The organism is Chloracidobacterium validum (assembly GCF_018304825.1).
GTDB classification, from domain to species: domain Bacteria; phylum Acidobacteriota; class Blastocatellia; order Chloracidobacteriales; family Chloracidobacteriaceae; genus Chloracidobacterium; species Chloracidobacterium validum.
In genome coordinates, this window is record NZ_CP072648.1 from 57,672 (window position 1) to 102,500 (window position 44,829).

Annotated in this window: 35 protein-coding genes (2 of these 35 running past the window's edge); 22 read left to right on the plus strand and 13 right to left on the minus strand. The window is 59.5% G+C overall.

From position 1 onward, the window contains the following. The 7 genes from J8C06_RS00220 to J8C06_RS00250 form a co-directional block, all read left to right on the plus strand. Positions 1 to 819, plus strand: the 3' portion of a protein-coding gene (locus J8C06_RS00220; RefSeq protein WP_211428803.1) for a hypothetical protein. Its footprint begins 132 nt before the window's first position; only the last 819 of its 951 coding nucleotides appear in the window; its start codon lies off the left edge, out of view; the stop codon is at positions 817 to 819. A 49-nt stretch (positions 820 to 868) separates the two neighbouring features. Continuing rightward, positions 869 to 1,999, plus strand: a complete 1,131-nt coding sequence (gene alr, locus J8C06_RS00225) for an alanine racemase (RefSeq protein WP_211428804.1) — start codon at positions 869 to 871, stop codon at positions 1,997 to 1,999. A 113-nt stretch (positions 2,000 to 2,112) separates the two neighbouring features. After that, the gene (locus J8C06_RS00230; protein WP_211428805.1) at positions 2,113 to 5,031 is read left to right on the plus strand and encodes a POTRA domain-containing protein; all 2,919 of its coding nucleotides are present in this window, start codon (positions 2,113 to 2,115) and stop codon (positions 5,029 to 5,031) included. 504 nt (positions 5,032 to 5,535) lie between these two features. Next, positions 5,536 to 6,018: a hypothetical protein gene (locus J8C06_RS00235; RefSeq protein WP_211428806.1), complete on the plus strand. Its 483-nt coding sequence runs from the start codon at positions 5,536 to 5,538 to the stop codon at positions 6,016 to 6,018. Positions 6,019 to 6,149: 131 nt separating this feature from the next. After that, positions 6,150 to 7,271 (plus strand): gluconeogenesis factor YvcK family protein, encoded by a 1,122-nt coding sequence (locus J8C06_RS00240; RefSeq protein ID WP_211428807.1) that lies wholly within the window; start codon positions 6,150 to 6,152, stop codon positions 7,269 to 7,271. Positions 7,272 to 7,313: 42 nt separating this feature from the next. Continuing rightward, complete coding sequence (locus J8C06_RS00245; RefSeq protein ID WP_211428808.1) at positions 7,314 to 8,549, plus strand: dipeptidase; 1,236 nt, start codon at positions 7,314 to 7,316, stop codon at positions 8,547 to 8,549. A gap of 36 nt (positions 8,550 to 8,585) precedes the next feature. After that, positions 8,586 to 8,999 (plus strand): cobalamin B12-binding domain-containing protein, encoded by a 414-nt coding sequence (locus J8C06_RS00250; protein ID WP_211428809.1) that lies wholly within the window; start codon positions 8,586 to 8,588, stop codon positions 8,997 to 8,999. A gap of 67 nt (positions 9,000 to 9,066) precedes the next feature. On the opposite strand, the gene aroB is transcribed toward J8C06_RS00250, so the two are convergent. Genes aroB through J8C06_RS00265 form a run of 3 tightly spaced genes read right to left on the minus strand, consistent with a single transcriptional unit; the run spans position 9,067 to position 13,131 of the window. Continuing rightward, positions 9,067 to 10,200, minus strand: a complete 1,134-nt coding sequence (aroB, locus tag J8C06_RS00255; protein ID WP_211428810.1) for a 3-dehydroquinate synthase — start codon at positions 10,198 to 10,200, stop codon at positions 9,067 to 9,069. Continuing rightward, complete coding sequence (locus tag J8C06_RS00260; protein ID WP_211428811.1) at positions 10,200 to 11,057, minus strand: hypothetical protein; 858 nt, start codon at positions 11,055 to 11,057, stop codon at positions 10,200 to 10,202. Before J8C06_RS00260 ends, aroB begins: the two co-directional genes overlap by 1 nt. A gap of 22 nt (positions 11,058 to 11,079) precedes the next feature. Continuing rightward, positions 11,080 to 13,131 (minus strand): alpha/beta hydrolase family protein, encoded by a 2,052-nt coding sequence (locus J8C06_RS00265; RefSeq protein ID WP_211428812.1) that lies wholly within the window; start codon positions 13,129 to 13,131, stop codon positions 11,080 to 11,082. A gap of 416 nt (positions 13,132 to 13,547) precedes the next feature. Here J8C06_RS00265 and J8C06_RS00270 point away from each other — a divergent pair, with 416 nt between their 5' ends. Beyond that, on the plus strand, positions 13,548 to 13,970 hold the full coding sequence (locus J8C06_RS00270) for an Imm70 family immunity protein (RefSeq protein ID WP_211428813.1): 423 nt from the start codon (positions 13,548 to 13,550) through the stop codon (positions 13,968 to 13,970). A 181-nt stretch (positions 13,971 to 14,151) separates the two neighbouring features. Here J8C06_RS00270 and J8C06_RS00275 read toward each other — a convergent pair whose 3' ends face one another. After that, positions 14,152 to 15,879, minus strand: coding sequence for a hypothetical protein (locus J8C06_RS00275; RefSeq protein WP_211428814.1), 1,728 nt, complete (start codon positions 15,877 to 15,879; stop codon positions 14,152 to 14,154). A gap of 621 nt (positions 15,880 to 16,500) precedes the next feature. On the opposite strand from J8C06_RS00275, the gene panB reads away from it, so the two are divergent. From panB to cls, 3 genes are read left to right on the plus strand one after another with little or no spacing between them, the layout of a single operon-like run. Further along, the gene (gene panB, locus J8C06_RS00280) at positions 16,501 to 17,373 is read left to right on the plus strand and encodes a 3-methyl-2-oxobutanoate hydroxymethyltransferase (RefSeq protein ID WP_211428815.1); all 873 of its coding nucleotides are present in this window, start codon (positions 16,501 to 16,503) and stop codon (positions 17,371 to 17,373) included. Between the two features lie 42 nt (positions 17,374 to 17,415). Continuing rightward, the gene (locus tag J8C06_RS00285; RefSeq protein WP_211428816.1) at positions 17,416 to 18,837 is read left to right on the plus strand and encodes a phosphoglucomutase/phosphomannomutase family protein; all 1,422 of its coding nucleotides are present in this window, start codon (positions 17,416 to 17,418) and stop codon (positions 18,835 to 18,837) included. 55 nt (positions 18,838 to 18,892) lie between these two features. Continuing rightward, entirely contained in the window at positions 18,893 to 20,320 is a 1,428-nt protein-coding gene (gene cls, locus J8C06_RS00290; protein WP_211428817.1) for a cardiolipin synthase, read from the plus strand. Here cls and J8C06_RS00295 read toward each other — a convergent pair whose 3' ends face one another. The 3 genes from J8C06_RS00295 to J8C06_RS00305 form a co-directional block, all read right to left on the minus strand. Next, positions 20,321 to 21,589, minus strand: a complete 1,269-nt coding sequence (locus tag J8C06_RS00295) for an AmpG family muropeptide MFS transporter (RefSeq protein ID WP_211428818.1) — start codon at positions 21,587 to 21,589, stop codon at positions 20,321 to 20,323. A gap of 139 nt (positions 21,590 to 21,728) precedes the next feature. Continuing rightward, complete coding sequence (locus J8C06_RS00300) at positions 21,729 to 24,119, minus strand: transglycosylase SLT domain-containing protein (RefSeq protein WP_211428819.1); 2,391 nt, start codon at positions 24,117 to 24,119, stop codon at positions 21,729 to 21,731. Positions 24,120 to 24,518: 399 nt separating this feature from the next. Next, positions 24,519 to 24,779, minus strand: a complete 261-nt coding sequence (locus J8C06_RS00305; protein ID WP_211428820.1) for a hypothetical protein — start codon at positions 24,777 to 24,779, stop codon at positions 24,519 to 24,521. 77 nt (positions 24,780 to 24,856) lie between these two features. Between J8C06_RS00305 and mqnB the strand changes: the two genes are divergently transcribed. Further along, positions 24,857 to 25,588: a futalosine hydrolase gene (mqnB, locus tag J8C06_RS00310; protein ID WP_211428821.1), complete on the plus strand. Its 732-nt coding sequence runs from the start codon at positions 24,857 to 24,859 to the stop codon at positions 25,586 to 25,588. Here mqnB and J8C06_RS00315 read toward each other — a convergent pair. After that, a complete protein-coding gene (locus J8C06_RS00315) occupies positions 25,542 to 26,492 on the minus strand; it encodes a glycerophosphodiester phosphodiesterase family protein (RefSeq protein WP_211428822.1) in 951 nt (316 codons plus the stop codon). The genes mqnB and J8C06_RS00315 overlap by 47 nt on opposite strands. 249 nt (positions 26,493 to 26,741) lie before the next feature. Here J8C06_RS00315 and phoU point away from each other — a divergent pair, with 249 nt between their 5' ends. The 3 genes from phoU to J8C06_RS00330 are packed head-to-tail and all read left to right on the plus strand — an operon-like array spanning position 26,742 to position 29,299. Then, entirely contained in the window at positions 26,742 to 27,419 is a 678-nt protein-coding gene (gene phoU / locus J8C06_RS00320) for a phosphate signaling complex protein PhoU (protein WP_211428823.1), read from the plus strand. A 31-nt stretch (positions 27,420 to 27,450) separates the two neighbouring features. Beyond that, positions 27,451 to 28,188 carry a response regulator transcription factor gene (locus J8C06_RS00325; protein ID WP_211428824.1) on the plus strand — a complete coding sequence of 246 codons (738 nt, stop codon included), beginning with the start codon at positions 27,451 to 27,453 and terminating at the stop codon, positions 28,186 to 28,188. Positions 28,189 to 28,198: 10 nt separating this feature from the next. Continuing rightward, positions 28,199 to 29,299 carry a sensor histidine kinase gene (locus tag J8C06_RS00330; protein ID WP_211428825.1) on the plus strand — a complete coding sequence of 367 codons (1,101 nt, stop codon included), beginning with the start codon at positions 28,199 to 28,201 and terminating at the stop codon, positions 29,297 to 29,299. 19 nt (positions 29,300 to 29,318) lie between these two features. Here J8C06_RS00330 and J8C06_RS00335 read toward each other — a convergent pair whose 3' ends face one another. The 4 genes from J8C06_RS00335 to pyrR all read right to left on the minus strand — a co-directional run bounded on the left by J8C06_RS00335 (position 29,319) and on the right by pyrR (position 33,193). After that, positions 29,319 to 30,509 (minus strand): type IV pilus twitching motility protein PilT, encoded by a 1,191-nt coding sequence (locus J8C06_RS00335; RefSeq protein ID WP_211428826.1) that lies wholly within the window; start codon positions 30,507 to 30,509, stop codon positions 29,319 to 29,321. A gap of 32 nt (positions 30,510 to 30,541) precedes the next feature. Next, complete coding sequence (locus tag J8C06_RS00340; RefSeq protein ID WP_211428827.1) at positions 30,542 to 31,465, minus strand: PfkB family carbohydrate kinase; 924 nt, start codon at positions 31,463 to 31,465, stop codon at positions 30,542 to 30,544. 214 nt (positions 31,466 to 31,679) lie between these two features. Then, the gene (locus tag J8C06_RS00345; RefSeq protein ID WP_211428828.1) at positions 31,680 to 32,609 is read right to left on the minus strand and encodes an aspartate carbamoyltransferase catalytic subunit; all 930 of its coding nucleotides are present in this window, start codon (positions 32,607 to 32,609) and stop codon (positions 31,680 to 31,682) included. An 11-nt stretch (positions 32,610 to 32,620) separates the two neighbouring features. Then, positions 32,621 to 33,193 (minus strand): bifunctional pyr operon transcriptional regulator/uracil phosphoribosyltransferase PyrR, encoded by a 573-nt coding sequence (pyrR, locus tag J8C06_RS00350; RefSeq protein WP_211428829.1) that lies wholly within the window; start codon positions 33,191 to 33,193, stop codon positions 32,621 to 32,623. Between the two features lie 149 nt (positions 33,194 to 33,342). On the opposite strand from pyrR, the gene hisS reads away from it, so the two are divergent. The 7 genes from hisS (at position 33,343) to J8C06_RS00385 (ending at position 43,910) form a co-directional block, all read left to right on the plus strand. Beyond that, entirely contained in the window at positions 33,343 to 34,647 is a 1,305-nt protein-coding gene (gene hisS, locus J8C06_RS00355; protein ID WP_211428830.1) for a histidine--tRNA ligase, read from the plus strand. A gap of 18 nt (positions 34,648 to 34,665) precedes the next feature. Next, the gene (locus J8C06_RS00360; RefSeq protein ID WP_211428831.1) at positions 34,666 to 36,678 is read left to right on the plus strand and encodes a monovalent cation:proton antiporter family protein; all 2,013 of its coding nucleotides are present in this window, start codon (positions 34,666 to 34,668) and stop codon (positions 36,676 to 36,678) included. Beyond that, positions 36,675 to 37,286, plus strand: coding sequence for a CDP-alcohol phosphatidyltransferase family protein (locus J8C06_RS00365; protein WP_211428832.1), 612 nt, complete (start codon positions 36,675 to 36,677; stop codon positions 37,284 to 37,286). The genes J8C06_RS00360 and J8C06_RS00365 overlap by 4 nt, the downstream gene beginning before the upstream one ends. After that, on the plus strand, positions 37,283 to 38,581 hold the full coding sequence (locus J8C06_RS00370; RefSeq protein WP_211428833.1) for an AI-2E family transporter: 1,299 nt from the start codon (positions 37,283 to 37,285) through the stop codon (positions 38,579 to 38,581). The genes J8C06_RS00365 and J8C06_RS00370 overlap by 4 nt, the downstream gene beginning before the upstream one ends. A gap of 8 nt (positions 38,582 to 38,589) precedes the next feature. Then, positions 38,590 to 39,195: a DUF4149 domain-containing protein gene (locus J8C06_RS00375; RefSeq protein ID WP_281423829.1), complete on the plus strand. Its 606-nt coding sequence runs from the start codon at positions 38,590 to 38,592 to the stop codon at positions 39,193 to 39,195. 63 nt (positions 39,196 to 39,258) lie between these two features. Continuing rightward, positions 39,259 to 42,291, plus strand: a complete 3,033-nt coding sequence (locus J8C06_RS00380; protein ID WP_211428835.1) for an FHA domain-containing protein — start codon at positions 39,259 to 39,261, stop codon at positions 42,289 to 42,291. Beyond that, the gene (locus tag J8C06_RS00385; protein ID WP_211428836.1) at positions 42,288 to 43,910 is read left to right on the plus strand and encodes a hypothetical protein; all 1,623 of its coding nucleotides are present in this window, start codon (positions 42,288 to 42,290) and stop codon (positions 43,908 to 43,910) included. Before J8C06_RS00380 ends, J8C06_RS00385 begins: the two co-directional genes overlap by 4 nt. Here the strand turns inward: J8C06_RS00385 and bshC are convergent. Then, on the minus strand, positions 43,877 to 44,829 hold the 3' portion of the coding sequence (gene bshC, locus J8C06_RS00390) for a bacillithiol biosynthesis cysteine-adding enzyme BshC (protein WP_211428837.1). Its footprint extends 604 nt past the window's final position; 953 of the gene's 1,557 nt are visible here — the last part of the coding sequence; its start codon lies off the right edge, out of view — the gene reads right to left on this strand; the stop codon is at positions 43,877 to 43,879. The two genes, J8C06_RS00385 and bshC, sit on opposite strands and share 34 nt — an antisense overlap.

Genomic DNA, 44,829 nt, shown 5'->3' on the forward strand with positions numbered 1-44,829 from the left:
TCAGAGGCAATGCGCGTATGCGCTGGTTACATTGGCGCGGAAGTTCCTGAGGACCTGCAAATCGTTGGAAGCGAGAAAGAAGCCTATGTGCGCGAATTCTCGCAGGGCGACTTGGTGTATATCAATCGTGGACGCGATGCCAACCTGCAAACCGGGGCGGAGTACCAAATTATTCGTAACATTGGTCCGGTGCGGGATTTGCAGGACCGCCAGCGCGTTTTGGGCACGCTCGTGCAGGAATTAGGCGTGTTGCGTATCACAGAGGTGCGTGACACCTCATCCACGGGTGAGATTACGCTGATTTGCACCGGCACGGTCAACTTGGGTGACGTGCTCATTCCTTATGAGCGGCGTCCGATTCCAAAGGTGCGCACCTATCGGCCCCTCTCGGTTGTTGGCGCTCCGACGGGCCGGGCAACCGGGCAAATCCTGGCTTCACAAATGTCTCGTGAGCAGCTCGTGCGAAATGATGTCGTTTACGTCAACATCGGCGCCGACAACGGCATCAAGGTTGGCGACTATCTGACCGTCTATCGCCCCTTGGCCAGTGACCCCGTTTCCCGTTTTCGGGATGACCGGGTTGGACAACGACGCAGCAATGGCTTTCCTAGCGACCGCTTTCGGACACGCGACAACTCGTCCATTGCTTCTTCTAACAAAGGCTATCCGCAAGTGGCTGAGCGTACGCCACGCAGTGAGTTGCCCCGCACGCTCGTTGGGGAAATCATTATCATTCGCACGGAAGCCAACACGGCAGTTGGGGTGTTGACCCGTACGACTCGTGAAGCCGTGATTGGGGACCGGGTCGAACTACAGTGATGGCGAATGACAGTGATGACTTGGGGGCGCGTCCCAAGTCGGCCCGGCCATGACCGCTGACCTTGCCGCTTGGGCGGAGGTTGATCTCCAGCGGCTCGAGCGCAACTACCGGTGGCTTCGGCAACGGGCTGGTGTTCCGGTCATGGCGATGGTCAAAGCCAATGCCTATGGCCATGGGCTGCTCCCGGTTGCGACATACCTGCAAAATGTGGCCGATGCCGATTGGTTTGGCGTTGCCACGCCGGCTGAGGGCGCTGCGTTGCGTGATGGCGGCATCACACGTCCGATCCTGGTTATCGGTGGATTTTGGTTTGGGCAAGAAGCCGAAGTTGTTCACGGCGATTTAGCTACAACCCTGCCTGACCCCAGTTACGTCGCCGCCCTGGAACGCGCCGCTGCCGCACACGATCGCGTTGTGTCGGTTCACCTTGAGGTTGACACCGGAATTGGTCGCTTAGGGCTTTCTGAGGAGCAACTGCTGGACACGCTCGCTATCCTCAAAACATGTCGCCACATCCGCCTCGATGGCCTCATGACCCACTTTGCTTCAGCCGATGCACCGGAGCATGCCGAGTTCACCCACGACCAGATGCGTCGCTATGCCCGCGCACTCCAGCAAGTGCAAGCGGCCGGATTCACCCCCCGCTATACGCATCTGGCAAACAGCGCGGGCTTGCACGCCTTTCTACCGGACGCGGCCGGCAACTTGGTTCGGATTGGGGGACTCCTTTACGGCATTGCGGGTGATGCGCTCTCACCGGCGTTTCCGCCGCCGCCGGTTCAGCCGGTGCTGTCATTGCATGCGCGGATTCTCGGTTTGAAGACCGTACCGGCCGGCACCCCGTTGGGCTATGGTTGCACGTTCATCACCGCGCGGCGCACGCGCGTGGCAACGGTGCCACTGGGTTATGGCGATGGGTTGCACCGGATACAGTCCAACCGCGGATGGGCGCTGGTGCGCGGGTGCAAAGTCCCGATGCTTGGGCGCGTGAGCATGGATGTCACCATGCTGGATGTGACCGACGTGCCGGACGTCGCGCTCGGCGACATCGCCACCTTCATTGGCGCACAGGGCGAGGCTTCGATTTCGGCTGAGGACTATGCGGCCATCATGGACACCATCGCGCTGGAAGCCACGACCGCGCTCACGGCCCGGGTGCCCCGCCGCTACCGATCTTGACCGGACAGACCGTATCGGGCAGGCTGGCTCGCGAACGGATGGGGGTGGAAAGTTTGTCTCAAGTTGAGTGACAATCACTGCCCTATGTCAGCTCAGGAATTGACGACGACAAGATGCAACATCTGGCTTGGCTACAACCGCCGTGTTACAGCCACTGGCGTCGCCTGGTTCTATTGATGCTCGCGGGCGTTGTCCTAGCGCTGGTTTCTAAAGCAAGTTGGGCGCAGAACGTACTGCCGGCGGCACAGGGGGCTGGGGTACTCGACGAACCGCGTCCGCCGGTCGGCCGGCTGGATGGTCGGACAATCTCGCGACTCACCATTGAGGTACAAGATGGGTTGGCTCAGGACCCGTCGCTGGCGGAAGCCATTGGCCTACAGGTTGGCGATCCGTTGACTGCCGTGCGGCTGCGGGCGGCGCTCGTCCGTCTCCATCGTTCGGAGCGGGTGGCCAATGCGGAAGTTTTTACCAGTCCAGATGGGGCAGATGGCGTTTGGGTTCGGTTTGTCGTGACCCGCCAGCTTCGCGTGGCCGAGGTGGTGTTTGATGGCGACATTATTTTTCCGGCTGAGGAACTGCGCCCGCGCCTGGCTACGCTCGAACGTGGCAACAAAATCACCACCCGGGCGTTGGTCGAAGGCGAACAAACACTGAGGGATTTTTACCGCGAGCGGGGGTATTTTCGAGCTTCGGTCAGTACGCGGGTTTCTGCCCCAAACGATGCGGCCCGGTCACGGGTGACATTCGTCATTATCCCAGGGCCACAAGCCCTGATTGGCGAGTGGCAAATTACCGGCGAGCTGAAAATCCCCCGCGCTGACTTCGATGCCAAGGTCATTCTGCATCCGGCTGGCACGCCCTACGCGATTGATTTCGTTCAGTCGGATGTCCAGCGTATTCGGGCCTTGCATGTGGCGCGGGGCTACCTCGATCCGCGCATCAGCGAGCCACACGTCACGTATGACCCAGGCACAAACCGGGTGTCCGTGGTGGTGAACGTGATTTCCGGGCCCCTGGTCACCGTCAACATCACGGGCTTTGAGTTGCGGCGCGAGGAACAGCGCCGAGTGTTGCCTGTGCTACGCGATGGCGGCCTCGACGACTTCACGCTGGAAGACGGGGCCCGCCGGTTGCAGACGGCGCTCCAGCAGCGCGGTTATTTCTTCGCCGCGGTTGAATGGTCGCGGCAGCGGTTGGTGGATGAGGACCGCGTTGTGGTGACGTACACCGTTGACCCTAACCGGCGCTACCGGGTGCAGGCGGTGCGTATCGTTGGCACGGACCTCCTGCGCTACCAGGATGTCGCGGCTGATTTCAAGACGCGCCCATCTTCGCTGATTCCGCCCTCGCGCGGGCTTGTTACTGAAGATACGCTGGCGCGGGATGCTGAAGTCATCGTGCGTGATTTGCGCAATGATGGTTACTTGCAAGCCCAGGTGACCGAGCGCCGCATCGGCACTGGACTCGATGATGAATCGTTGGTTGTGCTGTTTCAGGTCGAAGCCGGCCCACGGGCGCAGGTGGCAGAGGTACGGCTGGAGGGCAACCAGTTGCTGGCGACCGACCAGCTCAGACGAGTACTCAAACTTGAAGCTGGTGATTTCATCACGCAGGCACAGGTTCGTGCCGACTTGGATCGGCTGACCTCACTGTACCTGAGTGAAGGCTTTGCTGAGGCACGCATTCGGCAGGAACTGGATGAAAGCCCTAACGATCCGGCGCAGGTCAGTCTAGTCTATGAGATTGAGGAAGGGCGGCGCTTTACCGTCAATCGAGTGATCGTCAGTTCGCGGGGGCGAACTTCCGAACGCACCCTCCGGCGTTTTCTGGCCCTGCGGCCGGGAGACAGATTGCGCCGCGACAAACTGACCCAGGCCGAGCAGTCGCTGTACGCCACCGGGGCTTTCCGGCAAGTGCTGATTCAAACGCCCTATGTCCAGGCGACGAGTCCGACCGACGCGCTGGCCGATGTCACCTTGGACGTGATTGAGTCCAAGCCTTACACCCTGGCCTACGGATTTGGTTATCAAACCAACGACGGTCCACGTGGGTCGTTTGAGCTATCCAACGCCAACATGTTTGGACGGTTGGAAGTCGGGAGCCTCATCTTGCGTCTGAGTCGGCGGGAGCAGTTGGCGCAGGTGTCGTACCAATTTCCCCGTTTCAATTTGCCGCGCGTGACCACGCTGACCGATGGGGTAACGGCGCCCGTTCTCGTCTCGGTGCTCTTTCAACGCCAGGCGCGGGTCAGCTTTACGGCGCAGCGGTTGGCCGCGCTAATTCAATCGGAAGTCCGCTTCGATGCCCAAAGCGCCCTGATCTTTCGCTATCGGTTGCAAAACGTGCGGGTGCTCGACTTGCGAGTGACCAATCCACCCCTTCAGCGGGTGGATGAGCCGCTCAACCTAGGAACCGTTTCGGCCACCTACGTACGGGACACACGCGATGTGCCGCTGGATGCGACCCGTGGTTCCTTTGTATCGGCAGATATGACGGTGGCCACGCCGCGGATTGGCGGTTCAGAGCGGTTCATTCGCTTTTTGTGCCAGGCGCAGGGCTATCGTCGCGTAACCGAACGGTCGCCGGTGGTGCTGGCTGGGCGGCTGCAACTTGGTTTAGCCCGCCCGTATGGCAACACTCAGACGCTCCCCATCAGTGAGCGCTTTTTCTCTGGCGGGCCAACCACGCTCCGCGGACTGGGCTTTGAGCAGGCCGGCCCCCGCGACCCAGTTACCGATGCGCCGATTGGTGGCAATGCGCTTGTGGCGATTACGGGCGAAGTTCGCTTCCCGTTGCTGCAAAACATAGAAGGCGCTGCCTTTTATGACCTAGGGAACGTGTTTGCGCGCGTGTCAGATATTGGATTCGGTCGGTTTACCAATAGCTTGGGCGGGGGCTTTCGCATCAAGACGCCACTGGGTCCCTTGCGCGTGGATGCCGCCTACCTGCTTGACCCCCCGTTTTATGTGGCGACGCCCAACCGCCGACTGACGAACCTCCAGGTTCACATTACGTTCGGGCAAGCCTTTTGAAGCAGCCAGGGTGTGTTTGAAGCAGCCAGGGCGTGGACGCTGGCGTGGTGTGTTACTTGGTATGTAAGTTGACAAAAAGCACTTAGATAAGCTAGCATAGCCGGATAAAAGTTTACCTTACCAGAGCGCTATCATTGACAATTTTTTAGGTTATGGGAGGTTTTGCGAATGGCCTTGTCTGTTTCCGGCTCCAAATCTTCGCGCAAGATCACATCCAGTTCCCAGCTCCCAGTTCAGCCTGCCCCGCCTGCTTCCTCCCCACGGATGCCATCCGCCCGCGCCAAGTCGAAAGGTCTCGCTTCTGAATCACCCCCTGAAGCCTCCAAGCTATCTCCTGCCAAAGCTGACCAAGCTGCCAACGTAGCGCGTCCCGTGACCCGTTCGAAGCTGTCTGTAAAATCCAGTCCAGGACCTGATTTGGTTGCTGACGCCGCTCCAGCAAGGACGCGAAAGACAAAGTCCCAAACGCCAGCCGAAACCACGCGCAAAACCGTCGAAGCCGTGGTGAAAGCGGTTCAGAGTGTGGCCTCCAAGGCGTCTGCCCGGAGCCAGTCCGCCCCACCGTCCCGCAAGGTGGTTCACCCAGCTTCGGAGTCAAAAGCGGCCGCGCCGGCGCGTGCGCTGGCGTCCGGTGCTCCAAAGGCTGAGAAGAAAGCCAAGGCCTCACCGCCAACGCCATCCGTACCGGCCGTGGAGACGCCTGCCAGCGAAGCTTCATCGAAGAAGAAGTCCAAGAAATTCCTGGCGTCGGCTGCGCCCGTCAGCGAAGCAACCCCGCCGATGTCTTCAGCGCGGCGAAACCGTGAGCGGGAGGCACTGAATCTCTACACAACCGCCATGGAGTCGTTCAAACAAATGGATTACGACCGGGCGCGCGATGTGCTGCTCCTCTTGCTCAACGACTTTGTCCTGGAAAGCGAGATTGCTGACCGGGCGCGGGTGTTTCTGAAGATTTGCGAGCAAAAATTGCATCCGGCTATGCTATGAACCGAGTGTGGAGCGATCCGAAGTTGGCTTGACGGGGCAAGGTAGTGGTGCTTGTTTTTCCGTCACGCCGCTGCAAAAAGACAGCTTTAGGATTGGCTCCAGTTTTTTAGCGCACTTGGTTCCCGGCAACTATGGTTTCTCGTTCCACTGCATCCAATCAGTTTCCGTCACCCATCAAATGTGTTGCGATTGGTGGCGGAACTGGTTTAGCAACGCTGCTCCGTGGCCTGAAACGGCGCGTCATCGAGGATGGCGATCCGCTTCCAGGGCAATGTATCGAGAGTCTAACGGCCGTTGTGACCGTGACGGATGACGGGGGCAGTTCAGGCCGTCTCCGCGAGGAGTTTCAAATGCTCCCGCCGGGTGACATTCGCAACTGCCTGGTCGCCCTTTCAGAAGACGAACGGCTCTTTTCCCGCCTGTTTCAATACCGCTTCCCGGGCCAGGGGAGCGTGCGCGGTCACAGTTTTGGCAATCTGTTTTTAGCCGCGCTGACGGGCATCACGGGCGATTTTGTCGAAGCTATCCGGCTGTGCAGTGAGGTGCTGGCCATCAAGGGTAAAATCGTTCCGTCAACCACGAGCGATGTCACCTTGGTCGCCGAACTGGACGATGGTTTCGTCGTGCGCGGCGAATCCAAAATCAGCGCGGCCGGTGGACGCATCCAAAGTATTGCGCTTGATCCGCCCGATTGCGCCCCGCTGCCAGAAACCCTGACCTCAATTGCCGAAGCCGACCTTATCACGCTGGGTCCCGGCTCGCTGTTCACGAGTGTCATCCCAAATCTGCTGGTTGCCGGCGTGGCGGACGCGATTGCTGCCTCAACCGCCCTCAAGGTGTATATCTGCAACCTGATGACCCAGCCTGGCGAGACGACGGATTTTTCCATCGCGGATCATGTCGCCACGCTCCTCGATGCCTTGTCACCGGCCGGCCTGGATGCCGTCGTGGTCAACCACGGTAGAATTTCAGCGGCGGCGCGGGCACGTTATCGGCTCGAAGGCTCGCGTCCGCTGACGGGACGTTCATCCATCCGACGCCTGAATGGACTGCCTCCCACGGCGCGGGTTGCCACGGATAAGTTTCTCATGTTTGACCGCCACCGGATTCCAGTCGTGACTGCTAACTTGGTGGAGGAAACCGAGGTTGTGCGCCATGCGCCGGAAAGGCTGGCCCAGGTCGTGCTGGATGTGTATGCCCGACGTTTGCCCGCGACCCAACGCAAGCCAAATCTCCGACTCGTCGCGCGGTGACAGACCTGACGACGTAGCGCTTCCACAGCCCAACCTCCTGCCATGACGACGGTGGCTTCCAACATTCCTTCTCGTAACATTCCTTCTCGTAACATTCCTTCTCGCTGGCACATCTGGCGGCGGCGGCTGGTTTTCATCGGCCTGGGTTTTTGTCTGCTCGTTGGGGCAGCGCTGATCTGGCTGCCTGAAATGGTTGAGCGGGAGGTGAATGGGATTGCCGCGACGACGCGCAAGCCTCCGTCGTCCCGCGCCTTGGCGCTGCATGCCCGGTTGTTCGTGGCCGATCTACATGCCGATACTCTGCTGTGGAACCGTGACCTTCTGGCGCGCAGTACGCGCGGCCATGTGGACCTGCCGCGCTTACAGGAAGGGAATGTGGCGCTGCAAGCCTTTACCATCGTCACAAAAGCGCCGCGCGGCATGAACAACGAGCGGACCGATGGCGACCGCTTCAACTTGGTGGCCGCCCTGAACGTGGCCCAGTTGTGGCCGCCCAAAACCTGGACGAGCTTCACGGAGCGCGCGCTCTATCAATGTCAGCGGCTGGAAGCCGCCGCGGCGCGCTCGGGTGGCCAACTGACCCTCATTCGCAACCAGGCGGAACTGCGTGATTTTCTGGCTCGTCGCGCTGCCAATCCAAAGCTGGTCGGGGCGCTGCTTGGCGTCGAAGGCGCGCACGCCCTTGACGGCGACCTCACCAATCTGGATCGGCTGTACGCGGCCGGTGTCCGCATGATGGCACCGACGCACTTCTTCGACAATGAGTGGGGTGGTTCGGCGCACGGTCTAGCCAAAGGCGGACTCACCGACCTGGGGCGTGAACTCATCCGCCGCATGGAGCAAAAGTCCATGGTCGTTGACCTCGCGCATGCTTCGCCGGCTGTGATTGACGACGTGTTGGCCATGGCCACGCGCCCGGTGGTGATTTCGCACACCGGGGTGCGCGGCACCTGTGGCGGGTTGCGCAACATCACGGACGACCAGTTGCGCGGTATCGCGCGCACCGGCGGGGTGGTTGGCATCGGGTATTTCTTTGCGGCCGTCTGCGGCCAGGATGCCCGCTCGATTGCCCGCGCCATGCGCTATGCGGCCAATGTGGCCGGCGTTGAGCATGTCGCCCTGGGTTCGGACTATGATGGCGCGGTGAGTGTGCCTTTCGACACGGCGCACCTGGCCGAAATCACCGACGCTTTGCTTGAAGAAGGATTTTCTGAGCAAGAGATTGCCCTTATGATGGGAGGCAACGTCCAGCGGGTCTGGCTGGCCGCATTGCCCTAACCGTCGCCAAGCGACCGGTTGAAAGAAGCGACATCAATGACCGAACGACGCCTTCGTATTCTCATTGCCAAGCCCGGACTTGACGGCCATGACCGTGGCGCGAAAGTGATCGCGCGCGCGCTGCGCGACGCTGGCATGGAAGTCATCTACACTGGCTTGCGTCAAACACCAGAGCAAATCGTTGCCGCCGCCGTGCAGGAAGACGTGGATGCCATTGGGGTTTCCATTCTGTCCGGCGCGCACATGACGTTGTTCCCGCGCATTTTGGAACTGATGCGCGAGCAGGGGATTGACGACATTCCACTGTTCGGGGGGGGCATCATTCCTGACGAAGACATCCCGAAGCTCAAGGCGGCCGGGGTGGATGAAATCTTCACGCCAGGCGCGACGATGGATGCCATCATTGCCTACATTCAAAACCGCGTCGGGACGGCCGCGGCCAACGCCTGACGCCAGCAACGGCGCAGGGCGCGGCCGGCATTCGCGCGCTTTTGTCTGCGAAGCGTCAAGCTGCCCACTACGGATGACCTTCTGACAACAGGCGCTGAAGCGTGCGCCGAATAAGCGCTGGCGTGGGAGCTGATGTTTCCTGGACCACGCCAATCCGTGAAGGCAGGATGAACCGCGCCTGGCCGCCAACAACCTTTTTGTCGTAAGCCAGAGCCGCCAGGACGGCATCCACCGCAATACCGGACGTTGCAGGCATTCGCCCGACGCGCCGCACCAACGCTTGCACCCGCTCCGCTTCGGCCGCCGCCATCCAGCCTAGTTCAGCGGCGATCTGACAGGCGGCGATCATGCCGAGTCCGACGGCTTCGCCATGGCGAAAGCGCCGGTACTTGGTCACAGCTTCCAACGCATGGCCAATTGTGTGGCCGAAGTTGAGGATTTTACGTTCGCCGGTTTCGCGCTCGTCCCGCGCCACGATGTCCGCCTTGATGCGGCAGCAATCCGCAATCACCTCGCCCAGCCAGTCCCAGGGCGCGTCCCGCCGCAGTGAAAGCGGCAACCGGGCTTCGAGCCGCGCAAACAGATCAGCATCGCGGATCACACCGTACTTGATGGCCTCATGCCAACCGGCATGCCATTCACGGCGGGGCAGGGTTTGGAGCGTTTCTAAGTCGGCGACAACCAGCGCCGGTTGATGAAAGGCGCCGATCAGGTTTTTACCTTCGCGCCAGTTGAAGCCAGTTTTACCGCCAACACTGCTATCAATCATCGCCAGCAGCGTAGTCGGAACTTGAACAAAGGCCACGCCGCGCAGGTACGTCGCCGCTGCAAACCCAACGAGGTCACCGACGACCCCACCCCCTAGGGCGACCAGCACATCGCGGCGCTCAAGTCGCTGCGCCAGGCAGAAGTCCCAGATGCGTTCCACCGTGCGCAGGTGCTTGAAGCGCTCACCATCGGGAATGACGCAGAGCTGAACGGCGAAGCCGGCCGCTTCTAAACTCGCCGTGGTGGCAGCCGCGTAGTGCCGGGCAACCTTCGGGTTGGTCACGATGGCGACCGACCGTGGGGCGTCACCAAACGTTTGGTGCAGGTGATGCCCTAAAGCGCGACATAGCCCTACGCCAATGTGGATGTCATACCGCCCGCTCGCATGCGTGACCGGAACGGTGGCGGTCGGATGAGCCTGAAGCCTGTTCATCACCCTGTGCCGCTAGGTTTTTTCTTCATCTGTTGCAGGACGAGGTTGCGCACCTGAACCGGCACCGTCGGGTCCGTGCTGAGTTCCTTGAGTTGGGAGGGCGTCAGCGTTCCGACCAGGGTAACGGCACGTCCCAGCGGGAGCATGCGGTTTCGGAGCAGCGCCATTTTGACATAGTTGCGATTGGCCCACCGCGCGGTATCCGCAATCAGGATGACGACATGCTGGTGGGTCGCTTTCCACACCGCGGTCGAAACCACGCTCTCCGTCAAAAAGGGGTTATTGAGCACGGCCCGGATGACCTCGCTGTTGGCATCGTTGAGCATCTGCGGAAGCAGTCGTCCGCCGTTGCCACGGCGCGCCAGCGTGATTTTTTGCCCCAGCGGAAGGTTTTGGTACTGCTGCAAAATGGCGTTTTCGGCCGCAGTTTTGATTTCCAGCGGAAGCGCTGGCGTGATGAGCACCGTGACCAGATCGAAGAGAAACAGATTCGGCACGAGGCGCAGTCCCGCCGAGGCCGGAAGCTTTGGATTGAGCACGAGCATGCGCCGTAGGCGGTGGCTTTCCTGCACGCGCCGGTCGCCGGCCATGCGCCGCAGGACTTCATGCGAAACATCACGCCGCCGGGCAATGATGGTCAGTTCTTCCTCGCCGGTGGCTTCGTTATCAAGCAGGGCGTTGAGGACTTCATCGGTTGCATCGAAAGCGAGTTCAAGCCGCTCTTCGGGCGTTCCACTTCGGGCGCGCTGAACCCGCCGCAGCAAATCGAGCTGTCCTAGAGCCGCTTGTTTGGCGGCAGCTTCCGCCGCGCTGATTTCCGGCGGCGCTGCCAAGTCATCTTCTTGCTCATCAGGCATAACGTTTTCTTCACCGCGTCCTTCACTGTGGCAGATCGGGCTTGAGGTACGTGGCAAACCATTCGTGGACGGTTTTGTACCAGAGTTCGCTATTTTGCGGCTTCAAAATCCAGTGTCCTTCGTCTGGGAAGTAGAGCAGCCGCGATGGCACGCCCCGCCGTTGTAGGGCCGTAAACAGTTGCAGTCCCTCACCAATCGGCACGCGGTAGTCGAGTTCGCCGTGGATGACCAGCGTCGGCGTCGCAAAGTTTTTGGCGAACCGATGCGGGGACCAGCGTTCATACAGCTCAGGATTATCCCAGGGATTGCCCTTGAATTCCCACTCCGTAAACCATAGCTCCTCGGTCGCGCCGTACATGCTCGTCAGGTTATAGACCCCGGCGTGCGAGACAAAGGCCTTGAACCGTCGGTCCTGGTTGTGTCCGAGCATCCAGTTGACCATGTAGCCACCGTAGCTCCCGCCGGCCGCGCCAATGCGGTCGGCATCCACAAAGCCCATCCCAATGATGTGATCAACGCCCTTGAGCAAATCAACATAGACTTTACCGCCCCAGTCGCCGCTGATTTCGTCGGTGAAGCGCTGTCCGTAGCCGGTCGAGCCGCGTGGGTTGATCATGGCGACGACATAGCCGGGCGCGGCAAAGAGCTGGGCGTTCCAGCGGAAGCTCCACCCGTTCGACCATGCCCCCTGCGGGCCGCCGTGAATAAGCACAATCATCGGATACTTTTTCCCCGCGGTAAACTGCGGTGGCTTGACGACGAAGGCATGGACGCGCGTTTCATCGGCACCCGTAAACCAGGTTTCTTCGACCTTGCCGAAGGCAATGTCTGCCAGAAACGCTTCGTTGACGCGCGTCAGTGGCTTCGGTTTGCCGCCGCTGGTCGCTACCGAGAAGACTTCATTGGGGCGCGTCAGGGTGGACTGCGTAAAGTAGAGCGTCTTGCCGTCGGGCGCGACCGAGAGGTTGCCGTTTTGTCCCTGCGCGACGAGCGTCTGAACGTTATCGCCAGCCAGCTTCAAGGTGAAAATCGGAACTTGCCCACGTTGGTCGCCGGTCAGAAACAGGGTTTGGCTATCGGGCGACCACACGAGTTCGTCGAAGGCAATATCCACCTTTTCGCTCAGCCGGCGCAGCTTGCCGGTGGCGCGTTCATACAGGATGACCTGCTTTTTGTCCGACTCGAACATGGCGCGATCCTGCGACAGCCAAGCCAGGTACTTGCCATCCGGTGAGTAACGCGGATGGACATCCGAGCCGGGACTGGTGGAAATTCGCTTGGGTTCGCCGCCGGTGAGCGGGACGAGAAAGATGTCGTTGTTGGTGCTGATGGCTTCGTCGCGGTCGGTATTGCGCGCAAAAGCTAGTTCCTTCCCGTCAGGTGAGAGATCGTAATCACGTCCACCCAGGCTAAACGGCGGCGCGTCATAGTCGCCAGGCGTCAGGTCTTTGGCGTCTCCGCCCGCGACCGAAACGACAAACAGATGGGTTCGTCGTCCTTCCTTGAAGCTGTCCCAGTGGCGATAGAGCAGGCGGTCGGCAAGCTGCGCCTTGACCTTGCTGGCTTCGGCAGCGGCGTACTTGCGTCGGTTGCAGTCGGCATCCGGGCATTCCGGATAGACTTCGGCAACGAAAACCAGATGGCGGCCATCGGCCGCCCACAGCACACCCGAAACATTGGTAAAAAAGTCGGTCACTTTCCGGGGTTCGCCCCCCTCGACGCTGACCGTCCAGATTTGCGCCTTGCCGTCGCGGTTGGAAACAAACGCAATGGTCTTCCCGTCGGGTGACCAGCACGGGTCCGTTGCCGACCGCGCGCCGGAGGTGAGTTGGCGCGCTTGGCCCCCATTCGCCGGCATCACCCAGATGTCGTACTGGACGCGGTTGGCGGCCTGGTCCGTAACGCCTTGCACGTAGGCGAGGTGTTTTCCGTCCGGTGACACCACGGCCGTGGCAATTCGGCGAAACTTCATTTGGTCATCGAAGGTCATCGGACGTGGCGCGGCAAGCGCCGCACTCCAAACGCAGAGCATCCACACCAACCCAGAGGTCACAACCCGCCGTAGCCTGAGCATCCAAAACTCCTATCTCGATGAAAGGTAAACACTAACCTTGCGCTCCAGAGTGTAGGCCGGCGACGCCAACCTTGTCATGACTTGTCATGGAGGACAGCGCCGTGGGTTTTGGATGAGGCGTTGAGTCCACCCTCATCCCAACTCGCCGCCGGGTGGGGACTGGGCTTCCTGTGAGGATAGGCGGCCGGAAGCGCGCCGAGGTTGTTTGGGCTGCCCCGATCCAACCCGGGCCGGCCTCGCATCAACCTGAGCGCTTTGCGCTGTCAACTACGGCATGCAGGCGACGCGCAAGCGTGGCAATATGGTGCCTGCCGCGCATCGGCGGCGTCTCTGGAAAGCCAGTTGGAAAGCGCCATTTGCTTCACGTCCCCAGTGCTTGGCCGGCGACAGCTTTTTGCATCCAGGCAAGTGAGACCATGCTTCGCATTTTTCTCTGGGTAGATACGAAACGCTACGAAATCGGCTCGCCGGCATTCTTTCACTGTTTCTTTTCGACGATTGCCTATCGCTTGGAACAGGATGCCTGGGGGAGCGTCTATCCGTGCATCATGCTGGAATTCTACAAAGGACGGCTTGACTACCCGAACGCCGCGCAGGCGCTCAGCGAACTCGACGCCATTCAGCTTGGCTTGGAAGTCCTGCCGCCGACTGACATCGTGTGGGATTACGACGATCTCAGCCGGCAGCCGCCGTGGGCCGACGGGGTGCTGGAGACGTTAAGCTGCGCGGCGGAATGTTTTTTCACGCCGAGCGAGGAGCATTTATTCACCGTCTTGCGCCAGGCCTTTACGCGAAGCGCCGAAGTTCGGCATGACGTGCGCATCCGCCGTATGGCATGACCCACGTTCTGATTCCATCCGTAGGCAAGAGATAGCACCACCATGGCTCAACGTTGGGCTGGATGCCAGGTACACATCTACCTGCCGGGCTGTTCCTGCTGATGCCGATGCTCGTTCCACAGAACGATATTTTATGCAGCCTGGCGTGCTTACCAGCAGCCTGGCTGGATGGCTCGCGCCGTTAGTACTGGAACGTTTTATCGAAGCCGTCAAACTGGAAGATGTTGTACTCCCAAGCACATTCGCACAGGGGCACTTCTTCGCCGCCTGTAATGAAGCCCACAAGCTTTTTCACTTGCTTTACCGGAGGGCATGGGTGGTAGAAGCCCACTTTGAGATAGACGCGCCCTTTTAGTCCCGACAGGTTGTTGCTGAAGTGTAAGACGGGTTTGTTGACGGCGCTGAAATTCATCAGCATGTCGTTCCTGACAAGTGGATTGACCTCGGACTGGAGAGTGACATAGGCAATTACGGCGTCCACCCCACCAGAGGCGTCGAAGCGGGTATTTAGAAAAGGGTTGATGGTGCCGCTAAGCTCGTTGTTGACCAAGTTGGCCTGGCCGTAGAGCTTGAAGCCGACGCTGCCACCCAAGGTGGCGGTAACGCGGACAGGCACAGGTCCGATGAAAAACCGCACGTCGGCCAAGGGCCAGGACAAACTCTGATAAATGTCGTAATTGAGAGCGATGGTTTTGGCACCTGGGGTTTCAGGCTCAAACTTGATTTCGTCGGCGGCTATGCCTAAGACAATGAGTTTGAGGCGTATGCCGTTGGGTTCGTTGTTGCCTGTAAGTCCGGTGCCTGTGCCCAAGATGGCGGAAAAGTCGCCGCGCAGCACTTCCAGTTCCTTACTGAGAGGTTCACTGCTGTTGACAATGCTCAAAAAGTTGTAGTACCGCAGCCCAAGCAAGGCATTGGCTGTGACTTTGTAGCCCAGGGTTGTGACCTTGTTCTTGCTTTGTTGCCAACTTCGAGTGCTTTGTAACCCATTCCCTCGAATAAACATGCTAAACGGCACCTTGTCGCCTTCGGGGAAAGCAAACTGGAACGTCGGCACAGAGTTTCTTTCCGTCAAGACCAAATTAAGTTCTTTGTCGACTGAGCCGTATGCCGCCAGCGCGTTGTTGCTTTGTGCCATTGGCGCTCCGTCAAGGCCATAGCACACCACACGGATGTAGTAGGGCTTTATCTGATTGACCGGTTCGGGCTCGATCGTGCTTAGGTCAACCTGAAAGTACTCGTACACCTTGCCCTTGTAGTCAAGCGGGGCGATACCCCGGACACTGGTTCCCCATTTCAATGGTGACTCCTGGCCGGAGCGCAGTACATCTTTGGGCTTGTAATTGATGGCGGTCTCGTCGAATGGTTTGTTGGACACTTGCCACTCCACCTTGCTGATCAGAGCCTCTACGCCTTTGGGTACCTCCAGCAGCAGGGGGAAAACCTTGCGCCCCTTAGAAGCCAACGACACCTTGACCCAGGTTACCGGAAACTCTACGGTGCCTTCGTCAGAACCGGTCTCGCCGATGTACAGGTTGGGCTGCCAGTTAGCAACAGCTAGCGTTTGCGTGTTGATGCCTCCCGACACATTGGGTAGGCTGGTGGTGGGCACTTGCCAGATGGTAGTGGCAGATTTTTGGTTGGCCTGGTACCGGCTCAACGAAATGGCCTTAAAGTTAGGCGGCAGGGCGGGGGAGGGTTGGTACAACGCAACATTGAAGTTGGGTTTCAGTCCTTCAAAGGCATTGGGCTGGCGCAGTGAGCGACCGCGCGCGGCCAGTGCTTGCTCCAGGGCATTCAGCTCGTCGAAGTATTGTTTCACCGTGGTGACGCGCCCTTTGCCGTCAGGTGTGGGCAGGGTGATCTGGGCATTGGGGTTGAGGGCCTTGCCCGTCGTGGGGTTTACCATCTGGAAAGGTTCGTACTTGACGGGAGCTCGCCTGTAGGAAGGTTCGTCCAACAGGTTTTGTGTCTGGGTCAACATTCGAGAGGTAGTCTTGAGCTCCGGAAACTCAATGATTTTCCGCCCAGGATTGCGGGGGTCATTGCGGATTTGGTACTGCCTTTGGGCGATCGATAGGGCAGGTGACAGGCACAGGCACAAGCACGGCACAACTGCCCGGAGAAACAGTTTGCTGGCAGGCTTCATAGGCATGGGCACGAAATAAATACATGTTGCGGTTACAAAGACAATTCTGAAGGTTTAAGAGATAAAGAGTCAACCCAATAAATAGCGCAATAACTGGTCACACTTGTTTCGCCGGATTGGGGCTTCAAGTGAGGTTCTGGGGCATGGAATGGCCGAGACCAGGCCAGACGGGCAACTGTTTTCTTGGTTTCAGAAGCTTGCAGAAAAGGAGAGAGGGTACGAAGGGACGCCATAGCCACCCTCGCAAGCACTTCCCATCAGGCAATGATGCACATAGCATGGCTGCCAACAGCAGGGCCTGGCATGTTCGTGCTGATGTCCTGCTTGATGAGGGGTTTACCTTAGATAACCGCCAACGGCAGTCCTAATATGTGAGTAGCCATGCGTCAATTGCGTGTTACACCAGATGACTTACGTACCATGAAAGCCGACGGTCAGCGCATCGTCGCCTTAACCGCCTACGACCGCCCGACGGCTGAAGTCTGCGAAGCAGCCGGCGTAGATGTCGTGCTCGTCGGCGACTCGCTCGGCAACGTCCTCCTTGGCTACGAAACGACCATTCCCGTCACGATGGAGGAAATGCTCCATCACGTCAAAGCCGTTGCGCGCAGTGTGCGGCGGGCGCTTGTCGTGGCGGACATGCCGTTTTTGTCCTACCAAGCTGACCTAACCGAAGCCCTGCGCAATGCTGGGCGTTTCCTCAAGGAAGGCGGCGCGCAGGCCGTCAAGCTGGAAGGGGGCGACCGCAGCGCCGAGACGGTCGAACGCCTGGTCACGGCCGGCATTCCCGTCATGGGACACCTGGGCTACACCCCTCAGTCGGCGCATGTTTTCGGCCGGAATGTCGTGCAGGGACGTGATTTCGACGCCGCCATGACGCTGGTCAACGAGGCCCTGGCGCTCGAAGAAGCCGGTTGCTTTGCCATCGTTCTCGAATGCGTTCCGCGGGAGGTCGCGCGCGCCCTGTCAGAACGGCTTACCATTCCGACGATCGGTATCGGCGCTGGCAACGGCTGTGATGGGCAAATTCTGGTCTTCCACGATGCCGTTGGTTGGGGGCCGGGCGCGGCGCTGAAGTTTGTCAAGCCATACGCCAATGTCGGTGACGTGCTGCGCCAGGCCGTGAGCGATTATGCCCGCGAGGTCCGCGAAGGGACGTTTCCGACCGCCGCACACGCCTTTTCAATGCCGGCGGAGGCGCTGGTGCTGTTCGAGCAAGAACTGGCTGAACTAGACGCCGGTTGCCATGAATGATTGGTCGAGCGGTTTGGTTTTTTGGAGAACACCTAACAACGTATGACGGTTATCAAGTTTGGAACGGATGGCTGGCGTGGGCGCATTGCCCGCGAGTTTACCTTTGCCAACCTCGACCGCGTTGCGCAGGCAACCGCCGAGCAATTTCTGGCCGAGGCTGATGGCACGAACCCGCTGGTGTACGTCGGTCATGACCGGCGTTTTCTCGGTGAAGACTTCGCGGCGCGCGTCGCCGAAATCATGGCCGGCAACGGCTTTCAGGTGCGTGTTTATGATCAGTTCGTGCCGACGCCGATGGTGTCTTACGACTGCTATGCCGAGCGCGCGCGTGGCGGCATCGTGATTACGGCCAGCCACAACCCACCCCAGTTTTCCGGCTTCAAAATCAAGCTGCCCTTTGGCGGTTCGGCCCCGCCGGAATACACCGTTCAGGTCGAAGCCCGCCTGGACGCCAACCAGCCCCGAGCAATGCCCCTGCGCGAAGCGCTGGCCGCAGGACAGGTGCAGTACGTGCCGCCATCGGAAACCTATCTGGCGCGCTTGGGCGAACTGGTTGACCTGGACCGCCTGCGCGCCTTCGATGGTGAAGTGCTCGTAGATTCAATGTACGGCGCTGGCGGACGCTACATCGAGCGGTTGCTTCAGGGCGGACGGCTGCGCGTCACGACGCTGCGGGCCGAACGCGATCCCTACTTTGGCGGCATTCACCCCGAACCGATGATGCCGCAGCTCCAACCCCTGTGCGATGCGGTCGCGCAGCGGGGCGCACTCCTGGGGCTGGCAACTGATGGCGATGCCGACCGCGTCGGCGCGGTGGATGACACCGGGGCGTACCTGAATACGCACCGCCTGCTGGCCATGCTGGCGCTGTACCTGATCCGCAAGCGCGGGCTGACCGGCGGCATCGCCCGAACGGTTTCCCAAAGCGTTGTTGTCAAACGTATTGCCGAACGGCACGGGCTGCCGACCTATGAGACGCCGGTTGGCTTCAAGCACATTGCGGCGCTGATGCGTACGCAGGACATTCTATGCGGTGGCGAAGAATCCAACGGACTGGGCTGCAAGCTGCACATTCCCGAACGGGATGGCATTTTCAGTGGCTTGCTCGTGTTGGAAGCCGTCCTGGCCTTTGGCAAAAAGCCCTCCGAACTAGTTGCCGACATCGCAGCCGAGTTTGGCCACTTTGCCTATGACCGGCGCGATCTGACGCTTGACCACATCGAGCAGGGCATTGCCTTCATCGAGCGCCTGACGGCCGATCCGCCGGCCAGGATTGCCGGAGATACGGTCTGCGCGGTTGGGACGCTCGACGGCGTGAAGTTGCACTTCGCCGACGAAAGCTGGCTGCTGTTTCGCGCCTCGGGCACCGAACCGCTGGTGCGTGTCTATAGCGAGGCCACGACGACCGAAAAAATGCAAGCTTTGCTCGACTTTGGCGAACAGCTCGTGCGCCAATCACTGTGAGGCTGGACGCGGCTCACGGCGGCCGCGCACCGGTCGCCCTGGAAAGCCTGGTTCAATGGATACGGCTTGGTTTGAGTGGGTAGCGCTCCTGCTGACCGGAGCGACCAGCCTGATTGTTTCTGGTCATGCGCTACTGTACAAGCGGGAAGCCCGTTCGGCGCTCCTGTGGCTTCTGGTGACTTGGTTTTTGCCGGTTCTCGGGCCGGTGCTCTACTTACTCATTGGGATCAACCGCTTGCAGCGCCGCGCCCAGCGACTGCGCGCTGCCGTAGCGCTGCCGACGCTGCCACCGGCGGCCGGCGAGGATCAAACCGAGGCGCTGGCCGATGATGACCTTGGCGGGCTGGCGCGGCTGGTTCGGGAAGTGACCGGGCAACCGCTACTGGCTGGAAACCACATCGAACCGCTGCTCAATGGCGAGCAGACGTACCCAGCCATGCTGGACGCCATCGCGCAGGCACAACACAGCATTGCGCTGGCGACCTACATTTTCGACCGCGAGGGCATTGGCGAACTGTTCGTGGAAGCGCTGCTTGCCGCGCAACGGCGCGGCGTAAGCATTCGCATCCTCATTGACGATGTGTACGTCCGGCTAGTGCGCGGCTCCGCCTTCAAATTTCTCAAAGCCGCTGGGCTGCCGGTGGTGTCGTTCAACCCACCGGTCCTGCCGGCCCGGCTCCACGCGGCAAATCTGCGCAATCACCGAAAACTGCTCATCGTTGACGGCCAGGTTGGCTTCACCGGCGGCATGAATATCCACCGACCGTACTGGAAACCCGAGCAACCGGCGCAGGCCTTTCGGGAACTGCACTTTCGTGTGGAGGGGCCGGTCGTCCGTCACATGATCGAAGCGTTCACCGACGACTGGTACTTCACGACTCAGGAGCGGCTCGACACCGGCTTCTGGGGAACGAACTCGCTCGTTCCGGTCGGTGCGGCGCTGGCGCGTGGCATCGAAGCCGGACCAGATGAAATGCTCGAACGCCTGCGCTGGGTCTTTCTCGGAGCGTTGAGCGTGGCGCGGCAGACAGTACGGATTTGGACGCCCTACTTTGTTCCGGATCAGTCGCTCCTGTCGGCGTTGAGCGCCGCCGCACTGCGGGGCGTCACGGTGGACATTCTCACCCCAGTTGAGAACAACCATCCGTTGGTGCAGTGGGCCGGGCGGGCGCACTACTGGCAGGTACTTGAACACGGCGCGCGGATTTGGGAACGGCCGGGTCCGTTTGACCACAGCAAGCTGATGGTCGTAGATGGTCGCTGGCTGTGCCTTGGTTCCGCCAACTGGGATCCACGCAGTTTGCGGCTCAACTTCGAGTTCAATCTGGAAGTCTATGACACCGAGCTGGCGCAGCGCATGGATGCACTGTTTTGCGCGGTTTGCCAGGCGTCCATTCCCGTCACGGCCGAAGCGTTGCAGGCGCGTCCGCTGGCGGTTCGGCTGCGGGATGGGGCGGCGCGTCTGCTGTCGCCCATGCTGTAGTCACCGGGCAGTGCCGCCGGACTCAGGATGGGGACGTTGAGCGCGCCCCAGCCACAGAATGACCAGTGCCAGTCCGACGGCCGGGATGCCGAGCAGGGCCGTTCCGACGAAAAACTTGGTGTAGCCAAGTGTCGCCACGGCTTTTCCGGCAAAACCCGCCGCCCACTTTGGCAGCAGGAGCATCAGGGAACTCAGCAAAGCGTATTGCGTCGCGGAGTAGCCAAGATTGGTCAGTGACGACAAGTAGGCCACAAAGGCCGCGGCCGCCAAGCCGGTCGCAAGGTATTCGGCAGAGATGACCAGCGCCAGGGCCGGGAGATGTGGTCCAACGAGGCTCAATGCGGCAAAGAGCAGGTTTGTGCCGGCGCTCAACACCGCGCCGAGCAGCAGCACGCGCTCCAGTCCCCAGCGGGCCACCAACGCGCCTCCGAGAAACGTGCCGGTCAGCGTCATGCCGGTGCCGTAGGTATAACTGACCAGCGCGATGTGCGCTTTGCGATAACCGGCATCCACGTAAAAGGGATTGACCATGACGGCCACGACCGTATCGCTCAGGCGATAAGTCGCAATGAGGGTCAGGGTAAGGAGGGCTTGCCACCGATAGCGATGCCAAAAATCGGTAAAGGGAGCGACAAGGGCCTGACGCAGCCAGGGGATGAGGCGCTGTGCCGCTGGCGGGCGGCTGATCGCCGGTTCGCGCGACCAAAGCACCGTCACAACGCCCACCAGCATCGAGGCGGCCATGGTCAAGTATGCTACGCGCCAACCAGCGGGGCTGTAGCCATCCGGGCTACCGTAGCGGGCCGCCATCCAGAGTGCCCCGGCGCTCCCCCAGAGCATGGCCAGGCGGTAGCCGGTTTGGTAGGTCGCGGCCAGGATGCCCTGGCGATTGGCTTCGGCCGATTCGATTCGGTAGGCATCGAGCGCAATATCCTGCGTAGCGGAAGCAAAGGCGACGAGCAAGGCCAGCCACACGACCCGGCCCAGCGCTTGACGCGGGTCGGTTAGGGCTAGTCCGACCAGTCCCCCGGCCACGAGCAATTGTGCCAGCAGGAGCCAGCCGCGGCGTTGTCCAAGCGTGGTGGTCAGTCCGGGCAGCGGCAGTCGGTCAACCAGCGGCGACCAGCTCCACTTGAAGCCATAGACCAGGCCTACCCAACTGGCGTACCCAATCGCATCAAGTTCAATGCCGGCCTCACGCAGCCGAAACCCCAACGTGCTAAGGGCCAGCAACAGCGGCAATCCGGCAGCAAAGCCCAAGAGCAGCATGCGCAGGCTGGGGCCTTCCAGATAGAGGCGTACCACCGTGCGCCAAGGGGCTGGGGCAGGGGAAGTCGTTTGGTCTGACAATGCCAGTTCTCAAAACGCTAGGGTGACGAGCCGGTAGCGTTCACCTCAAACGATTGGTTTAAGCGCGCCGTGGACGCAGGTCTTCGTCAAACAACTGCCGGTAGGCGCGGTAGTTGGTCATGACCTTGAAAACATAGTCTTTCGTTTCGGCGTAGCCAACCTCGGCCGCGAAGCGTGCCTGGTCATTGCCGGCGCGCGCGCGCCAGCGTGCCGTCGCCGTCTCGCCGCCATTGTAGGCGGCCGCAACGGCGGCCGGGTGAGCTGGGAACAACGCGAACAGCTCCGCCACGTACTGCGCGGCAAGCTGAATGGCAAAGCGCGGTTCGTAGAGATCGGTTCGGGTGACATCGGTGAGGTTGAGTTTCTGGGCGGTTCGGTCGGCCGTGGTGTCAATGAACTGGAACATGCCACGCGCTCCGACCGGCGATTTCACGCCGGGATTGAAGCGCGACTCCTGCCGGGCAATCGCCAAAAGCAGGCGCGGGTCCACGTTGCGCCGGCGCGCCTGTTCGACCAGCACATCCCGGTAGGGGGCTGGGTAGAGCAGTTCGGCAACCATCCGCGGCATGACCTCCAGCCGAAAATCCTCTGGCAATGTCCCCAGGGTTGGCTCGCCATAGGCCAGGGCCTTCCAGGCCTGGTCGCCGCGGCCGGCATAGGCCGCCTGCGCAAAGGCCTCGCTGATGTCCACGAAGGGCAGGGCGTCATCGTAGAGGCGAAGAAAACAAAACTCTTCCACGGGCTTGCGAGTGGCCGGGGCAGCTTCCGCCGTGAGGATGACCTGGCGTCCAAGCTCCGGCGCGCTGTATGTCCAGGCGCGGGCGTAAGCTGGTCGTTGCTGGTAGAGGGTTTCGAGCCGGTTGAACAGCTTCTGCCGTTCGAGCGGGTCGGCCGTCAGGCGAAGCGCCTGGTGGAGGGCGTCTTTGTCTTGCCGTTGGGTCAAGGTTGCCAGGCGTTGGGCGGTGACGGCGCGCGCCTTGGTGTCAGCAACCAGCGCGAGCAGCCGCTCCGTGGCCAGTTGCCCGTAGTAGCTGGTGCGGGTGTCAGGTAAGGCCAGGTAGGCGTCAACGGCCTCGCCAAGCCGTCCCATCCGTTCCAGACAGAGCGCGCGCAGGAAAGCGACTTCGGCTGCATTGGTCGAACCCGGCCCGCGCCGGTTCAGCGGCGTCTGCTGAAGCGTTTCGAGCACGCCGAGCGCCGCACCGAACTCCGACTGTGAAAGCAAAATCTTGACCCGTTGAAAACGGGCGGTCACACCGGCCAGCTCGCGCGGAAAGCGTTTTTCTGTCCGGTCGCACCAGTCCAGTGCGGCCTTGGTGTCACCGGCCATGCGCAGGGTATCAATCGCGTTGAGATGCGCGCCGCCTAGAAACTCGCTGTTGGGATATTCGGCAATGAAGGCTGCGTACCGCGCCACGGCTTCGCGGTAACGTCCCGCGTTTTGCAGCGCATGGCCGGTTTGGTAGTAACCCTTTTCTCCGTCCGGCGACGTGGGGTATTCCTCGTGCGCCCGGTCGAACCAGCGAATTGCTTCATCCCAATTCTCTTCGATGAAAAAGGCACGTCCGACGCTCCACAGCGCCTCGGGGCGGCTGGGAACAGGGGGAAGCTGTTCAATCAGGACGCGGAAGTGCCGTTTCGCGCCTTCCGTGTGGCGATTGACCAGGTACAGCCGCGCGCGCGCCAGGCGCTGGGCCGGGGACAGGTCGGTATCGCCTTGTGCGTCGAGCTGTTCGGCCGCCAGGAGCGCGGCGTCGTCCTTGCCGGTGGCAAGCAGGCGGCGAAAGATGGCTTGCGCTTCGGCTTCGTTGCCGGCACGGCGCAGCAGCAGACCCAGCCGGGCTTCGTACTCGCGGCTCTGCGGCGCGAGTTGGCGATACAGTGGGATGGCACGGTCGAGTTGCCCGTCGGCAGCGTAACTTTCGGCCAGCCGGAGCCGGGCGTTACGGGCAGCCGGATGGCTACCAAAGTCACGAACCAGTTGCGTCAGGTGCCGTTGCTCGGCGGCACGGGTGGGTGACTTGCCTTCCTGCGCCTCGCGGCGCGCAATCTCGGCCAGGTATTTGAGGCAGTACGGCGTGAACATTTGCCCGCCGGGGCGCTGCATGACGTTTTCGTACTGGGCTTTGGCGCGGGGCAACTCACCGGTTTGGTGCAGCAGCCGCGCTTGCAAGTAGTCGTAGTTGTTGACCGTATAAAGCTGCGGCGCCGCCTCGGCAAACTGGGCTAAATCGCGTAACGCGCCGGCATAGCGCCGCTCTTCGACGGCCCTTTGGATGCGCTGCGCTGTCACGCGGGCTTCAAAGGGTGTCCGCGGTGACCGCTCACTGGTCGTGGCATCGGTTGCCGCCTGAACCGCCGGGGGCGTCCGCAGATCGGTGGTCAGCGTTGCCGCAAAGACAAAGAGGCTGGCTACGAAACGTTGGATTTCAAGGATAGCAATGGGCATAGGCGTAGGGATGCAACCGGCGCAGTCCGTGATGTATCCCCAGTGTAGCGGGATGGTTGCCCAAGGCGAAGTCGGGAAGCGCGCGAAGCCAAGCCGCGAAACGTCAAGCCTTGTGCCACCAAGCCGCCGGCGCGAGCCAAAACGCCTGACCCCAACGCTTCACCCCGCTTGCCATCCGCTCGGCCAACATCCGCATCGAGCCTTGGACTGGCATCAGAGACCTAAGCTCTGATGCCAACTTTCCATCAACCTGCTGCGAGTGGGCCGCTCATTGCGCGTGGCTGACGCTTGGTCGTTGTTCCGCTGCGGTGGTCACATCCCGGCCCTCACGGCGGATTGGCCTGACCAAAGAGAAGCGTGTTCAGCGCGGCTGCACCGGCCAGAGCTTACCCGTCATGCCTAACAACTTTCGGTGTGCGCTTCCAAGACGCGCAGCAGACGCTGCCGGTGGTGGATGACCGCTTGCCGGGCGCGCCGAAAGTCTTCCAGCGCCTGCTCATCAGACGATTTGGTACGAAGCCGCCGAAGGGCATCGCTTGCCGCCGTTCGGGCGCGCACGACTTCGCGCATGAGGCGGTCAAGCATCTGAGCCGTTGTCCCTCCGAGCTGTTCTTCAAGCGCCTTGATACGTGGATTCTTTTTGGACGTAGCTTTACCCATAGGACGACCTCACAATGAAACGCAGTCAGCGTTTTGATTTCTCTTGATGCCTACTTTCACGCTTGAGGTTGAAAAAAGTGCCCGAAATTTTCCGCTTTTCGCCGCTGCTCATTGTCACAGCCGTCGCCACCGAGCTTCAGGATGCCTTTGGTCGGTGGATAGAGCTGCCGGTTGCACAGCTACCGGTTGGTCAACTTGTGTCGGTAAGTCCACAAATCGTTGTTCTGGTCACCGGCGTAGGCGCGGTGCGCGCGGCCGCGGCAACGACGCTGACGCTTAGTCGCCAATCCTTTGCCGCGCTGCTTCACGCAGGCGTTGGCGGCGCATATCCCGATGCCCAGCTCAGGGTCGGTGATGTTGTCGTGGCGCTCAGCGAATGCGATCCCCAAGCTGGTATCGTCACGCCCGACGGCTACCGTGATTTGGGTGGCTTGGGATTCCCGCTCACGGATGACGTTCCTAATCGTCTCGTGTTTGACACGCCGTGGGCAGACTGGGTTGCGAGGCAAGCCGCGCCCGCGCCGCGCGTGCCGTTTGCAACGGTTCAGTGCTGCTCGGGCACCGACGCCGATGCCGCCACCATGGCGTCGCGCGCCGCGGCCGCGGTTGAAAACATGGAAGGTCTGGCCGTGGCGTGGACGGCCAGGCAGTTTGGCGTTCCCTATGCGGCGCTTCGCGCCATCAGCAACGTCACCGGCGACCGCCACCGCCAGCAGTGGAACTTCCCGGCTGCCTGTGCGGCGCTCGCGCGCACGCTGAACGCTATTCTGGACGCCCTTGCCGCGGAAAGCGATCCGGGTTGTTCGTGAACACGGCGTCCACGTTGCGCTCATACAGAAAGTGCCGCATTTCGGCTTCCACGTCGGGGAACTCGCCGGTTGCGTTTGACTTGAAGGTGTACAGCGTGACGGACAATCCGGCCGCGCGCGCCCAACCGACCATTTCCGGCTGCCGGACGACAATCTGCTTGGACGGACTGACGCCCGTGGCAAACCGGCGAATCCGGCGCATCCCGCCAGGGGAAATCCAGTCGCCAGGCGCTTCGTCGTCAATGAGAAAGACGAGCGGCAGCCGACAGCCGAGCCGGCGCAACCGCCGCAGACTATCCGCCTCGAACGACTGGATGATAACCGGTGTGCGCGGGTCGGCCCCGGGCCGGTCGAGTCCGTTTTTCTTGAGCGCCTCATAGAGCAACTTGGGCAGGTCGAACCCTAGCGCGGCGTACCGCGCCGGGTGCTTGATTTCCGGGTAAATCCCGGCCTTGCCGCGGACGGCGTCTATCATTTCCTGAAAGGTCAGTACCTTCTCACCGGCAAACTGCGGTCCAAACCAGGCCCCGGCGTCGAGTTGTTTGATTTCATCCAGCGTGAAATCAACAACCGGCCAGACCTGCCGTATCTGGCCCGTCGGGCCGGTTTCCGTGCGTCCACGGTCGGGGTACACCGTCCGAACGTTTGTCGTCCGCTCCAGGGTCGCATCATGCAAGCAAACCAGCACGCCATCTTTCGTGACCTGTAAATCCGGCTCGACATAGTCCGCGCCCTGCTCGATAGCCAAGCGGTAGGCCGCCAGGGTGTGCTCTGGAGCGTACGCCGATGCGCCCCGGTGAGCGATGTTGACTTTTTTCCCCTCAGGGTACTGCCCCAGTCCCGTTAGCGGCAGACTCGCCACCAACAGCCAGGCAATGTGAATACGAAAAAATGAAAGCTGCACGGGCATTTCTCCAAAAATACGAATTTGGCAACGCCAAATGGCCCTGGGCTTTAGTGTATGGGAATCATCTTCGCCCGAATTTACGACTGTGTTACATTGATGTAATGGACGCTTCTTAGGCTAAGAAGTAACTGAAGTTCTAGATTAGCAAGCTTTTGGTTTGCGCGCATGGCGACACAGCAGGCCGGCCTGGTATGTCATGTATCTCGCCGGGAAAGAATCGAAAGCGTCCATAGGGGGTACGAAAAAATGGATACCTTCGCACTGGACGCGCGGGTGCAGGGGTTGCGTGAAAAGGTCTTGCTCCTTGGTGGGCAGGCGGAAGATTCACTCTCACGGTCGCTGGAGGCGCTGATCCGCCGCAACTCGGTGCTGGCCGAGCAGGTCATCCGGGACGACGATGTGATTGATTCCGTCGAATCAGAGATTGACGAAACCTGTGCCAACTTGCTCATCCAGGCCGCGCAGCTCAGTCCGGCTGACTTGCGGTTTGTCATTGGGGTGCTCCGCACCACGCCGATGATTGAGCGCATCGCCGATCACGCCGTCAACATTGCCCGCCACGCGCTGCGCCTCAACGACGAGCCGGAGCTACAGCCATATATTGCGTTGCCACGGATGGGAGACCTTGTCCAAAAGATGCTGGCCGACGCCTTGGATGCGCTGACCCAAAGCAACGCGGCGAAGGCCCGCCAGACGATTCGGCGGGACGACGAGGTAGATATTCTGTACCGCCGCATCTTTGCCGAGCTGACGGCTTTCATGACCAAGGATTCCACCGCGGTCGTCCGCGCGGCGGAGTTGCTGTTTGTCATCAAGCACCTGGAGCGGATTGCCGACTATGCCACGAATGTTTGTGAACAAGTGGTTTACCTGGCCGAGGGCCGCGCCATTAAGCATACCCCAGACGCTTGGCAGGGCGAGTAAATGCAACCGGCGCAAAGGAGACACGCCTGCAATGAAGCGAAGCATCGTCATCATCGAGGATGATACGGACATTGCCCAGTCCATTCGTTACAACCTTGAACAAGAGGGGAGCTTTGTCGTCACGATTACCACGACCGGGGAGGCCGGACTCCGAACCGTGTTGGAGCACCCGCCCAACCTGATTTTGCTAGACCTCAACCTTCCGCTCATGAGCGGTTTTGAAATTTGCCGGCGGCTTCGCCGTGAAGAGTCCACATCGCACGTGCCCATCATCATGCTCACGGCGCGAACGGATGAAACGGACAAAATTCACGGGCTGGGACTGGGCGCGGATGACTATGTGACCAAACCCTTTAGCGTTCGTGAGTTGATGGCGCGCATCAACGCCATTCTGCGCCGAACCGAGGGAAGCACGGCGGCGATCTACGATGATGGGACGTTATTCATAGACTACAGCCACTTTATCGTTCGGTGTCAGGGGGCAGAGATCAACCTGACCCGCAAGGAATTTGCCCTCCTCAAGCTTCTGGCTCAAAGCAAGGGGCGCGTCCTCACCCGTGAATACCTGCTGGATCGCGTCTGGGGGATTGACTACGACGGTGAAACGCGCACCCTCGACGTGCACATCCGCCGGGTGCGTCAAAAGCTAGGCATAGAAGGCTACATCGAGACCGCTGTTGGCATCGGCTACCGCTTTGTCGAGGCCAGCAAGCCCGTCGAAGCCGATAAAGCGCCCGTCAAGGCCACAAAGACCTCGAAAAAACCATGAGTTAGGTGTCATGAGTTTTCGACTTGATCAGTATTCCCAGCCGCTGCTTGAAGCCGTGCTTGGCTCGCTTCGGGAAGGCATCATCGTCATTGATCGCCAAACGGAGGTCGTTCTCTACAACCAGGCCGCCGTTGATGTCTTCAACCTTTCGCCGGTCATGACCGGCCCTCTGCGCTTGATTGACATCACTCGCAATAAAGCCGTTCACGATGGTTTTCGCCAGGTTTTGGAAGAAAGCCGCCCATTCGACGCCAATCTGGAGATTTTTGGCATTCAAGAGCGCACGTTCAGTTTCCGTGCCACCCCCCTGATCATGCCTTCAGCCCATGAGGTGGTCGGCGCCATCGGGGTGTTTTTCGATGTGACGCAGCTTGTCCGGCTGGAGCGCGTCCGCCGCGAGTTTTTCGCCAATCTGTCACACGAGCTTCGGACGCCGCTCACCTCGATTCTGGCCTACGTGGAAACCCTGCTCAATGGCGCACTCTATGATGGCGAAAACAACCTTCAGTTCTTGCGCATTATCAACAAGCACGCCATGCGCATGCAGAATCTGGTGCGCGATATTGCCGACCTGTCGGCAATTGAAGCCGGTGAATTCAAACTTGAACCGGCATCCATTGACCTCAAGGCGTTTGTGGACAACCTCGCCGTCCTGGTCGTTCCCGAAGCCACAGCCCGCCAAGTGACATTCCGCAACGACGTCCCACCAGGTATTCAGGTTCAGGCCGACCCACAGGCACTTGAACAAATTCTGATGAATCTCATCATCAACGCGGTGAAGTTCAATCGTCCCGGTGGGGAAGTGGTGATCACGGCCGCTTCCGACGGCGAGTTGCGCACGCTGATTGCAGTCCGGGACACCGGCGTTGGCATCGAGGCCAAACACGTGCCCCGAATTTTTGAGCGCCTTTACCGAGTGGACAAGTCACGGTCCCAAGAGGTGGGTGGAACCGGGCTTGGGCTGGCCATTGTCAAGCATCTGGTTCTCAATCACGGCGGTGACATCTCGGTGGATAGCACGCCGGGGGTGGGGTCAGAGTTTCGCGTCCGGCTGCCCTGTCCACCAGTCGCGGCGTCAGCCCCTAACCTCGGTCAGGTCATCCCAAGTTAGTGCATGACGACTGACCAGATCAGTACCGGCTAATCGGCGGCGTTGCGGGTGGGTTCGGTGTCAGGCTGATGTCTCCAGCGCGCGTCGTGATGAGCTTTTCCATTTCCTCCCGGGCTTGATCGCTCGTCGTCTGAATGCCCTTTGTGCGCAGGATAAACTCATCCCGGTTACTCGCCCCTGACAACGCTTGGTCATAGGAGATCAGACCACGATTGAGCAGATCGTGAAGGGATTGGTCGAAGGTTTGCATGCCGTATTGCGATGTGCCTTGGGCAATGGCATCTCGAATATGGGATGTCTTTTCCTGGTTCACAATGCAATCGCGGATATAAGACGTTGAAATCAGGACTTCAACCGCCGGAACACGCCCCGTGCCGTCCTTGTTTCGGACGAGCCGCTGGGAAATCACCGCTTTGAGGACGGATGCAAGCTGAAGGCGGATGGCTTGTTGCTGGTGGGGAGGAAAGATTGAGACGATCCGCGTAATCGTTTCCGTGGCGTCCAAGGTGTGCAGCGTAGAGAGCACCAAGTGACCGGTTTCGGCAGCCGTCAGGGCGGTTTCAATCGTTTCCTGGTCACGCATCTCACCCACGAGAATAACATCCGGGTCCTGGCGGAGCGCGCCACGCAGGGCTTCGTGGAAGTTTCGCGTGTCAACATCCACTTCGCGCTGGTTGACAAACGAGCGGCGGTCGCGGTGCAGGAACTCAATCGGGTCCTCGATGGTAATGATGTGTTCCGTCCGGTTGCGATTGATGCAGTCAATGATTGCCGCCAACGTCGTGGATTTCCCTGAACCAGTCGTGCCGGTCACCAGCACCAGTCCGCGCCGTTCTTCGGCAATTTTCTCAATCACGGCCGGGAGCTGCAACTCCGCAACGGGGCGCACCGCCATCGGAATGACGCGGAAGACCATGCCCACCGCGCCGCGCTGCTGGAAAACATTGCACCGAAAGCGCCCCAAGCCAGAAACACCATAGGCAATGTCTACCTCGCAGGCATCTTTGAAGCGCTGTTTTTGGCGGTTGTTCATAATGCTAAACGCCATGGCGAGTGTATCTTCAGGCGTCAGGCGCTGGACATCCACCAGTGGTAGCAGTTCACCATTCACGCGAATGAATGGGTGACTTCCGGCCTTGATGTGTAGATCAGACGCGCCTTTGGAGCAGGCCAAGGCAAGGAGCATGTCGATCGTAAGCGGGGGTTGCATGGCGATACCTCCCTGGTATGACGCAATGTGTTTTAGAAGCTGTGTTCTATGCTGTCAAAATACGTCATGGTTTTGAATTGCCGGTAACGCTCGTTGATTTCTTCGCGGGTGAGCGCCAGCAATCGCTCCGTTCCAAAGGCTTCGATGGTGAATGACGCCATGACCGAACCGTAGATCATGGCTTTGCGCAACGCTTCTTCGTCCAAACTGCTCCCGGTGGCGGCAAGATAACCCATGACGCCGCCGGCAAACGTATCCCCCGCGCCGGTTGGGTCAATGACGTTTTCCTGTGGGAAGCCAGGAATCGCAAAGAAAGAGTCCTGCCCAAAGAGGGTTGCCCCATACTCGCCGCGTTTGACAATCAAGCGCTTCGGCCCCAGGGCCATAATGGCTTTGGCAGCCCGGATAACATTCGGGTCACGGGCCAACTGGCGCGCTTCCTCATCGTTGATGATGAGCACATCTACGCACCGGAGCGTTTCGCGCAGCTCATTCGGCGTGCCGTGAATCCAGAAATCCATGGTGTCCATGGCGGTCAGGCGGGCGCGGCTCTGCTGGCGCACCTCCCGCTGGAGTGTTGGGTGAGCATTGCCAAGAAAAAGATAGGGAATGTCGCGCTGGGCGTCAGCAATGCGGGGTTGGAAGTCAGCAAACACGTTGAGTTGGGTGTCGAGCGTCGTCCGGGTGTTGAAGTCGTAGCCATATTCACCCGTCCAGCGAAAAGTCTTGCCGCCCGCGCGCCGCTCAAGCCCAGACAAGTCAATGCCCCGCGCATCGAAAACACGCTCATGCTCGGCGGTAAAGTCGTCGCCAACAATGCCCACAATGCTGACGGGCGTGAAAAATGAAGCCGCAATGGAAAAGTAGGTCGCCGCGCCTGCCAAGACGTTGGCGCGTTCGTCAAACGGCGTCTTGACATGATCAAATGCAACGGTCCCTACAACAAGAATGCTCATATGAGTTGCTACGTTCCTGGTTGTCGAGTTGGGAAAATCTTTATTACGCAGAATGAAGAAAAATCCATCTGAAAAGCAAGCCTGAAAACTCGCGGGCAGGTGGTTTGCCAGGACTTTCCTGAAGTGAAGCTGAGTTTTGGCGCGAAGGCACAGGCAGGAATGCCGTGTCACATTCTGAAGCCGACGCACAGGCAGGAATGCCTGTGTCACGTTCTCACTTCTCAGGTGAGAGAAGCCAGTCAAGGAGCGCCATGCGCACGGCAACGCCATGCGTCACTTGCGCTTGAATGACCGATTGAACCCCATCAGCAACATCCGAGGCAATTTCGACTTCGCGGTTGATCGGGCCAGGGTGAAGCACCAAAGCGTTGGGTTTGGCCCAGGTAAGTCGTTCCGAAGTGAGGCCAAAGTGGGTGAAGTACTCACCCAGTGAAGGGAAAAAAGCCCCATCGAGACGTTCCTGCTGGATGCGCAACACCATGACGGCGTCTGCCCCGTCCAAGGCCTCCCGTAGCGAGTCGGTGACACGTACCGTCCCCGACCACGGATCGGCAAAACGCTCAATACCTGGCGCACGCAGGGTACGCGGACCACCCAAGCGAACGTGCGCACCCATCATCGCCAGGAGCCGGACGTTTGACCGCGCAACGCGGCTGTGCCGAATATCGCCGAGAATGGCAATTTCAAGTCCTTCCAGCCGATTGAAATGGCGGCGCAGCGTGAAGGCATCGAGCAGGGCTTGGGTGGGATGCTCATGTTCGCCATCGCCGGCATTGATGAAATGTGCCCGCGAAAGCCGCGCCATGAAGTGCGGCACACCAGCCACCGCATGCCGCACGACAACGACATCCGGCAGCATGGCATCGAGGGTCAGGATGGTATCCCGCAGGGTTTCCCCCTTCGCCAAACTGGACATGCCGACGACGATATTGACGACTTTCAGGCCCAATCGCTTGGCCGCCAACTCAAAAGAAGTGCGCGTCCGGGTCGAAGCCTCCGAAAAGAGCGTGACTAGATGCTTGTCGCGGACAGGCGCACGGACGGTTTCTGGAGCGGTCGTGGGTGGCAAAAATGCCGTCGCTCGGTCAAGCAGCTCCGCGACCAGCGCCGGTGACAGATCACCGGTGTCAAGCAGGTCCTTCATCAGTACATCTTTCAGGCCGTAGATTCACCGCTGCCGGTGGGCGCCGGTTCGACGATGATGACTTGTTCGGCATCATCTATGCTCGCCACCATGACCTTGACGATTTCCGTGGCTTTGGTCGGAATGCGCTCACCGACGAAGTCTGCCTGAATCGGAACTTCCCGGTGTCCCCGGTCAATGAGAACCGCCAACTGCACCCGCCGGGGGCGGCCCAGGTCAAACAGGGCATCGAGAGCTGCGCGAATCGTCCGGCCCGTATAGAGCACGTCGTCCACAATGACAACCGTTGCTTGGGTGAGGTCATCCGGCATGGCAGTCGCGTTGATGACCGGTTTGGGTGCCACCAGCGACAGGTCGTCACGGTAGAGCGTAATGTCCAGAACACCCAACTGAGGACGCGCCCCTTCGAGTTTCTCAATGGCATCCGCAATGCGCTCGGCCAGGGGGACGCCGCGCCGACGAATGCCCGCAATGACCAAGTTTGCCACGCCACGATTGCGTTCGACGATTTCGGAGGCCATCCGCGCCAGCGCGCGCTGGATTGCCGAGGCATCCATCAAGCGGACTTTTTCAATAAACTCCATGCCAGCACACCCAGTGACGAGGGAGAGATAGACAAGCCAGCCGCGACGGCCGCCGCAGCTACTTGCTATGTAACATGACGCTTGCCGTTGGCGAAAGCGGAGGCGCGTCTAGGTTTTCATCTGTCACTGGCTGATTTAGATTCCGGTTCATGATTCGAACGGCTGCTTACACCCGCGATTTGTTACCGGCATCATTGTCAAACGACGCTGATGCGTCGGCCTTCATTCACCGTTTTCAGTTGGTTGAGCGCATTGCACAGGATTGGTTCCGGCGCTATGGGTTTCAGGAAATTCGGACGCCCATCTTCGAGCGAACCGAACTCTTTGCCCGTGGCGTTGGCGCGGAAACCGACATTGTAACCAAGGAAATGTACACGTGGCGCGACCGCGCCGGGGATGATCGGGAGGGCGAAAGTCTGACCTTGCGGCCGGAGAGCACCGCCCCGGTTGCCAGGGCCTACATTCAGCATCAAATGTGGAAGCACGTCGAAACGGCGCGCCTGTACTACATTGGCCCCCAGTTCCGCCGCGAGCGTGGGCAGCGGGGACGCTACCGCCAGTTTTTCCAAATCGGGGCCGAGGTGCTTGGCTCAAGTGACCATCCGGCGGTGGATGTCGAGGGCATCGAGTTGGTTATGGGCGTCCTGGCGGAGGCCGGTGTGCCAGACCTCGAGCTGCGCCTCAACACGGTCGGCAATGCCGCCAGTCGGGCCGCGTTTGTCGCCGCGATTCGCGCTGCGCTGGCCAATCACCTGGATGCGTTGTCGGAAGACTCGCGCCGCCGCTACGAAACCAATCCCCTCCGCATCCTCGATTCCAAGGCCGAACAGGATCAACCGCTCATTGCGGCGCTCCCACCGATTCAGGACTTTCTCGACGACGAATGCCGGACGCACTTCGATACGGTTCGGCGTTACTTGGACGCCGCCGACATTCCCTATGTCGTGGATGCGCGTCTGGTGCGTGGGCTTGATTACTACACGAAAACCGTTTTTGAAATTGTTTCGCATGCTCCGTCCATTGGTTCGCAGAACGCGCTGGCGGGTGGGGGACGCTATGACGGCTTGGTTGAGACGCTGGGCGGGCCACCGACCAGGGGCTTTGGCTTCGCGCTGGGACTGGATCGCGTCGTGTTGACCCTGCCGGCAGACCGCGTGCCGGAAGACCGCCCGGCGTTGTTTGTCATTCACTTGGGCGAAGTTGCGTTCGAGCGCGCGCTGGGCCTCGTCCGTGAGGCGCGTCGGGCTGGACTGTCGGCCCTGCTCGACCCCACGCCCCGGAGTCTGAAAAGCGCGCTGCGGCTGGCCAACAAACTAGGCGCGCGCTTTGCCCTGATTCTTGGGGATACCGAACTTACCAGCGGGCAGTGGGTGCTGCGCGACCTAGCGCGTGCCGAACAAACCACCGTCCCAGCCGACACCTGGCTGCATCACGTGCAGACTTTGCGCGGATAGTAAATAGGTTCTCGCTTTATGCATGTTGACATTCCTTTGCTGCGGGACCTGGTGTTGCTCCTACTGATTTCGCTGCCGATTGTCTTCGTTTGTGGACGCCTGCGGCTGCCGACCCTGATTGGCTACATGCTGACGGGAATTGTGATTGGGCCGTCGGGACTGGGCGTGATTGGTGATGTGCACGCGGTCGAAACACTAGCCGAAATTGGCGTTGTCCTGTTGCTGTTTACAATCGGGCTGGAGTTTTCGCTGGAAAAGTTGGTTGCCATGCAGCGCGTCGTCCTCATGGGCGGTGGCTTACAGGTCGGCTTGACGATAGTGGTAGCGATGCTGCTTGCGCGGTATGGAGGCGGATTGAACTGGTCGCCGGCGGTCTTCGTGGGTTTCCTCGTGGCGCTGTCGAGTACGGCCATTGTCATCAAGACCTATGTGGACCGGGCTGAGTCAGATACTCCGTACGGCCGGGTGGCGATTGGCATTTTGCTGTTCCAGGACTTGTGCATCGTGCCAATGATGTTGTTCGTTCCGCTCCTGGCCGGACAACGTGAACTCAACCTTTTTTACGTCTTCAAGACGATGGCGCTGGCGCTTGGGTCGGTCTTCCTCATTGTCGTCATGGCGCGGCGGATTTTTCCCTTTTTGTTGCGTTGGCTGGTGACGCTCCGCAGTCGGGAAGTGTTTGTCAGTTTTGCCGTGCTGGCTTGTTTGGGCACCGCCTGGCTGACTGCGCAGGCGGGACTGTCGTTGGCGCTGGGCGCATTTGTTGCCGGGGTGGTGCTGTCGGAGTCTGAATATAGTCACCAAATTGTGGCCGACATTCTTCCGTTTCGGGACATTTTCAACGGCATTTTCTTCGTGTCGGTTGGGATGCTGCTCTCGCTTGGTGTTTTGGTGGTGGCTTGGCCGGTGGTTTTAGGGTTAGTGACACTCATTCTCGTGGGCAAAACGCTCCTTGCCTTTGCGGCCATCAAAGCCCTCGGCCGCACAACCCGCATCAGCCTGACGGCCGCCCTGGGGCTTGCCCAGATTGGAGAATTTTCGTTCGTATTACTCAAGGTGGGTTTGGATGCCGGGCTGTTAGGTGGCGATACTTACCAGATATTTCTTGCGGCCTCGATTCTGACCATGCTGGTCACGCCCTTTTTGATCGGCGCTGCCCCGGCGTTCGGCTACCGGTTTTGTCGGTGGACCGGGATACCGGACGCGCCAGATGTTGCGTCGCCAGAGCTATCTCCGGTGAGTGGTCACGTCGTCATTGCCGGTTATGGACTCAACGGACGCAATCTGGCTCGTGTCCTTCGCGCTGCTAACATTCCCTACCGCATCATTGAACTCAATATCGAGTCCATTCGAGCTGGGAAAAAAGCCGGTGAGCCGATTGTGTATGGCGATGGAACGCGCCGTGAGGTCTTGCACGCGGCCGGGATTGAGCGCGCCCGCGTGATGGTGGTGGCAATTTCAGACGCTACGGCCACCCGCCGCATTGCCGCGCTTGCCCGCGAGGTCAATCCGAACCTGCACATCATTGTGCGTACTCGCTTTGTCTCGGAAATGAACGGATTGTACACGTTGGGGGTGCAACAGGTCATCCCAGAAGAGTTCGAGACCAGTCTAGAAATTTTTGCACGAGTACTGCGCGAATACGGTCTGTCACGCTCGTATATTCAGCAGCAAGTCGAAACCATCCGCCGGGAGGGCTATCGGCTACTGGATGCAGAGTGCCCAGGGCGGGAGGTGCTGATGAGTGAGCTGGCGACCATCATCGAAAACGCCACCACGACCGCCATGCGTTTTCCGCCAAATGCGGCGGCCGTCGGGCGCTCACTGCGGGAGCTTGCGCTGCGCCCGACTTGTGGGGTGACCATTGTCGCCGTCCAGCGTGGAACACAAACTGTGGTGAACCCAGATGCGGATTTTGTGCTGGAAGCAGGCGATGTCGCTGTATTGCTGGGCAACCCTGAAAACCTGGAGCGGGCAATGGAGTCCCTCGCCAGGGAAACTGTCAGCGTTGCGGGAGAGGTGGCGAGTTGAAGTCACGCGCGCCTTCAGATGACCACTACCGCGACATTCTGACCGTTCCAAATGTCATTACCCTCTTTCGCATTCTCCTGGTACCGGTTTTCGTGGTGTGCTTTTTGCGCGGGTGGTTTTGGTGGGCGACGGCCGCCTTTGCCCTTGCCGGGCTGTCAGATGCTGTGGACGGCTGGTTGGCGCGCCGCCTGAATGCCCAGAGCCGGCTTGGACAAGCGCTCGATCCAATTGCGGATAAACTGCTGATGCTCTCTAGTTACATCGTCATGGCGATTCCCTCTGAGGCGAACGTCCCGATTCCCTGGTGGTTGTCCAGCGTGGTCATTGGGCGGGATATTGGTATCGTGACTGCTGCGGCTATCATTGCGCACGTCACCGGCTTTCAAGATTTCAAGCCATCATTGGCCGGCAAAATCAGCACGTTTTGCCAGGTAGCGCTCATTGTCCTGTACTTGATTGCCCAAGTCTGGGCGGCAATCCGGCCACTCCTGCCGACCTGGGTGGCCGTTGTTTTTGTCATGACGCTTTATTCCGGCTTGCATTACATTTGGTTTGTCGTAGGTGAAGTTCAAGCTTTTCGCCGTCAGGCAGGGGGGCGTCCATCATGACGGAGTCGCCACTGGTGGATGGAACGAGTGAAGCACCCAATGAAATGGCGTTTCGGAAAACACTGCCGCCCTCGGTCGGGTGGCGGCAGTTGCGCTGGGCGCGGTGGCTGCCATCGCTGGCGGCCCTGCTCTTGCTGTTGGTGGTCTGGGGGTTGCTTTCCGAAATCCTCAAGAGTTTATCCTATATATTTCAGCCTGTTTTTATCCCATTACTCATCTCGGGGGCGCTGGCCTACCTCATCAAACCGCTTGTGGACTGGCTGGATAGCGCAACGTCCCGCTGGATTCACCAGCCTGGCCTGCGGCACACATTGGTTGTGCTGACCGCGATGGCCGTCGCAGTCATGGGATTGATCGTAGCGCTGTTTGTCATTGTGCCGAGCTTGGCGCAGCAGCTAACACAGGCTGCCAAGAAACTGCCGGCGGGCTATCAGCGCGTCACGGCCATCGTACAGCCTTATCTGGAAAGCCTCCGCGACCGTTACCCAACCCAGTATGAGCATGCCGTAGAGAGCATTCGCGGACGGATTGACGATCCCTCGGCTTTGGTAGAGCCACTCCTGACGGGCTTGAGCGCAACCTTCTCAAATGCGATTGGCGTTGCGACGAGTGTGATCAACCTGCTGCTGATTCCCTTTTTTGTGTACTACATGCTGAAAGACGCGGGCACGTTGCAACGGCGGGCGTTGGTATTGATCCCTGGTCGTCACAGAGCTACTGCCACTGACATGCTCTCGAAGGTGGGACTGGCGCTGAGTAGCTTCGTGCGTGGGCAGCTCGTCGTGTGTTTTTCGATGAGCGTTTTGTACACGATTGGGTTTAGCTTGCTGGGCGTGCCATCCGCTTTGTCACTGGGCTTTCTCTCTGGGTTTGGACACCTGATTCCCTACATTGGGACGTTCCTAGCCGGGCTGCTCACCTGTACGCTTGCCCTCTCTGATGCACCATCGTTTCTGCACCTTGGTTTGGTGATTGGCGTCTATGTCGTTGTGCAGAGTATCGAGAGTTTCTACCTAACACCCTTTGTGTTGGGTGATCGCCTGGATTTGCACCCATTTCTGGTCATCATCGGGTTGTTGATTGGACACCATCTGTTCGGCATCCTGGGGGTCATTCTCACCGTGCCGTCCCTGGCAGTTGGAAAAGTTTTAGTCGGTATTGTTATTGAGTACTATGAAAAATCAGACTTTTACCGTTATGGCAGTGGTCCGCCAGTGACCTCAGTTTCGCCGCCGCGAGCCCCTGACAATGGCTCTCCTGAACCTTCCATGTCCGCCACCCCGACTGCCGTATGATGATGCCTATGCTTCCTGCTACAGCTTCTCCGGCTAGCGCTTCGGCGCGACGATCAGTGTCACTAACTCACGAGAACCATCCGTCGTTGGTTGACCGCTGGCTTGTTGCGAGCCAGTCCCTAGTACTGGGACTGTGGTTTGGGGCGATGGTCTTTTTTAGCGCCGCTGTTGCCCCAAGTGCTTTCGGGGTTTTACCCACCCGTCAATTGGCCGGGACGATGGTCAACAGTGTGCTCGGTAAATTGGAGTGGTGGGGGGTGGTGTGTGGGCTCTTACTCATTGGTATCCAGATTGGAATGGTCATCCGGGCCAGAGCCTTTACAACTTGGGTCGGACGGCTGTCCATTGGACTGCCCGTGGCCATGACGCTGGCGGCGGCCGTTTCAAAATTCGTGGTTTCAAGGGAGCTGGCAGCCATTCGCGCCAAATTGGGTCCACTGTTGGAAAGTCTTCCACTCGATGATCCCACCCGCCTGACATTTGCTACTTGGCATCAGTATTCGGTTTGGTTAATGGGGTTTAGCATCCTAGCGGCGGCGGCGCTCATTGTGCTGAACCAAGTGTGGCTAAACCCAGCCCGGCCCGGCGGTGGTGTGTCGGAAGACAACACATAACTTTTCAAAAGACCTCAAAACCCGAAACGACCTAGACAGAAATGCGACGAAGACGGAAACGCCATGAAGTTGGTCTTGATGCATCTCACCGGCAGGCAGTCTGGTGAGCGCGTAACCGTATCTGACACGAGTTTCTTGATTGGGCGCGACCACAGCGTCTGTCGGCTTTGCTTCAGTGATCAGGATGAAGGCATCTCACGGCGCCATGCTGAGGTGGCCTGGTGCAACGGCGTCCTGACCGTGGCGGATGTCGGCAGCACCTACGGTACGTTTGTCAATGGTCAGCGTATCCACTCGCCAACGCCAATCCAGGTTGGTGATGTCATCCAGTTGAGTGCTGGTGGTCCGAGCTTGCAGGTCGTGAGCTTTGATCCGGTGGCACCCCCAGAGCCGATGCCTGCCGTTCCCCCACCGGCGGTCCGTGCCACGCCAGCTCTGACGAATCCAGATATGGGGACGGTGAATGGCAGTTACGCCTCCTCAACGCTGGAACCGTCGGCCCCATCAAGTGAGTCAGCTTACCTTGAGCTGCTCAACGGGTCAGCGCCCAGCCGATTCACCTTGTCGGCCGAAGCTACCCTGATCGGACGTGATGAGGGAAGTCATATCCTCCTCGACGCACGACAGTTCCCAACCGTATCGCGGCGGCATGCCGTTATCGAGCGAAAGGGAGATGCCTATTTTGTGCGCGATCTAGGGTCATTCAACGGCACGCTGGTAGACGGTTATCGCATTGCCGCACCGGCCCAACTTCGACCCGGTGCCTTGATTGAGATTGGTCTGGGCGGCGCGCAGTTTCGTTTCGTTGTGCCTGGAAGTGAAACCACCGGAGGAGCTGCGCAAGGCAGTAGTCCAGCCGTGGAGCATACGGTGGTGTTGGCTCCACAAACGACGACGCAAAAAATCCAGGAAGCCAAGAATTTCGTGACACGCAAGGCGTTCGCACAGGGCAAAACGCCTGGGCGTCTGACGGTTGGCCGCAGTTCCGACAATGACATTCAGCTTGATGTCCTTCAGATTTCCAAGCGGCACGCAGTGTTTGGCCGGGATGCCCAAGGCTGGACACTGGAGGATATGGGGAGCACCAACGGCGTGTATGTCAACGGTCAACGCATCACACGCTGCCGGCTGCGCGCTAATGACATTGTCCAAATCGGCCCTGTCCTGTTCCGGCTTGAACCAGATGGCATAGCCGTCTTTGATACGCGCAGTCGCGCGCGGATTGATGTCGTCAACTTGACAAAGGAAGTCCGGGATCGCCACGGGGCTGGAACCATACGGTTGCTCGACCAAATCTGTCTTTCCATTCCAGCCAATGAATTTGTGGGGCTGTTGGGTCCGTCAGGCGCTGGCAAATCCACGCTCATGGATGCGCTCAACGGTATGCGTCCGGCCGATCAAGGGTTGGTGCTCATCAATGGCCTGAGTCTTTACGACAACATCAACTGCTTCAAGCAATCCATCGGTTACGTTCCGCAGGACGACATCATTCACCGTGAACTCACCGTTGAACGAACGCTCTACTACGTTGCCAAGATGCGGCTTTCATCCGACACCAGCGATGAGGAAATCGAGCGGATCATTGCCGAAGTGCTGGATGTGACCGGGTTGACGACGCGCCGAGCCGTTCCGGTTGGACAGCTTTCTGGCGGTCAGCGCAAGCGCGTTTCGATTGCCGTCGAACTGGTGACGAAGCCTGGCATCATCTTTCTCGATGAGCCGACCTCCGGCCTTGACCCTGGCACGGAAGAAAAGGTCATGCATCTGTTTCGTCGCATCGCCCTGGGTGGACACTCGGTCATCTTGACGACCCACGCCATGGAAAACGTCAAGTTATTCGACAAGATCGTGGTGCTGATGCGGGGGCGGCTGGTGTGGTTTGGCCCGCCGGCGGAGGCCCTGACGTACTTCAACATTCCCAGCATCAAGGAACTCTTCGACACGCTTGGCGATCCGAATCGAGATGACCTCGCCATCGAATGGCAGCGCAAGTTTGCTGCCTCGGCGGCTTATCAAAAATACGTCGTCAAATCGCTTTCTGAACTTTCACAGAAGCCGCCGGTTGCTGCCCGTCCGGCGGTCAATGATCTGACGTTCTTTCAAAGCTTGCGGCAGATGGCCGTGCTTTCCGGGCGGTATGGTCGTGTGCTTCTGGCAGATCGCCTCAACTTGGCCATTCTCTTTGGGCAGGCCCCGATCATCGCGCTCTTGACCGCGCTGGCGGTCGGTAGCGACTGGACGCGAGACTTTCCCTACTTTGTTTTGTCCCTATCGGCAATCTGGTTTGGCTGCTCGAATGCGGCGCGTGAAATCATCAAGGAAGCTAGCGTTTACAAGCGTGAGCGGATGGTCAATCTGGGTATCTTTCCCTACGTTGGCTCGAAGTTACTCATGCTCACCGTAATCGGCTTGGTGCAGATTGCGTTGCTATACGGAATGACCGCCGTTCTGGAATCCGTTCCCGGTCCACCTTGGCTTCTGTTCCTCTACCTGCTCCTGTCCCACTTGGTGGGCATTGCGATGGGATTGTCCATCTCGGCTCTGGTGCGAACTTCCGAAATGGCGACGAGTCTTGTCCCGCTGGTGCTGATTCCGCAGATTCTCTTTGGTGGGTTGCTCCTGCCCAACGAAGGTGTGGCAAAAGCCGTCAGCGTCGTGATGCCGGCGATGTGGTCCTATGATGCGCTCAAGCGAGTTGGTGTTGAGCAGGCTCAGCTTGGCGTCCTGCGCGGGCCAGATGGTGAAGATGATCCGAATGGTGAAATTGGTCGCATCAAAGAGGAAAACCGCCGGTCGGCTGACCGGTTCAAGTCTGATCTCGAAGCCTATCGCCGCCGTCAGCAGGAGCGGCTAGATGCGTATAAAACCGACCTGGAGGACTTTCTGCGGGTGGGTGGGGCACGTCCAACCATGCCGGTGCTCGAAAAAGAGCCAGTCGCGCCAGACATCACCTATCCGCCGGTTGACAAAGCGCGCTTTGTTGGATTCCTCAATGATTTTGGGAGTTTGGCCTTTGATTTTGCCGTGCTGGTCGGCATGTTTGTTTTGCTGATGGCCTTGACGATGACGGCACTGCGTTTCAAGGATGTACTGTGACTAACCACGAACCGCTGGCGGCAGGCGGCGCAATTCCGACGAGCGAAACGGTCGGCTTACTGCGTCATCCGCTGATGTGGATACTGATTGCCTATGCCGCGCTAGGGTTGAGCCTGCTTTCAGTCTATCAGTTTCAAATCAACCCGGATGGCATTGCGTATCTTGACATTGCTGAGAAATACGCTCGCGGAGATTTCTGGGGAGCCATCAATGCCTACTGGAGTCCGTTACTTTCCTGGTTGGTCGTTCCTTGGCGATGGGTGGGGGTTCCGCCACAGATTGCCGTCAAGCTGGTTCTGCTGGGAAGTGGTGGCTTGGCCCTGTGCGGTATATGGCGACTGTTAGATGACGCGCCTTTGGTAACGCGCGTCATGGCAACGGCTGGCGCTATGCCACTGACGGCTTACCACGCCCTGAGCGTCATTACGCCTGATTTACTCGTGGCGGCTGTGCTGCTCTGGTATCTCGCATGGCTGGTGGATGAATGGACTGACGGCTGGAAGTTGGTTTGGGGCGGCTGTTTGGGGGTGTTGTCCTATGTCGCCAAGGCTTTTGCCTTTCCCTTTTTCGTGGCGCACCTCCTGTGCGGGTGGCGGTTAGCCTTCGCTCGCGCTACGCCGGGCTATGAGCGGTTTAGATCACTCGCCATAACGCTTGGCACATTTGGTGTGTTGAGCAGTGCGTGGATAGTCGCGTTGTATATGAAATATGGCGTTTGGATGATAGGCTCGACTGGGCGCTACAACTATGCGTTGGCAGGTCCGCGCATGAGATTTGTACACTCAATGGAGACCTCCTTTTTCCCACCAGCCGAGGCCGGGGACACCAGCGCCTGGACGGACCCGACGCGGCTGCCAATAAAGGCTTGGAGTCCGTTCGAATCGCTTGAATACGCTCAGTATCAGGTTGCCATGACATTTGACCGATTGCGTGTCATGGCGTTTGACCACGCGCTTGATTTTTCCCCCTGCGCCTTACTGCTGCTCATCGGGTTGCTGGTTGGGCTTAGGCTGTCGCCACTACTTCATGGTGAGCGAATCAAAATCGTCGTCTTTGGGCTTGTCGTGTACGCTAGCGGTTACGCGCTAATTTACGTCGAAGCCCGTCACCTGCTGCCCATTGCATACTGGCTCATCGTTGCCAGCGTGTGGCTCATCCTAGCGATTGGAGCCAACTGGAAGCACGTTACGCCCCGATTACAGGCCGTTTTGGTCGGGTTGGTCATGATTTCCTTTGCCTGGCGTCCGGCTCAAGCGTTGGTTCAGGGGGCATTGGGACAGGATGCTGGACTTCAAGTGTGCCAAGGTTTGTATCGGGCAGCGCAGGCCCTGAAGGTACAGCTTGGCGTCGGAGGCCGCATTGCTTCCAACCAAGAATGGCACCGTTCTTTGTATCTCACGTACTTTCTCGGTGGGAGATACTATGGCGTTGCCCCGGAGGGCGCGTCACCCGAAGCCGTTGCCGAGGCATTGAACACTTACAACGTAGATTACTACTTCGTTTGGGCGGATGCGCCAGGACGGTTTCCAGAGGTTTCGTGGGGAGAGGAAATTACCGGGGGGCAGGACGCTTGGTTGCGGATTTATCAGGCGCGCCCTGGCTCAAGCAATATCCACTGATGGTCCGTTGTTTGGAAATCAATCTTTGTGTAGCTGTGCGTCAGCAGGGATGGTCCATATTTGACGAGGAACGAAAGGATATTGAGAACGCGCTCCTGGGGTTGTCCATGCGGGGTAAGCGCAGTGATGGCGCGCTCAATCTGGCGGGTTCGTGCCGCGTCGCGCTGGGCGTAGCTCGCAAAGAAGCGCTGTTCCAGTCCGTTGAGTTGGTGGAATATCTTCTCTCTTCCCCGGTCAAGTGCCTCAGCTAGCGATGGATCGGCTTCATGTAATAACTGTTTGAGGCGGTCGAGTTGTGCGCCAAAAGACACCTTCACTTCGTTGACGTATTCGATGATTTGGGCGTCATTTGACTGTAGGGCCGCGCGACGCAGCAGCTCTGGCTTGCCGAGCGCGGCCGCGTCGGGCGTGAGGCCAAGTTTGGCGAAAACTTTGGCATGACGCTGCTCGACGAGCGTGACGCTTGCGCGCGGCCACCGGATTGGTGACTGGATGCCGACTGCCTCATAAATGATTTCAGACTGGCTCAGGTATGCCATTTCAGCCGGGCCGACGACCTGGACGACAGTTGGAAAGAGCGTATCTTGAATCACCGGGCGCAGGAGCGCACTTGGCGTCAAGCGCAGTGGCTCAGCACGTAAGATGCGCAGCAGGTCTTCCTTCGTATAGCTTGTTTCAACGTTGGACTTCGGCCGAAAGCGGTATCCGTCGAGTACGAGGGGTGTGCGGTTGCCGTCTATGTCGAGAAACAGTGTCGTTGAGGATGGGATGACACTGACTTGTGGCGACTTACCCTGCGCCTGGTAGGCTTGCGCTTGCTGAACGAGCCGGTTGGTGATGTCTGGTGTGCGCTGAATGATGGCTTCAAATACGGGCTGGGTGATGGTGCGCAGCCGCTCGTCGCGTGGATCAACGATAA

Coding starts and splice junctions, on each gene's coding strand:
- J8C06_RS00360 (WP_211428831.1), top strand. CDS start 34,666: ATGCATGTTGACATTCCTTTGCTGCGGGACCTGGTGTTGCTCCTACTG.
- J8C06_RS00380 (WP_211428835.1), top strand. CDS start 39,259: ATGAAGTTGGTCTTGATGCATCTCACCGGCAGGCAGTCTGGTGAGCGC.
- alr (WP_211428804.1), top strand. CDS start 869: ATGACCGCTGACCTTGCCGCTTGGGCGGAGGTTGATCTCCAGCGGCTC.
- J8C06_RS00250 (WP_211428809.1), top strand. CDS start 8,586: ATGACCGAACGACGCCTTCGTATTCTCATTGCCAAGCCCGGACTTGAC.
- J8C06_RS00240 (WP_211428807.1), top strand. CDS start 6,150: ATGGTTTCTCGTTCCACTGCATCCAATCAGTTTCCGTCACCCATCAAA.
- J8C06_RS00325 (WP_211428824.1), top strand. CDS start 27,451: ATGAAGCGAAGCATCGTCATCATCGAGGATGATACGGACATTGCCCAG.
- aroB (WP_211428810.1), bottom strand. CDS start 10,200: ATGAACAGGCTTCAGGCTCATCCGACCGCCACCGTTCCGGTCACGCAT.
- J8C06_RS00265 (WP_211428812.1), bottom strand. CDS start 13,131: ATGCTCAGGCTACGGCGGGTTGTGACCTCTGGGTTGGTGTGGATGCTC.
- J8C06_RS00370 (WP_211428833.1), top strand. CDS start 37,283: ATGACGGAGTCGCCACTGGTGGATGGAACGAGTGAAGCACCCAATGAA.
- J8C06_RS00300 (WP_211428819.1), bottom strand. CDS start 24,119: ATGCCCATTGCTATCCTTGAAATCCAACGTTTCGTAGCCAGCCTCTTT.
- cls (WP_211428817.1), top strand. CDS start 18,893: ATGGATACGGCTTGGTTTGAGTGGGTAGCGCTCCTGCTGACCGGAGCG.
- J8C06_RS00375 (WP_281423829.1), top strand. CDS start 38,590: ATGCTTCCTGCTACAGCTTCTCCGGCTAGCGCTTCGGCGCGACGATCA.
- J8C06_RS00270 (WP_211428813.1), top strand. CDS start 13,548: ATGCTTCGCATTTTTCTCTGGGTAGATACGAAACGCTACGAAATCGGC.
- J8C06_RS00285 (WP_211428816.1), top strand. CDS start 17,416: ATGACGGTTATCAAGTTTGGAACGGATGGCTGGCGTGGGCGCATTGCC.
- phoU (WP_211428823.1), top strand. CDS start 26,742: ATGGATACCTTCGCACTGGACGCGCGGGTGCAGGGGTTGCGTGAAAAG.
- J8C06_RS00295 (WP_211428818.1), bottom strand. CDS start 21,589: ATGCTGCTCTTGGGCTTTGCTGCCGGATTGCCGCTGTTGCTGGCCCTT.
- J8C06_RS00230 (WP_211428805.1), top strand. CDS start 2,113: ATGCAACATCTGGCTTGGCTACAACCGCCGTGTTACAGCCACTGGCGT.
- hisS (WP_211428830.1), top strand. CDS start 33,343: ATGATTCGAACGGCTGCTTACACCCGCGATTTGTTACCGGCATCATTG.
- J8C06_RS00345 (WP_211428828.1), bottom strand. CDS start 32,609: ATGAAGGACCTGCTTGACACCGGTGATCTGTCACCGGCGCTGGTCGCG.
- J8C06_RS00305 (WP_211428820.1), bottom strand. CDS start 24,779: ATGGGTAAAGCTACGTCCAAAAAGAATCCACGTATCAAGGCGCTTGAA.
- J8C06_RS00260 (WP_211428811.1), bottom strand. CDS start 11,057: ATGCCTGATGAGCAAGAAGATGACTTGGCAGCGCCGCCGGAAATCAGC.
- pyrR (WP_211428829.1), bottom strand. CDS start 33,193: ATGGAGTTTATTGAAAAAGTCCGCTTGATGGATGCCTCGGCAATCCAG.
- panB (WP_211428815.1), top strand. CDS start 16,501: ATGCGTCAATTGCGTGTTACACCAGATGACTTACGTACCATGAAAGCC.
- J8C06_RS00275 (WP_211428814.1), bottom strand. CDS start 15,879: ATGGTAAACCCCACGACGGGCAAGGCCCTCAACCCCAATGCCCAGATC.
- J8C06_RS00335 (WP_211428826.1), bottom strand. CDS start 30,509: ATGCAACCCCCGCTTACGATCGACATGCTCCTTGCCTTGGCCTGCTCC.
- J8C06_RS00340 (WP_211428827.1), bottom strand. CDS start 31,465: ATGAGCATTCTTGTTGTAGGGACCGTTGCATTTGATCATGTCAAGACG.
- J8C06_RS00245 (WP_211428808.1), top strand. CDS start 7,314: ATGACGACGGTGGCTTCCAACATTCCTTCTCGTAACATTCCTTCTCGT.
- J8C06_RS00330 (WP_211428825.1), top strand. CDS start 28,199: ATGAGTTTTCGACTTGATCAGTATTCCCAGCCGCTGCTTGAAGCCGTG.